Below are 55,794 nucleotides of genomic sequence, written 5' to 3' on the forward strand. Positions count from 1 at the left end.
GGCGCCATCGCCCGCGCCGAGGAACTGGTGGCCAGCACGCCCGGCGCCTGGATGCCGCAGCAGTTCAACAACCCGGCCAACGTCGACGTGCATGTGCGCACCACCGCCGAGGAGATCGCGGCCGACTTTCCGGGCGGCCTCGACGCGATCATCACCGGCGTGGGCACCGGCGGCCACATCACTGGCTGCGCACAGGTGCTCAAGAAGAAGTGGCCGAAGCTCAAGGTCTTCGCCGTGGAGCCGGTGGCCTCGCCCGTGCTGTCCGGCGGCAGCCCGGCGCCGCACCCGATCCAGGGCATCGGCGCCGGCTTCGTGCCGCAGATCATGAGGACCGACCTGCTCGACGGCATCATCCAGGTCGACGCCGAGCCGGCCCGCGAGATGGCCCGCCGCTGCGCCCGCGAGGAAGGCATGCTGGTCGGCATCTCCTCCGGCGCCACCCTGGCCGCCATCGCGCAGAAGCTGCCCGAGCTGCCGGCCGATGCGGTGGTGCTGGGCTTCAACTACGACACCGGCGAGCGCTACCTGTCGGTGGAGGGCTTCCTGCCGGCCTGAGTGGCCGCACCCCGCGCCTTCGCCTACCAGCGTTTTTCGGCGAAGGCGCCCAGCACCTCGGTGCAGTGGGCGACGGCCTTGCTCCGCGCCTCGCGCAACGGCTGCCAGTTCTGGGAGCGCCAGGCGGCCCAGCTCAGCGGCTCCGACTCGTAGGCGCACAGCATCGGCGGCCGCATGAAGCCGGCCCGCCCCATCTCCGCGGAAAAGCGCAGCCGGTACAGCCCGTCGTCTGTGGACAGGTTCTCGTACACCAGTTGCCAGGCGCGGGGATGCAGCGGCGTGTCCAGGGTATCGGGCACTTCGCCTGCAGCCTTGATCTCCTCCGGCGTCGAACCATCCGTGCGGGCGTCGGCCTGCGCCTTGGCCGCGCGTTCGGCGTAGACCCGGGTCGCGATCACGCTCAGTGCATCTCGCAGGTCGTCCAGACCGGGGTTCACCGCGACCGGGTCGTTGGCCAGTTCCGGAATGTCGTCGCCCAGCAGGTCGGTCTTGGAAAAGCCGGCGCCTGCGGCGCCCACGCCCAGCGCGAGCAGCGCCACGTTCAGGGCTACCTGGCCAGCCACGTTGTTCATGGTGTTCTGGCGGCGGACCACATGCAGGCGCTCGATACCCTGCTTCTGGCCGTCGCGGGCGAAGACGACGCGCGTGACGATCCGCGGCGCGTCAGCGCTCGGGGCCGGCACTGGCGCAGCGGCAGCGGCCACATCCGGCTGTGCGACGGCTGCGCCGGCTTCAGCCGGCGCCTCTGGCGCGCGGTCGGCAACGGCCTCGGTAGGCACCGCGGCGTTGGTGGTGTCTGCGGGCGGCGCGAGCTGGGCATGGCCGGGCATGGCGCCCGACGACAGCGCCACGGCCACGGCGCAAGCCAGGGCGCGGCATCGCCCGGTCGGGCGGATGGATGAGTGCGGCATCTTCTTGTGTGTCCTCCCCGCGGTGCGGGCGGCGAGATTGTGTGCACCGCCACTCCACCTCCCGGGCGAGCGCCGCGCATTGCGTCACGCAAACGCCGGAAGAATCACCACGGCCCGATCGGCGACAATCGCGCCCTTTCTCTACGCCCTGCCCGATCACCACGGGCCCGCGCCGATGATCCGCCTTTCCGAACTCAAGCTTCCCCTCGATCCCGCGCCCGAAGCGCTGCCGGCCCTGATCGCCAGCACGCTGGGCGTCCAGCCCGCCGACATCGCGTCGCACACCGTGCACAAGCGCAGCTTCGATGCGCGCAAGGCCGAGCTGCTCACCGTCTACATCGTCGACGTGGCGCTGGCCGATCCAGCCGCCGAGGCCGCGCTGCTGCAGCGCCACGCCGAGAACCCCCACATCCAGCCCGCACCCGACATGCGCTACGTGGCGCCGGTGCGCGCGCCCGAGGGTGGGCTGCGGCCCGTCGTCGTGGGCTTCGGGCCCTGCGGCATCTTCGCGGCGCTGCTGCTGGCGCAGATGGGCTTCCGGCCCATCGTGCTGGAGCGCGGCAAGGCCGTGCGCGAGCGCACGCAGGACACCTGGGATCTGTGGCGGCGCAAGAACCTGCATCCGGAGTCGAACGTGCAGTTCGGCGAGGGCGGCGCCGGCACCTTCTCCGACGGCAAGCTCTACAGCCAGATCAAGGACCCGCGCCACCTGGGCCGCAAGGTGCTCAACGAGTTCGTCAAGGCCGGCGCGCCCGAGGACATCCTGTGGGAGGCGCATCCGCACATCGGCACCTTCCGGCTGGTGAAGATGGTCGAGACCATGCGCGCCGAGATCATCGCCCTGGGCGGCGAGATCCGCTTCCAGCACCGGGTGACCGACCTGCGGGTCGAGGATGGCCATGTGCGCGGCGTCACCGCTGTCGACCAGGCCAGCGGCCAGGCGCACGAGCTGCGCGCCGACCATGTGGTGATCGCCCTGGGCCACAGCGCGCGCGACACCTTCGGCATGCTGCACACCCGCGGCGCGCCGATCGAGGCCAAGCCCTTTTCCATCGGCTTTCGCGCCGAGCATCCGCAGAGCCTGATCGACCGCGCCCGATGGGGCCGCCATGCGGGCCATCCGGCGCTGGGCGCGGCCGAATACCGGCTGGTGCACCACGCCAACAACGGCCGCGCGGTCTACAGCTTCTGCATGTGCCCGGGCGGCACGGTGGTGGCCGCCACCAGCGAGCCCGGCCGCGTGGTGACCAACGGCATGAGCCAGTACTCGCGTGCCGAACGTAATGCCAACTCGGGCATCGTGGTGGGCATCGAGCCGCGCGACTACCCGACCGACTACCAGCACCTGCCCCTGTCGCCCGAGTTGCAGGAGGCCGCGCGCGGCAAGCCGCATCCGCTGGCCGGCATCGAGCTGCAGCGGCGGCTGGAGTCGCAGGCCTTCGTGCTCGGCGGCAGCGACTACTGTGCACCCGCCCAGTTGCTGGGCGACTTCGTGGCCGGCCGCCCCTCCACCGCGCTCGGCGAGGTGGTGCCCAGCTACAAGCCGGGCGTGCTGCCCGGCGACCTGCATGCCGCCCTGCCCGGCTATGCCATCGAGGCCATGCGCGAGGCCTTCCCGGCCTTCGCGCGCAAGCTGCCCGGCTACGACCTGCACGACGCGGTGCTGACCGGCGTGGAGACGCGCACCTCCTCGCCCATCCGCATCGCCCGCGACGGAGAGACGCTGCAATGCCCCGGCCTGGTCGGCCTGTACCCGGCCGGCGAAGGCGCGGGCTACGCGGGCGGCATCCTGTCGGCCGGCGTGGACGGCATCAAGGTGGCCGAGGCCGTGGCGCGCGCCATCGCAGCCGAGGCCGAAGCACAGCGGGTGCCGGCATGAACACGCGCACCGTCATCCCGCTGTGGCGCTCGCTCGCACCGGCCATCGCCGCCATGGCGGCGGTGGTACTCGCCTCGAACGTGCTGGTGCAGTTCCCAATCAACGACTGGCTGACCTGGGGCGCCTTCACCTACCCGGCCGCCTTCCTGGTGAGCGAGGTGGTCAACCGGCTGCACGGCCCCGCGCTGGCCCGGCGCGTGGCATGGTTCGGCTTCGCGGTGGCGGTGGCCATGTCGGCGCTGCTGGCGCCCGCGCGCATCGCTGCGGCCTCGGGGCTGGCCTTCATCGCCTCGCAGCTGCTGGACATCGGCGTCTTCCACCGTCTGCGGCAGGGGCGCTGGTGGCGCGCGCCGCTGGCCGCCACGCTGCTGGCCGCCGTGCTCGACACGGCCATCTTCTGGGGCGTGGCCTTCGCGGGCACGTCCGATCCGTGGCTCAGCTGGGCCGTCGGCGATCTGGCGGTCAAGCTGGCCGTCGGCGTCGGCATGCTGCTGCCCTTCCGGCTGCTGATCGCCCGCCAACTGGCGGGTGGCCTGCGTGCCTCCGCCTGAGTCTTTCCATCCCCTTTTTCACGCCTGCCCCGGCGCAGGCGCTTTGCGACCGATATGAGCGACCACAACGACACGCCGTTCCACGACACGCCCGCGCATGCCGCGCCTTCGAGCGCCGACGCCACGCCCACCGCCGCAGCGCCGGCCCCGGCAGCCGCTTCGAGCGCGCCCACGCCGGCCAGCGGCGCTGCATCGGCATCCGCCGGCAATGCCCCTGCCGGCAGCGCCGACGCCGCGCCGACCGCGGACGGCACAGCAGCTGCGGGGCCTGCCCCGACCCCGGAAGCGGGCCTCACGCGCGGTGAACGCAGCGAACGCGGCGAAGAACGCGGTGAACGTGGCCAACGGCGCCGCCGAGGCGGCCGTGGCCAGGGCAACGGTGGTGCGGGCCGGCCCGCCGCCGACGGCGCCCAGCCCGAGCGCCAGCCGCAGGCCCAGCGCCAGAACCCGGCCAAGGGCCAGAACGTGGCCCAGCGCAACGCCGGCCGCAAGGTGCATCCGCTGCTGGAGACGCTGGCCGGCCTGTATCCCCACCTGTTCGGCGCGCGCTTCCTGCCGCTCAAGCGCGGCATCTACGAGGACCTGCTGGCCCGCCATGCCGAGGTGCTGCCGGGCGACGAGCTGAAGGTGGCGCTGGGCCAGCATGCGCGCTCCACCCGCTACCTGGACGCCATCGCCAACCGCGTCCCGCGCCACGACCTGGACGGCCATCCGGTGGAAGAGCTGGCGCCCGACCACGTGCACCATGCCATCGTCGAACTCTTCAAGCGCCGGCAGGGCCGCACGCAGGAGGACCTGCGTCCGCAACTCGTGGCCCGCCTGGCCGACGCCATCGGCGCCAGCGGCCTGGAACGCATGGACTATGTGCAGCAGGTGCGCGTGGCGCAGCCGGATGCCCTGGCCCTGATCGACGAAGCCTTCACCGAGCACGGCCGCCGACTGGCCCGGCGCGAGGCGCTGCAGCGCGCCTTCGAGGCCAGCGGCCAGCCCACGGTCGAGGCCTTCGCCGCCATGTACGGCATGGACCTGGGCGAAGCGCGGCGGGTGCTGGGCAAGCAGGCCAGCAAGACGGCGGCCGCTGCTGATCCCGCGGTGAGCGAAACGCCGAGCGAGGCCTGACCAAGTGCGAACAGCCGGGCGCCACGCGGCGCCTGGCTCGAGCAGTGCACCGCCGGACCGGCGCGCGCGGAACGCAAGAGGCCCGGAATGCGTCTGACGCCGAGCCATAAAAAAGGCGCCCCCAACGGAGGCGCCTTTCCTTTGGTCGGAGGCCCAGGGCGCGCGCCCCGGCCTCTCGCGCATCAGCCCTGCTGCGCAGCCTGCAGCGCCGCGATGCGCTCTTCGATGGGCGGGTGCGTGGCGAACAGCTTGCCGATGCTGCCGGTGATGCCCATGGCCTCGACCGCTTTGGGCAGTTCGCCGGCGGGAAGGCCGCCCAGGCGGGCCAGGGCGTTGATCATGGGCTGCTTGCGGCCCATCAGCTTGGCGGCGCCAGCGTCGGCGCGGAACTCGCGCTGGCGCGAGAACCAGGCCACCACCATGGCGGCGGCAAAGCCCAGCACGATGTCCAGCACGATGGTCGTGACCATGTAGCCGATGCCGGGGCCGCTGTTCTCGCGGTCGTCGCCGCGGCGCAGGAAGCTGTCGACGAAGTAGCCGATCACGCGCGACAGGAACACGACGAAGGTGTTCATCACGCCCTGGATCAGCGTCATCGTCACCATGTCGCCGTTGGCCACGTGCGCCACCTCGTGGCCAATGACGGCCTCGACTTCGTCGCGCGTCATGTTCTGCAGCAGGCCGGTGGAGACGGCCACCAGCGACGAGTTCTTGAAGGCACCCGTGGCGAAGGCATTGGGCTCGCCCTCGAAGATGCCGACCTCCGGCATGCCGATGCCGGCCTGGTCGGCGAACTTGCGCACGGTGGCGACGATCCAGGCCTCGTCGGGCGACTGCGGCTCGTTGATGATGCGCACGCCGGCGCTCATCTTGGCCATGGGCTTGGAGATCAGCAGCGAGATGATCGCGCCGCCGAAGCCCATGATGAGCGCGAAGCCGAGCAGCGCGCCGAGGTTGAGGCCATTGGACGTCAGGTAGCGGTTGACGCCCAGCAGGCTGGCGACGACGCCGAGCACGGCGACCACCAGGACGTTCGTGAGCACGAACAGGAAGATGCGTTTCAAGTCGGTTTCTCCGTGGGAGGAAGGGACGCCGTGAAGATGGGGGCCCCCCGGCCCGCTTCAAGCATCACGGCATGCCGCACCGTTGTAAGTTGTTCTGGGTCTGCAGCGCGGCGAGGTCGGAAGACCTCCGAGTCATCATAAAAGCAAAAGTTCGCGTTCCCCGGGTGCCAGCCGGGGACGCCGGCCACGGGCAGCGGGGTGAAGGGCTTGCGCACGAGCCAGTCAGCGGTCAGCGCGTCGACCAGACGCCCGTCGTCGGCCGTCAGCGAGGGATCGTGCGGGTCTGGGCCGAGCAGCAGATGCGCCGTGGCCGACTTCTGGCCGGCCACCAGCTTCTCCATCAGCGCATGGCCGAAGACCGTGAGGCGCGCTTCAGCCCACAGCGGCCGCAGATCGACAAAGGCCCGGCGCCAGTCGCGCGCCTGCAGGGCGGCCCAGAGGACGGGCGGCGCCTGCAGCACCGCGCCGTGCTCGTCGAACAGCGTGATGGCATCGCGCAGCCGGCCGCGCACCGGGCCGATGCCGCGCGCCGCGATCTCTGCCGCCTGCAGGCGGTTGAGCTGGCGCTTGGCCGTTGGAAAGGCCAGCCAGACCAGGCCGTTGAAGAAGTCGTGCAGGTTGTCGCGCGTGGGCACGCGGCCGGTGCGGTCGATGAAGCATTCGTAAGGCTGGTCGGCAGGCAGCGCTTCCTGCGGGACGAAGCCGGGCTGCGGCGGCGCGGCCAGCGACTGCAGTGCCGCATGCAGGCGCAGGCTGGCGGCGGCACGCGCGACCGGCTCGCCCCAGCGCCGCCAGGGCGCCAGGCCGGGGTGCTCCCAGTCGACGGCCGGCAACGGGCTCAACGGCCGGCCGCGCCCTTCCAGCGGATACGGTCGGGCTGGTGCAGCACCTGGAAGTCCGCCGGCAGCTTGTCGAAGAGCTTGATCGAACTGGCGTTCTTGCCCAGCACCCGCGCAGCGCGCAGCGCCTGGGCCACGTCGTTGAGGGCCACTTCGGCGCCCCCGCGCAGGGCGGGCACGGCGCCGAGGATGGTGTCGGCATCGACCAAGGCGTCCTGGCGGCCCGAAGCCGTCTTGCGTGCGACGGCCGGCGCCTCGGCTGGTGGCGCCGCTTCGACCACGCGCTCGCCGCGGGTGCCGGCGCTGCGCGTCTTCCTGGCGGCAGGGGACGCACTCGCCTTCTTCCTGGCGGGCGCCGCCGCTGGCGCGGGGGGCAGTGCCGGTGCGGGGGGCAGTGCCGGGGCCGGTGCGGGCGCCGACTCGGCAGCGGCGCGGCGCGACGTCTTCCTGGCCGCGGGCGCCTTCTTCGCCGCCACCTTGCGTGCGGCAGGCGGACGCGCCGACGTCGCCGCCGGGCCGGGTGCGGGCGCCGCGATCGCCTCGCCGCCCTTGTGGACCAGGTCGATGAAATGGTCGTAGGCCGCCCGCGTCTCATCGCCCGTCTTGCCCTGCTGGCCGATGCCGCACACGCGGCAGCCCTTCTCGCGCAGGCGCAGCACCAGCGGGGCGAAGTCGGAGTCGGAGGACACCAGGTACACCACCTGCGGCCGCTCGGCGATGGCAAGGTCCAGCGCATCCACCGCCAGCGCGATGTCGGTGCTGTTCTTGCCCGCCGCCAGGTTGACCAGCGGTCGCATGCCCAGGCGCTTGAACAGCCCCTGGTGGCGCAGTGCGACCTCGGGGGTGCAGTAGGCGCGGCGCACGTGCAGGTGGCCATGCTCGGCCAGCACGCGGCGCACGGCCTGTTCCATCACGTCGGCCGACACGTTGTCGGCGTCGACCAGCAGCATCACCTTGCCGCCGGACAGCGGCGCCGTCGTGCTCATGCCAGCCTCCAGCCGACCGTCTCGCCACCGCGCAGCGGCTTGAGGGTGGCCTCGCCGAAGGGCACCGTCTCGGGCAGCGTCCAGGCCTCGCGGCGCAGGGTGATGGTGCCGGTGTTGCGCGGCATGCCGTAGAAGTCGGGGCCGTGGAAGCTGGCGAAGCCTTCCAGCTTGTCCAGCGCGCCGGCGTTGTCGAAGGCCTCGGCATACAGCTCGATGGCCGACAGGGCCGTGTAGCAACCGGCGCAGCCGGTGGCGTGTTCCTTCAGGTGGGCCGGGTGCGGCGCGCTGTCGGTGCCCAGGAAGAAGCGCGGGCTGCCGCTGGTAGCGGCCTGCACCAGCGCCTGGCGGTGCTCCTCGCGCTTGAGCACCGGCAGGCAGTAGTAATGCGGCCGGATGCCGCCGGTGAAGATGGCGTTGCGGTTGTAGAGCAGGTGGTGCGCCGTGATGGTGGCGGCCGTGTGTTCGCCGCCTTCGTCGCGCACGTAGTGCGCGCCCTCGCGCGTGGTCAGGTGCTCGAAGACGATGCGCAGTTCCGGGAAGTCGGCGCGCAGCGGGCGCAGCACGCGGTCGATGAAGACGGCCTCGCGGTCGAACAGGTCGATGGCCGGATCGGTCACCTCGCCGTGCACCAGCAGCAGCAGGCCATGCTTCTGCATGGCGTCGAGCGTGGCGTAGGTCTTGCGGATGTCGGTGACGCCGGCATCGCTGTTGGTGGTGGCGCCGGCCGGGTAGAGCTTGAGGGCGCGCACGCCGGCGGCGGCGGCACGGGCGATTTCCTCGGGCGGCAGCCTGTCGGTGAGGTAGAGCGACATCACCGGCTCGAAGCGCTCGCCCTCGGGCACGGCAGCCAGGATGCGGTCGCGGTAGGCCAGGGCCTGCTCGGCGGTGGTCACCGGCGGACGCAGGTTGGGCATGATCAGCGCGCGGCCCATCTGGCGCGCGGTGTGCGGCACCACGTCGCGCAGGGCGGCGCCGTCGCGCACGTGCAGGTGCCAGTCATCGGGTCGGGTGATCGTGAGGGTGTCGGTCATGGCGCGGGATTGTCCCATCGGCCCCGGCATGGGCCTTGCCTCGCGCAGAATCGATGGTCTCTTCCCGCCCAACTCCGATGGCCCCGCCCGCCCGACGCCCACGCATCCCCACCGCTGCCGCACCGGCCGCCGATGCGGCCGACCCGCTCTACAACCAGTCGCTGGAAAAGGGCCTGGCAGTGCTGCGCAGCTTCGACGCCGCGCACCGCACCATGACGCTGGCCGAGATCGCCGAGCGCACGGGCATGACCCGCGCCTCGGCGCAGCGCACGGTGCACACGCTGCAGGTATTGGGCTACGTGGGCAAGGACGGCCAGACGCGGCGCTTCCGCCTGCTGGCGCGCAGCATGGACATCGGCTTCAACTACGTGGCCAGCCATCCGCTGGTGCAGGCGGCCAACCCCTACTTGGCGCAGTTGGCCAGCGCGAGTGGCGAGACGGCCAGCCTCACCGAACCGCTGGACTTCGACATGCTCTATGTGGCGCAGCGCATGACCACGCAGTTCATCCCGGTGCTGACGCCGGTGGGCATGCGCATTCCCATGTACTGCACCAGCAGCGGCCGCGCCTGGATGAGCTGCCTGCCCGACGATCAGGTGCGCGCGCTGCTGCAGGGCTCCACGCGCGTGGCACGCACGCCCGCCACGCTGACCGGCATCGCCGCCATCCAGGCGCGCGTCGCGGCCTGCCGCAAGCTGGGCTACGCGACCAACGACGAGGAACTCTTCCTCGGCGACATGGGCATCGCCGCGCCCATCGTGGACCGGCGCGGCCGGCCGCATGGGGCGGTGCATGTGTCGCCGCCCACCAGCCGCTGGACGCTGGAGGCGGCGCAGAAGAAGCTGGCGCCGATGGTGATCGAGTGCGCGCGCGCCATCGCGAGCGCGCTGCCGCACTGACCCTCCCGCACCACGCCCGCCCACCACGCACCCGCCGAGGTGCGGCCATGCACCGCAACGACGAAACGTATCGACTATCGATACAAAAATAGCTATTACCGATTCACGCAGGCAGGCACGCGCTTTGCAATGCAGAGGCATCTCTCAACCTTCGAGGCCGCTCCATGCCCTGCCCCGCCCGTCCGTCCTTCCGTGTCTCCGCACTGCGCGCCAGCGCGCTGGCCGCCACCCTTGCCCTGAGTCTGGGCACCGCACACGCGCAGGAGAAGGTGCTGCGCATCGCCATGACCGCCGCCGACATCCCGCGCACCTCGGGCCAGCCCGATCAGGGCTACGAAGGCAACCGCTTCACCGGCATCCCGATGTACGACAGCCTCACGCAGTGGGACCTGAGCTCGGCCACCAAGCCCAGCGTGGTGATCCCCGACCTGGCGGTGTCGTGGGCGGTCGACGCCAAGGACAAGACCAAGTGGCTCTTCAAGCTGCGCCCCGGCGTCAAGTTCCATGACGGCACGCCCTTCAACGCCGACGCCGTGGTGTGGAACGTGGGCAAGGTGCTCGACAAGGCCGCACCGCAGTACGACCCGGCCCAGATCGGCGTGACGGCCTCGCGCATGCCCACGCTGCGCACCGCCCGCAAGGTCGACGACCTGACGGTGGAGCTGACCACCAGCGAGCCCGACTCTTTCCTGCCGATCAACCTCACCAACCTGTTCATGGCCTCGCCGGCCCACTGGCAGAAGAAGTTCGACGCCGTGCCGGCCAGCGTGACCGACAAGGCCGAGCGCGCCAAGCAGGCCTGGACCGCCTTCGCCGCCGACCCCTCGGGCACCGGCCCCTTCAAGGCCTCGAAGTTCGTGCCGCGCGAGCGTCTGGAGATGGTGAAGAACCCCGAGTACTGGGACGCCGCCCGCCGCCCGCAGATCGACCGCGTGGTGCTGCTGCCGCTGCCCGAGGCCAACTCGCGCACCGCCGCCCTGCTGTCGGGCCAAGTGGACTGGATCGAGGCGCCCGCGCCCGATGCGCTGGCCACCATCAAGCAGCGCGGCTTCAAGGTGTATTCCAACCTGCAGCCGCACCTGTGGCCCTGGCAGTTCTCGCTGCTGCCCGATTCGCCCTTCAAGGACCTGAAGGTGCGCCAGGCCGCCAACCTGTGCCTCAACCGCGCCGCGCTCAAGGAGCTGCTGGGCGGCATGATGGTCGAAGCCACCGGCATCGCAGAGCCGGGCGATCCGTGGCGTGGCCACCCCACCTTCCAGATCAAGTACGACGTGGCCGCCGGCCAGAAGCTGATGCAGCAGGCCGGCTACTCGGCCGCCAAGCCGGCCAAGGTCAAGGTGCAGACCTCGGCCTCGGGCTCGGGCCAGATGCAGCCGCTGCCCATGAACGAGTTCATCCAGCAGAGCCTGAAGGACTGCTGGTTCGACGTCGACTTCGACGTGGTGGAGTGGAACACCCTGTTCTCCGGCTGGCGCCTGGGCGCCAAGGACCCCGGCGCGCATGGCGCCCATGCCACCAACGTGAGCGCCGCCACCATGGACCCCTTCTTCGCCATGGTGCGCTTCGTCAGCACCAAGGCCCAGCCGCCGGTCGCGCAGAACTGGGGCTACTACAGCGACCCCAAGACCGACGCCCTGGTCGAGAAGGCCCGCACCAGCTTCGCCGACAAGTCGCGCGACGCCGCCCTGGCCGAGCTGCATGCCCGCGTGGTGGACGAGGCGCCCTTCCTCTTCGTCGCGCACGACGTGGGCCCGCGTGCCATTTCGCCCAAGGTGCAGAACGTCGTGCAGCCCAAGAGCTGGTTCATCGACATCGCGACCATGAAGATGCAGTGACGGCCCGCAGCCGCTTCACCGAGACGGCCTGAACGACCCCGCCATGCTCGCCTACCTGCTCCGACGCATCCTCTACACCGTGCCCATCATGCTGGGCGTGACGCTGGTGTGCTTTGCCCTGGTGCACATCGCACCGGGCGATCCGCTGGTGTCGGTGCTGCCGGCCGATGCCTCGGCCGAACTGCAGACCCAACTGCGCTCGGTCTATGGCTTCGACCGGCCGCTGCCGGAGCAGTTCGTGCGCTGGGTATGGCGGGCGCTGCACGGCGACCTGGGGCTGTCCATCGGCACCAGCCGGCCGGTGGCAGGCGAGGTGATGCGCGCTGTCGTCAACACACTGCGGCTGGCAGTGCTGGCCACGGCCATCGGCTTCGTGCTTGGGTCGCTGTTCGGCTTCGTGGCGGGTTACTTCCGCAACTCCGTCATCGACCGTCTGGCCTCGCTGCTCTCGGTGCTGGGCGTGAGCACGCCGCACTACTGGCTGGGCATGGTGATGGTGATCGTGTTCTCGTCGCAGCTGATGTGGCTGCCCGCGACCGGTGCCGGCCCGGGCGGCTCCGGCGAGTGGGCCTGGGACTGGGCCCATGTGCAGTTCATGCTGCTGCCGGCGCTGACCATGTCGGTCATTCCCATGGGCATCATCGCCCGCACGGTGCGGGCGCTGGTGGCCGAGCTGCTGGCGCAGGAATTCATCGTCGGCCTCAAGGCCAAGGGGCTCACACAGTTCGGCGTCTTTCGCCACGTGGTCAAGAACGCGGCGCCCACCGCCCTGGCGGTGATGGGCCTCCAACTGGGCTACCTACTCGGCGGCTCGATCCTGATCGAGACGGTGTTCTCCTGGCCCGGCACGGGCTTCCTGCTCAACACCGCCATCTTCCAGCGCGACCTGCCGCTGCTGCAGGGCACGATCCTGGTGCTGGCGCTGTTCTTCGTGCTGCTCAACCTGGCGGTGGACGTGCTGCAGACGCTGCTCGACCCGCGCATCGCCCGGAGCTGATCGATGTCCGCCGTTCTTTCATCTCCCGCCGACGTTCAGCCGCTGCCGGCGCAGCGCACGCGCGGCTACTGGGCCTCGGTGGGCGCGCGCTTCGTGCGCGACCCCGTGGCCATGGTCGCCGCCGTGGTGGTGCTGCTGCTGGTGCTGATGGCCATCTTCGGTACCTGGCTGGCGCCGGCCGATCCCTACCAGTCCTCGATGTTCAAGCGCCTCAAGCCGGTGGGCACGCCCGGCCTGCCGCTGGGCAGCGACGAACTGGGCCGCGACCTGCTGTCGCGCCTGGTCGTGGGCGCGCGGCTGTCGCTGTTCATGGGCATCGCGCCGGTGCTGTGCGCCTTCGTGGTCGGCTCGGGCATCGGCATCCTCGCCGGCTATGCGGGCGGTCTGGTCAACACGGCCATCATGCGCACCATCGACGTCTTCTATGCCTTTCCGTCGGTGCTGCTGGCCATCGCGCTGTCGGGCACGCTGGGCGCAGGCATCACCAACTCGCTGATCTCGCTGACCATCGTGTTCATCCCGCAGATCGCGCGGGTGGCGGAGTCGGTGACCACGCAGGTGCGCGGGCGCGACTACGTGGAGGCGGCGCGCGCCTCGGGCGCCAGCGGCTTCACCATCGTGCGGGTGCATGTGCTGGGCAATGTGCTCGGGCCCATCTTCGTGTACGCCACGAGCCTGGTGGCGGTGTCGATGATCCTGGCCTCGGGCCTGTCCTTCCTGGGCCTGGGCGTGAAGCCGCCGGAGCCCGAATGGGGCCTGATGCTCAACACGCTGCGCACCGCCATCTACACGCAGCCGCTGGTGGCGGCGTTGCCGGGCGTGATGATCTTCATCACCTCCATCGCCTTCAACCTCCTTTCCGACGGGCTGCGCTCCGCCATGGACAACAAGGCATGACGATGCACGACGACGACGTCGGCGGCCCGGCGCAGCCGCTGCTCACCATCCGCGGGCTGCAGAAGCACTTCCCGCTCAAGAAGGACCTGCTGGGCCGCGCGGGTGGCGTGGTGCGCGCGGTGGACGGCGTGGACTTCGAGGTGCTCAAGGGCGAGACGCTTGGCGTGGTGGGCGAATCCGGCTGCGGCAAGAGCACCACGGCCCGGCTGCTGATGCACCTGATCGCGCCGACGGCCGGCGAGGTGGTGTTCGACGGCCGCGTGGTCGGCTCGCGCGACCTGCCGCTCAAGGACTTCCGGCGCCAGGTGCAGATGGTGTTCCAGGACAGCTATGCCTCGCTCAACCCGCGGCTGACCATCGAGGACTCGATCGCCTTCGGCCCGCAGGTGCACGGCGTGCGCCGGCGCGAGGCGGTGGAGCGCGCCCGCGACCTGCTGGCGCGCGTGGGCCTGGAGCCCTCGCGCTTTGCCGAGCGCTGGCCGCACGAGCTCTCGGGCGGGCAGCGCCAGCGGGTCAACATCGCCCGCGCCCTGGCGCTCCAGCCGCGGCTGGTGATCCTGGACGAGGCCGTCTCGGCGCTGGACAAGTCGGTGGAGGCGCAGGTCATCAACCTGCTGCAGCAGCTCAAGGCCGAGTTCGGCCTGACCTATGTCTTCATCAGCCACGACCTGCATGTGGTGCGCTACATGAGCGACCGGGTGATGGTGATGTACCTGGGACAGGTGGCGGAGGTCGGTCCGGCCGATGCGCTCTACGACGAGCCGGCGCACCCGTACACGCAGGCGCTGCTGTCCTCCATGCCCTCTATGGACCCGGACCGCCGCACCGAAGAGGCGCCACTGGCCGGCGACCCGCCCAATCCCATCGACCCACCCTCGGGCTGCCGCTTCCATCCGCGCTGCGCCCATGCCGCGCCCGTGTGCAGCCAGCGTGCGCCGGTACTGCTGCCGGTCGCGCCGCTGCGCGTGGCGCGCTGCCTGGTGCACGAGGCCGGCAGCGGCCATCCGCAGGCGCCCGCTGTGGCCGCATGACCCCATGACCTCCATGAACGACTTGCCCGATGCCCAGGCGCCGCTCGTGCGCGTGCACGACCTGACCGTCACCTTCACTGGCGGCCGCAAGCCGGTGCAGGCCGTCAGCGGCGTGAGCCTGGAGGTGCGCCGCGGCGAGGTGGTGGCGCTGATCGGCGAATCGGGCTCGGGCAAGAGCGTCACGCTGCGCACGCTGCTGCGCCTGCATCCCGAGCGGCGCACCCACATCGGCGGCCAGGTGCAGGTGGCGGGGCGCGACGTGCTGGCCATGTCGGGCCGCGAACTGTCGGCCTACCGCGGCAAGGTGGCGTCGATGATCTTCCAGGAGCCGCTGCTGGCGCTGGACCCGGTCTACCCCGTCGGCGCCCAGATCGTCGAATCGCTGCGCCGGCACGAGGGCCTGGACAAGGCCGCCGCCCATGCGCGTGCGCTGGCCCTGTTCGAGCGCGTGCGCATTCCCAGCCCGGAGCGCCGTCTCGCGGCCTATCCGCACGAGATGTCCGGCGGCATGCGCCAGCGCGCCATGATCGCGCTGGCCCTGGCCTGCAACCCGCAACTGCTGCTGGCCGACGAGCCCACCACCGCGCTCGACGCCACGGTGCAGATCCAGATCCTGCTGCTGCTGCGCGAGCTGCAGCGCGACCTGGGGCTGGCAACGATCTTCGTCACGCACGACATCGGCGCCGCCGTCGAGGTGGCCGACCGCATCGCCGTGATGTATGCCGGCCGCATCGTGGAGGAAGGCACGGCGCGCGAGCTGATCCACCGGCCGCGCCACCCCTACACCATCGCCCTGCTGCGCAGCCGGGCCCATGGCGCCATGGACCGCGGCACGCCGCTGGGCACCATCGCCGGCGCACCGCCAGACCTGGCCGCATTGCCGCCGGGCTGCGCCTTCGCGCCCCGCTGCACGCTGGCCACCGAGGCCTGCCTGGACGGCCAGCCGCGCGTCGTCCAGTTCGACCCGGGCCACCGCGCCCGCTGCAACCGCACCGACGAGACCGCCGGCCTGGCCCCCGCGCTCGCCTGACCGCTTCAGGAAACCCATGCCTCTGCACGACCCCGTCCACGCTTTCGTCCCCTATCCCGACACGCCGGTGCCGCATGCCGCCACCGGGCCGCTGGCGGGCCTGACCTTCGGGGTGAAGGACCTGTTCGACGTCGCGGGCTACCCCACCGGCGGCGGCAGCCCCATCGTGCTGGCGATGTCGGGCATCAAGACCCGCACCGCATCCACGGTGCAGAAGCTGCTCGATGCCGGCGCGGCCTTGGCCGGCAAGACGGTGACCGACGAACTCGCCTTCTCGATGAACGGTGACAACGCGCACTTCGGCGCGCCCATCAACGGTGCCGTGCCGGGGCGCATCAGCGGCGGCTCGTCATCGGGCTCGGCCTCGGCGGTGTCCAACAGCCTGTGCGACTTCGCGCTGGGCACCGACACCGGCGGCTCGGTGCGCGCCCCGGCCAACCACTGCGGCCTGGTCGGCCTTCGCCCCACCCACGGCCGGGTCAGCCTGGAAGGCGCGCTGGACCTCGCCCCCAGCCTGGACACCTGTGGCTGGTTCGCGCGCGACATCGGCACCTTTGCCCGCGTGGCCGACGTGCTGCTGGCCGCCGACCCGGCGCCCCCGCCCACACGGCCGCGCCTGCTGCGCCCCACCGACGTCTGGGCGCTGGCCACGCCCGAGGCCGCCGAAGCGCTGCAGCCCGCACTGGCGCAGGTGGAGGCCGCCTTGGGCACGGCCACTCCCGTCGAAGCCGCGCTGGAGAGCTTCGACGCCATGTACTGGCACTTCCGCCACATCCAGGGCCGCGAGGCCTGGATGACCGACGGCCCGCTGATCGAGCGCTTCGCGCCGCCGCTGGGGCCGGGCGTGAAGGAGCGCTTCGCCTTCTCGCGCGGCGTGACCGATGCGCAGGTGGCCGAGGCGCAGGCCTTTCGCACCCGCTTCCGTGCCCACCTGGCCGCGCTGCTGGGCCACGACGGCGTGCTGGTGATGCCCACCATGCCCGACATCGCGCCGCTGCGCAGCGACCCCGAATCGGCGCTGGAGGACTACCGCAACCGGTCCATCCGCCTGCTGTGCCTGGCAGGACTCGCGGGCTTTCCGCAGCTGTCGCTGCCGCTCGCGCGCCGCGACGATGCGCCGCTGGGCCTGTCGCTGCTGGGCCCTGCCGGCAGCGACCGCAGCCTCATCGCGCTGGCCGAACGGCTGGTGGCCCACTGAACCGATACCCCGCACGACCATGACCACCGCCACCCCCAACCGCCCGCTCGCCATCGACGGCGAGCGCCTCTGGCAATCGCTGATGACGCTGGCGCGCATCGGCGCCACCGACAAGGGCGGCGTCTGCCGCCTGGCCCTGACTGACCTGGACCGCCAGGGCCGCCAGCTCTTCCTGCGCTGGGCGCAGGAGCTGGGCTGCAGCGTGCGCGTCGATGCCATCGGCAACCTCTTCGTGCGCCGCGAGGGCAGCGATCCCACGCGCCCCGCCGTCGCCACCGGCAGCCACATCGACACCCAGCCCACGGGCGGCAAGTTCGACGGCAACTACGGCGTGCTGGCGGGCCTGGAGGTGCTGCGCACGCTCGATGACGCGGGCATCCGCACCGTCGCGCCGCTGGAGGTCTGCGTGTGGACCAACGAGGAAGGCTCGCGCTTCGTGCCGGTGATGATGGGCTCGGGCGTGTACGCCGATGCCTTCACGCTCGACCATGCGCTGGCCGCGCGGGACCGCGAGGGCATCTCGGTGGCAGAAGCCCTGGCGGCCTCGGGTTTCGCCGGCAGCGAGCCCGCCGCCGTGAGCGCAGGCGCGCCGCGCTTCGGCGCCTACTTCGAGGCCCACATCGAGCAGGGCCCGGTGCTCGAAGACGCCGCCGTGCCGCTCGGTGTGGTCACCGGCGCCCTGGGCCAACGCTGGTACGACGTGATCGTGACCGGCCAGGAGGCGCATGCCGGTCCCACGCCCATGCGCCTGCGCCGCGACGCGCTGCAGGCCGCCACCGGCCTGATGCAGGAGGTGGTCGCCATCGCCATGGACGAGCAGCCGCACGGCCGCGGCACTGTCGGCTATGTGCAGGTGCATCCCAACTCGCGCAACGTCATCCCGGGCCGCGTGACCTTCACCGTGGACCTGCGCCATGGCGACGACGAGGGCCTCGCCCGCATGGACGCGCGCCTGCGCGCCGCCTGCGCCGCGCTGCAGGCCGAAGGCCGCGTGAGCGTGTCGGTGGAGCAGACGGTGTACTTCCCGCCCGTGCAGTTCACGCCCCAACTGGTGGCCGCCGTGCGCGAGGGCGCCGAACGCGCCGGCCTGCCGCACCAGGACATCGTCAGCGGCGCCGGGCACGACGCGGTCTACGTCGCGCGGGTCGCGCCGGCCGCGATGATCTTCGTGCCCTGCAAGGACGGCATCTCGCACAACGAGATCGAGGATGCAAACCCCGAGCACCTGGCCGCCGGCTGCAACGTGCTGCTGCATGCCATGCTGGCCCAGGCGGGTGTCGCCACAGGGTGAAGCCGCTTTCGCCCTCGGCCTCGTCTGCGCAGGGCGCCCCCCTGCGGCCACGGCCGCTCAGCGCCGAGGACTTCGCGCCCTATGGCACGGTGATCGAAGCGCCAGCGCAGGGCCACGGCCGTCTCATCAACAACGGGACCACCGAGCGCTTCGACGTGGTGGACGATCTGCAACTGGGCGCCGCCGGCGGACGCGCGACGCTGGCGCTCTTCCGGGCCCAGGCCCGGGGCTTTCCGCACAGCGTGACCGAGATGGAGCGCCACGGCCTCGGCAGCCAGACCTTCATCCCCCTGGGCGTGCTGCGCTTCATCGTGGTGGTGGCGCGTGCAGGCGACGCACCGGGGCCCGCCGACCTCGCCGCATTCCTCACCGATGGGCGCCAGGGCGTGACGCTGGCGCCGGGCACCTGGCACCACGCCCTGCTGGCCGTGGATGCCGGCGACTTCGCCGTCATCGAGCGCGCCGCGGCGCAGGTGGATTGCGAGGTGCATATGCTGGCCACCCCCGCGCTGCTGCATCAGCAGCCCGCCTGAGCCACGACCCCAGACCGGGTGCCAGAGCCCCTCTCCCGCAGGGGGAGAGGGAGCACAAGACCGTCACACCTCCAACAGCATCTTCACCCGCGCCTGCACCCGGCCCTCGCGCACCTGCAGTTCGGCCGCCGACACCGGCAGCTTGAAGCGCCGCGGCCCGGCGCTGCCCGGGTTCACGTAGAGCACTGCTCCCCGCATTTCCACGTGCGGTCGGTGCGAATGGCCGGTGACCACCACCTGCGTGCCGAGGGCCGGCGGCTCGGCCACCAGGTCGGCGATGTCGTGCACCACGCACAGCCGCACGCCGTGCAGCTCGCAGTCCAGCCGCTTGGGGAGCGCCTCGGCCCAGGGGCCGATGTCGTTGTTGCCGCGCACGGCCAGCGTGGGCGCGATGGCGTCCAGCGTCTGCAGCACCTCGGCGCCGCAGATGTCGCCGGCATGCACGATGGCGTCGCTGCCATGCAGCCATTCGAGCGTCTCGGGACGCAGCAGGTTGTGGGTGTCGGAGATGAGGGCGATGCGGGGCATGGCCCGACTGTCGCCAATGTGCGTGTCGCCCGTGCCGTTCATGGAAAGCCCCCATGCGCTCAAGGGACGTCGCCCCCTACGATCCGACGTCGTTTTCCTCCCCGGTGCGGCGCGCGCAAGGCCCGGCCGCCCCCGCCTCCCATGTCCTCCGCCCCCGAGCCCGGCGCCCAGCTGGACGCTGCCAGCCCCCTCCCCCCCGACATCGCCGCCGCCGACGAGCCCGTGAAGGTGCCGCTGGCCATCGAGGACTGGGCCACCGTCGTCATCATGGGCCTCTTGGCCTGCATCACCTTCGCCAACGTGCTGGTGCGTTATTTCACCGACACCTCCTTCGCCTGGACGGAGGAGTTCTCGGTCTTCCTGATGATCCTGCTGGCCATGGTGGGCGGCTGCGCCGCCGTGGCGCGCGACCGGCACATCCGCATCGAATACTTCAGCGAGGCCGGCTCCCTGAACCGCCGTCGGCGCCTCGCGCAGTTCGGCGCGGCCATGGTGGCACTGCTGTTCTTCCTGATCGCGGCGCTGTCGGTGCGCGTGGTGTGGGACGACTGGCGCTTCGAGGAGACCTCGCCCGGCATCGGCGTGCCGCAGTGGTGGTACTCGATCTGGCTGCCCATCGTGTGCACCGGCATCGGCCTGCGTGCCGTGGGCCTGTTCATCCGCCGCGGCCGGCGCCCCGCCGATGGCGGTGAAGGGAGCGACGCATGATCGCCACCCTGCTCTTCGTCGGCTTCGTGGCCATGATGCTGATCGGCGTGCCGATCGGCGCGGCGCTGGGCCTGGCCGGCGCGGCCTGCATCGCGCTGGCCAATGCCGATGCGCAGTGGTTCGGCCTGCTGGCCGTGCCGCAGAACTTCTATGCGGGCCTGGGCAAGTACCCGCTGCTGGCCATTCCGATGTTCGTGCTGGTGGGCTCCATCTTCGACCGCTCGGGCGTCGCACTGCGGCTGGTGAACTTCGCCATCGCCATCGTGGGCCGCGGGCCCGGCATGCTGCCGCTGGTGGCCATCGTGGTGGCCATGTTCCTGGGCGGCATCTCGGGCTCGGGCCCGGCCAATGCCGCCGCCGTGGGCGCGGTGATGATCGCGGCCATGTCGCGCGCCGGCTACCCGGCGGCCTACTCGGCCAGCGTGGTCGGCGCGGCGGCCGCCACCGACATCCTGATCCCACCCTCGGTGGCTTTCATCGTGTATTCGGTGCTGGTGCCGGGCGCCTCGGTGCCGGCGCTGTTCGCGGCCGGCATGGTGCCGGGCATCCTCGCCGGGCTGGCGCTGATCGTGCCGGCGGTGTGGATGGCCCGCCGCCACAAGATGGGTGCGCTGGAGGCCACGCTGCCCCGCCCGCCCTTCTGGCAGAGCCTGCGCGAGGCGGTGTGGGGCCTGGCGGCGCCGGTGCTGATCCTGGGCGGCATGCGCGCCGGCTGGTTCACGCCCACCGAGGCGGCGGTGGTGGCCGTGTTCTACGGCCTCTTCGTGGGCATGGCGATCCATCGCACCATCAAGGTCCGCGACCTGTTCCCGATCCTGCGCGAATCGGGCGAGCTGTCGGCGGTGATCCTGATCGTGGTGTCGCTGGCGGGCATCTTTGCCTATTCGCTTTCCACGCTGGGTGTGATCGACCCGGTGGCCAAGGCCATCGTCAATTCGGGCCTGGGCGAATACGGCGTGCTGTCGCTGGTCATCCTCATGCTGATCACGGTGGGCATGTTCCTGGACGGCGTGTCGATCTTCCTGATCTTCGTTCCGCTGCTGTGGCCCATCGTGCAGCACTACAACTGGGACCCGGTGTGGTTCGGCGTGCTGCTCACGCTCAAGGTGGCGCTGGGCCAGTTCACGCCGCCGCTGGCGGTGAACCTGATGGTGTCCTGCCGCATCGCCGGCGTGCGCATGGAGTCCACCGTGCGCTGGGTGGGCTGGATGCTGTTCGCCATGTTCCTGGTGATGGTGGCCGTGATCATCTGGCCGCAGCTGGCGCTGTGGCTGCCGCGCTACCTGGGCTACTGACGACGCCGGAGCCCCCGACAAGACAACCCAAAGGAGACGAAGCATGACCCCATCCACCTTCCGCCGCAGCCTCATCGGCCTGGCCGCCGCCGCCGTGGCCCTCGCCACCTTCTCGACCGGCGCCGCCGCGCAGTCGGCCTACAAGGCCGAATACAAGATGTCCCTGGTGCTGGGCCCGCCCACGCCCTGGGGCATGGCCGGCAAGCTCTGGGCCGACATGGTCAAGGAGCGCACGCAGGGCCGCATCAACATCAAGCTCTATCCCGGCGTCTCGCTGATCCAGGGCGACCAGACGCGCGAATTCAGCGCGCTGCGCCAGGGCGTGATCGACATGGCGGTGGGCTCGACCATCAACTGGTCGCCGCAGGTGAAGGAGCTCAACCTCTTCTCCATGCCCTTCCTGATGCCCGACTACGCCGCCATCGACGCGCTGACGCAGGGCGAGGTGGGCAAGGACATCTTCGCGCGCCTGGACAAGGCAGGCGTCGTGCCGCTGGCCTGGGGCGAGAACGGCTTCCGCGAGGTGACCAATTCCAAGCGCCCCATCAAGACGCCCGAAGACCTCAAGGGCATGAAGCTGCGCGTGGTGGGCTCGCCCATCTATTCCGACACCTTCAGCGCCCTGGGTGCCAACCCCACGCAGATGAGCTGGGCCGATGCACAGCCGGCGCTGGCCAGCGGCGCGGTGGACGGGCAGGAGAACCCGCTGTTCCTGTTCACCGTGCTGAAGATGCACACCGTGGGCCAGAAGTACGTGACCACCTGGGGCTACGTGGCCGACCCGCTGATCTTCGTGGTCAACAAGGAGATCTGGGCCAGCTGGACGCCCGCCGACCAGGCCATCGTGCGTCAGGCCGCCATCGATGCGGGCAAGCAGGAAATCGCCCTGGCCCGCAAGGGCCTGACCGAAGCCGACAAGCCGCTGCTCAAGGAGATCGCCGGCATGGGCGTGACGGTGACCCAGCTCACGCCGGCCGAGCGGGACGCCTTCGTGAAGGCCACGCGGCCGGTCTACGCCAAGTGGAAGGGCACCATCGGCGCCGGCCTGGTCGACAAGGCCGAGAAGGCCATCGCGGCGCGGCAGAAGTAAGGCGGCTTACTTGGCCTTTTGCATCCCGGCCCCATGCACGGGGTCGGAGGCCATGCTGCTGGCCATCACCTGCCTATAGGCCGACTTGGTGAGGTTGATCTTGCAGAACTCGTCGAGCTGCGGCTTGATCTTCTCGACCGCCACCTCGTCGAACACCGCGTCCTTCTTGCCGTGCGTGCCGTGGCCCACGGCGTAGTAGATGAACTTGGGCTTCACGGTCTCGTCGAGCGCCACGTAGTCGGAGCAGCGCATCTTGACGATGGGCTTGGCGGTGGCCGTGGCTTGCACCGGAGCGGGAGCAGCCGGGGCAGGCGGCGGCGTCTGTGCCATCGCGGCCGAGGCGGCCAGGGTCGACAAGGTCAGGACGGAGAGGGCTGCGAGAACTTTCATGGGGACACTCCTGGGGCAAGAACATGGGTGAGGGCATGGCCGGTCACCACGGACCGGCCACGTCCACGGCCTATCGCCCGGACACCGCAGGTGTCGGAGGGCGATGGGTTCATCCTAGGAATGGGCGCTTAGAAGGTTCTTAAACAGGCACAGGCCCGGTCAGCGCAGCAACTCGCCGCTGGCCTCGGGCTGAAAGGTGATGGCCTCCACCTGCAGCACGGCCGCGCGCCCGTCGGGAGCACGCCAGCGTGCCTCCTGACCCGCCCGCAGGCCCAGCAAGGCGATGCCCACGGGCGACAGCACGGAGATGCGGCCCTGGCCCGCATCGGCCTCGTCAGGATAGACCAGCGCGATCTCGCGGGCGGTGGACGCGCCGGCCTCGGCCACACGCAGGCGCGAGCGCATCGTCACCACGTCGGGCGCCACCTGTGCGGAAGGCACCAGCTCGGCGCTGTCGAGCACATCCTGCAGCGCATCGGCCGCCGCGGACGGGGCCTGCAGCCATTTGCCGAGACGCACATGGTCCAGCTCGGTCAGCACACGCACCGGCGCGGCCGTGGCGGACGAGGACGTGGTCGGGGAAGAAGAGGAAGAAGAAAAAGACATCGCACGACTCCTGAAAAACAATCGCCGGGTGCAAGCCCGGCGATGCGATTGGCGAGGAGGATGGATGCGTGCTCGCCGGGCTCAGGAGGGTGCGGCCAGGCACTGGCCGCGCAGGCGCCGCTGGACGCCCACGCGCGTGCACGCCCGCAAGACGGGGCGGTGCGCAGCGAAGGGGCAGAAGCGGAACATGCGTGGCCGGTCGGTGCGATCGCAGACGGGACTCAGTGCTGCAGGATCTTGTTGAGGAAGTCCTTGGTGCGCGGCTGGCGGTTCTCCGGATGGCCGAAGAACTCTTCCTTGGAGCAGTCTTCCAGGATGCGGCCGCCCACGTCGATGAAGATCACGCGGCTGGCCACCTTGCGCGCGAAGCCCATCTCATGGGTCACGCACATCATGGTCATGCCTTCCTTGGCCAGGCTCACCATCACGTCCAGCACCTCGCCGACCATCTCGGGGTCCAGCGCCGAGGTGGGCTCGTCGAAGAGCATGACGATGGGGTCCATCGACAGGGCGCGGGCGATGGCCACGCGCTGCTGCTGACCACCGGAGAGCTGGCCGGGGAACTTGTCCTTGTGCGCCATCAGGCCCACGCGGTCGAGCATCTTGAGGCCGCGGGTCTTGGCCTCGTCCGCACTGCGGCCCAGCACCTTCATCTGCGCGATGGTGAGGTTCTCGGTCACCGACAGGTGCGGGAACAGCTCGAAGTGCTGGAACACCATGCCCACCTTGGAGCGCAGCTTGGGCAGGTTGGTCTTGGGGTCGTTGACCTTGATGCCGTTGACGACGATCTCGCCCTTCTGGATCGGCTCCAGCGCGTTCACCGTCTTGATCAGCGTGGACTTGCCCGAGCCCGACGGGCCGCACACCACCACCACATCGCCCTTGTCGATGCTCACCGAGCAGTCGTGCAGCACCTGGACGGGGCCGTACCACTTCGAGACGTTCTTGATTTCGATCATTTTTTCAGCCATGGCTTGAACCCTTCATCGGATGATGGCGATTTTCTTGTGCAGTCGCTTGACCATGTAGGACAGCGAATAGCAGAGGACGAAATAGACGACGGCGGCCAGCAGGTAGGCCTCCTCGGGACGGCCGAAGTTCTTGCCTGCCGTCTCGAAGCCCTTGAGCAGGTCGTAGGCGCCGATGGCATAGACCAGCGAGGTGTCCTGGAACAGGATGATGGTCTGCGTCAACAGCACCGGCAGCATGTTGCGGAAGGCCTGCGGCAGGATCACCAGTGTCATGTTCTGCTTGTAGGTCATGCCCACCGCCATGCCCGCGAACACCTGGCCGCGCGGGATCGACTGGATGCCGGCGCGCATGATCTCCGAGAAGTAGGCGGCCTCGAAGCAGATGAAGGTGACGATGGCCGAGGTCTCGGCACCGATGGGCCGGCCGATGACGAAAGGCACCAGCAGGAAGAAGCCCAGGATCACCATCACCAGCGGCACCGAACGCATGCCGTTGACGTACACCGCCGCCGGGAAGTCCAGCCACTTCTTGCCCGACAGCCGCATGAGCGCCAGCAGCGTGCCGAAGAAGATGCCGCCCAGCGTGGCGACCACGGTGAGCATCACGCTGAAGTACAGGCCCTTCAGCACATAGGTGCTGATGAGGTTCCAGCTGTAGAAGGAAAAGTCGAGGCCCAACATGTCAGTGGCCTCCCGTCCCGCCCGCGGCCACGAAGCCCGGCACGCGGATCCTGCGCTCGATGAAGGTCATGATGCGGTTGATCAGCATGGCGCTGATGACATAGAGGATGACGACCCCGACGTAGATCGGGATCTGGGCCGAGGTTTCCTCGCCGGCCTGCAGGTAGAACTGCGTGAGCTCGGGGATCGACACCGCGAAGGCGACGGAGGAGTTCTTGAAGATGTTCATCGACTCGCTGGTCAGCGGCGGCATGATGATCCGGTAGGCCATCGGCAGCAGCACGAAGCGGTAGTACTGGAAGGTGGTGAAGCCCACCGCCATGCCCGCGTAGCGCTGACCGCGCGGCAGCGCCTGGATGCCCGAGCGCAATTGCTCGGCGATCCGCGCCGAGGTGAAGAAACCGAGGGCGCACACCACCAGCACCAGCGGCGGCAGGTCACGCATCGCCGGAATCATCTTGGGCAGCACGAAGTACCAGATGAACACCTGCACCAGCAGCGGGATGTTGCGGAACAGCTCCACCCACGCATTGCCGAAGCGCACCAGCCAGGGACTGTCCGGCAGGGTACGCAAGGTGCCGATGATCGAGCCGACCACCAGCGCCAGCAGCAGGGCCGCGAGCGCGACGCTCACGGTCCAGCCCCAGGCATTGAGCATCCACTGCAGATAGGTCTGGTCGCGCCCGTGTGCAAAACAGCTGGCGACCGCCTCATTGGTGAGCGTGTCCTGGCAGAAAACCGACATATCCAGGCTCAGCATCCATCCTCCTCCGCGGGTCAGGCCCCGCGCTCATTCCATCGAAAAGCCCGCGTCGGCAGGCGTGCCGCGCGGGCTTGGCTATTGAGGTCGACAGAGACCTTACTTGTTGGCGTAGGCTTCCATCGGCTTGTCGTTCGGGTTGGCCCAGGCGTCCTTGGTGCTCTGCGACGCGGGCATGTTCAGGTTGACGTTGTTCGGCGGGATCGGCTGCATGAACCACTTGTCGTACAGCTTGGCCAGCGAGCCATCCTTGATCTGGCGGACGATGCTGTCGTCGACAGCCTTCTTCAGCTTGGCATCGCCCTTGGGCAGCATGCAGGCGATCGGCTCGACCGACAGCACTTCGCCGACGAGCTTGAAGTCCTTCGGGTTCTTCGACTTGGCGGCGTTGGCGGCCAGGATGGAGCCGTCCATCACGAAGGCGTCGGCGCGGCCCGACTCGAGCAGCAGGAAGCTGTCGGCGTGGTCCTTGCCCATGACTTCCTTGAAGTCGATGCCTTCGGCGCGCTTGTTCTTGCGCAGCGTCTGGACCGAGGTCGTGCCCGTGGTGGTGGCGACGGTCTTGCCCTTCAGGTCGGCGATGCCGTTGATGCCGGAGTCGGCCTTGGTCAGGATGCGGACTTCTTCCACGTAGGTCGTGTAGGCGAAGTCGACGTCCTTCTGACGCGCGGTGTTGTTGGTGGTGGAGCCGCACTCGAAGTCGATGGTGCCGTTCTGCACCAGCGGCACGCGGTTCTGCGAGGTGATGACCTGGTAGTTGATGGTCAGGGGCTTGCCCAGGTCCTTGCCGATGTCCTTGATGATGTTCTCGGCCATTTCGGTGTGGAAGCCGACGTACTTGCCGCCGCCCAGCGTGAAGGCCAGGCCGGACGAATCGCGCACGCCGAGGTTGACCGCGCCGCGCTCCTTGATCTTGGCCAGGGTGTCGGTGGCCTGCGCGAACGCTGCGCTGGTGGCGAGCGCCGCGATGGCGATGAGCGTGAGTTGCTTCTTCATGAATGTTCCTTGGGAGGGGTCGGGGACGGGCGAAATTCTAGACACACACCTTTTTCGGGATAACCCGAACCAAGAGGGTGCAGAACCCACCAACATTGGGCATTAAAACAGCGCGCTGCGCACCACAAAGTGAGGCGTGCGCCCTCTGTGTCAGGGCTTTGCAAGGGTTAGCAGTCTCCATGCCCAAGCTGTGGCAGGCCCATGTGCATCAGGGATGGAGGCATGCATACACGGCATCGCAAATGCATGGCTCGCAGCGACCCCCGCGCTGAAGGCGGGGACAGATGCGCTGCGCAGCGCGCGGGAAGGCGCCGGACCGGTCAATCGGCGGCCGGTTGCGCGTTGGTCAGGTAGGCCCAGAGCAGATCGGCCGCGCGCTTGGGCGTGGAGCCGCCGTCGCCGCCGCGGGCCGGGGCCGCCGGGCGCTCGCGGTAGGCACGGATCTCCATCGTGGCCTCCAGCGGCGCCATGTCCGGTCCGTTGGCGCTGACCAGCTTGCGCGAGCGCACCTCGTTGCGCACGGCGCTCTGCGGCAGGAAGGCGATGCCATGGCCTTCGAGGGCCATGACCTTCAGGCCCTCGGCCATGTCGGTCTCGTAGACGCGGTCCAGGTGGATGGGCACGGAGGACGACTTGAGCAGTTGGTCGACCACGCCGCCCAGGTAGGCGCCCGGTGCATAGCCCAGGTAGGGCAGCGGCCAGCCGGGCTGCCCCGGCAGGCGGTGGCGCGGCTGGCCTTCCGCGTCGGGCCTCACCCACGGTGCGACCACCTCTTCGCCGAGGTGGACCATTTCGTAGCGGTGGGTGTCCAGCTGCAGCGGCTGGGAGGGATGCTGATAGGCGATCAGCAGGTCGCAGTTGCCTTCCACCAGCCGCATCATGGCGTCGTGCACGTTCAGGGCGATCAGCCGGCTCTTGAGCGGACCGAACTCCTGCCGCAGCCGCGTGACCCAGCTCGGGAAGAAGGTGAAGGCCAGCGTGTGCGGCACGGCGAACTCGATCACGTCCTGCGCCACGGCCGAATGGCCGCGCAGCATGGCCCGGGTGCTCTGCAGCGACTGCAGGATCTCCAGCGCCTGGGTGTAGAGGGTCTGGCCGGCGGCCGTGAGCCGCGTGGGATAGCTGCTGCGGTCCACCAGGTCAGTGCCGGCCCAGCTCTCGAGGGCCTGGATGCGGCGCGAGAAGGCCGGCTGGGTCACGTGCCGCAACTGGGCCGAGCGGCTGAAGCTGCGGGTCTCGGCGAGGCTCACGAAGTCCTCGAGCCATTTGGTTTCCATGGCGCGCGATTATGGTCCTGGGTACGCTCCAGGCCCGGCCTGCCTGTCCCGCATTTCCTGTCCACCTGCCCATGACCGCCTCCGACCTCCTCGACCTCGATGCCACCACCCTGTCGCGCCGCATCGCCGACCGCAGCCTCTCGTGCCGCGAGTTGATGCAGGCCACGCTGGCGCGCATCGACGCGCTCAACGCGCGCTTCAACGCCCTGGTCTCGCTGCGCGATGCCGACGCCGTGCTGGCCGAGGCCGATGCCCGCGATGCCCAGCTCGCGCGCGGCGAGCGCCTGGGCTGGATGCACGGCTTTCCACTGGCCGTGAAGGACCTGAGCCACGCCGCGGGCCTGCCCACCTCCATGGGCTCGCCGCTGGCACCGAAGAGCCCGGCGAGGCAGGACAGCCTGCACGTGGCCCGTGCCCGGGCCGCAGGCGCCATCGTCATCGGCAAGAGCAACACGCCCGAGTTCGGCCTGGGCTCGCACACCTACAACACCGTCTTCGGCACCACCCGCAATGCCTGGGACGACGGCAAGTCCGCCGGTGGCAGCAGCGGCGGTGCGGCGGTGGCGCTGGCACTGGGCATGCTGCCGGTGGCCGACGGCAGCGACATGATGGGCTCGCTGCGCAACCCCGCGGCCTTCAACAACGTCATCGGCTTCCGGCCGTCGCGCGGACGCGTGCCGGGCTCGCCGGACGAGGACCTGTTCTTCCAGCAGCTGGGCACCGAAGGCCCCATGGCGCGAACGGTGGAGGATGCCGCCCGCCTGCTGTGCGTGCAGGCGGGCGTCGATGCGCGCGTGCCGCTCTCGCTGCCGCAGGCGCTGCCGGATGCCGATGCGCTCGACCTGCGCACCGAGGTGAAGGGCCGGCGCATCGGCTGGCTGGGCAGCCTCTGGCCCGAGCTGCCGGTGGACCCGGCCGTGATGGCCACCTGCGAGCAGGCGCTGCCCGTGTTCCGCACGCTGGGCTGCGAGGTCGAGGCCTGCCAGCTCGATGTGCCCCGCGAGCAGAACTGGCAGGCCTGGTTGCGCCTGCGCCAGCTGCTGGTGGGCGGCAAGCTGGGCGCGCTGGCGGCCGACCCGCGCAACCATGCGCGCATCAAGCCGGAGGCGCTGTGGGAGATCGAACAGGCCCGCCACCTCGACGCCGCCTCGCTCTACCAGGCCTCGATCTGGCGCTCGAATGTCTACCGCGCCTTCGTGCGGCTCTTCGAGCGCTTCGATGCCGTGGTGGCGCCGACGGCGCAGGTCTTTCCCTTCGATGCCGACCTGCACTGGCCGGGCGAAGTGGCCGGCGTGAAGAGCCAGACCTACCACCACTGGATGGAGATCGTCACGCCCTTCACGCTGGCCGGGCTGCCCACGCTCAATGTGCGCGCGGGCTTCGGGCCGCAAGGCCTGCCGATGGGACTGCAGCTGGCCGGGCCGGTCAACGCCGACCTCGCAGTCCTGCAGCTGGGCCATGCCTACGACCAGGCCTGCCCGTGGTCGGCGCTGCGGCCGCCTGTGCTGACGCCGCGCGAATCGCGCTGAGGCGCCTGCAACGCCCGGGGACCGTGCGATGAAGCGGCGGCGTCAGGGCCGCGGCGACATGCCTGCCGGCAGCTTCGTCCACGGCAGGTCGGCCGGGTCGGCAGCCATGGGGCCCGGCGCCTTGGCCACCAGGATGTGGCTGGCGATGGGCGCGAAGTCGGCGCGGAAGTGCACCGAGCTCTTGTTGACCAGCAGCTTCATGGCCTCGGGCGCGATGCCGAGGAAGCGGTAGAGCTCGCGGTCCAGCATCTGCGTCTTGAGCGTGCAGACACCGACCAGCACGCCGTCCACCTCCAGGCAGGCGCTGGGGCCGAGGCGGACCTCACCGCCCATGCCCATCGGCCCCTTGAGCACCACATGGCCATCCCGCAGCGCACGCACCGTGGCCCGCGCGCGCACCGGCTCATCGCTGAACTGGCCGCCCCAGGTGGGCACGCGCCGGCCGAGCTGCACCTCGATCTGCGCGCCCTCCCCCGCCGCATGGGCCGCAGCGGCCGCCTCCGGGTCGGCCAGCAGGCCCAGCGCCACCTGCCCCGGAAAGCGCCGGCCTGCGCCCGCGGCCAGCAGCGCATGGAGCATGCCGGTGGTGTTGCTGTCGCCCCCGGCGCCAGGGTTGTCCTGCGTATCGGCGATGACCACCGGTTCCGAGACGTCCGCGGCCAGCGCCAGTGCCTCGGTCACCGCGGCTTCGGGCGTCTTCAGGTCCAGCCGCCATTGGCTGCGCGGCTGGTCCACGCGCGCGAAGAGCGCGTCGACGGCCACCTGGGCCTGCTCGCCATGGGCCCAGATCACCGGGCCGCATTCGGCGATGTCCGCCGCCGGAAAGCCCATGGCGAAGCTGAGGACCGTGCCCTGTGTGGCATCCAGGCGCAGCAGTTCGTCGTAGACGGCGTCGGCCGGGGCGGTCATGGTGCTCTGCGCATTGAGCGGCAGCAGGAAGTCGAGCCGGCGCACGGCCAGCGGCTCGCGGCTGCCGCGGGCCAGGCGACGTGCCAGCAGCATGGCCGCCAGCGCGCCGGTGTCCTTCATGTCCACATGCGGATAGGTGCGGTAGGCCACCAGCGCATCGGCCACCGTGAGCATGGCCTGGGTCACGTTGGCATGCAGATCCAGGCTGGCGACGATGGGCACCTGCGGGCCCACCACGGCACGGATACGCGCCAGCAATTCGCCCTCGGGGTCGTCCAGATGCTGGGTGACGGCGGCGCCGTGCAGGTCGAGGTAGACCGCATCGACGCCCGGACCGGCCAGCGCGGCGCGCAGGTCGGCATCGATGTCGCCGGCGATGCGCTCGAAGGCCTCGCGCGTGACATGGGCCGAGGGATTGGCGCCGGCCCAGCCCGAGGCGGTGAGCGTCCAGCCCTGGGCTTCGGCCGCCTCGATGAAGCCGCCGATGGGAATGGCCTTGCCGCGATAGGCCTCGATGACCACCGGCCCCCGCCGGTAGGCCGGAAAGCCCGAGCCCGCCTCGAAGGCGGCCCAGTCGGCCAGGGTGGGCGCGAAGGTGTTGGTCTCGTGCTGGAAGCCGGCGATGAAGACGTTCATGGGACAGTGCGGCGAGGGAATCGGGTGCGGGGTGCGGTGCTCGGCGATGCAGGCACTCAGATCGGCGACACCACGCCACGGCCGGCGAAATGGCCTTCAGCATTGGCCATGAAGCGGTCCACGCTGCATTGCACGGCCTCGGGCGACCAGCCGGCCATATGGGGCGAGAGCACGATGTTGGCGAGGCCGATGAGCGGCTCCGGCCGCCTGGGCTCGCTCTCGTACACGTCGAGCGCGGCACCGGCGATGGTCTCGCTGCGCAAGGCTTCGGCCAGCGCCTCGGTATCGACCAGGCTGCCGCGGCCCACGTTGACCAGGTAGCCCTGCGGGCCCAGCGCCTGCAGCACCTGCGCATTCACCTTGTGCCGTGTGGCCGCGCCGCCCGGCGCCGCGCACACCAGCACGTCGCACCAGCGTGCGAGCTCGGCCAGATCGTCGAAGTAGCGGTGCGGCGAGCCTTCGACCGGCTTGCGGTTGTGGTAGCCCACCGGCATGTCGAAGCCGGCGGCGCGGCGCGCCAGCTTGGCACCGATGGCGCCCATGCCGAAGATGCCCAGGCGCCGGCCTTCGAGCTGCGGCGGCATGGTGAGCACGTCGCGCCACACGCCCTCGCGGCACAGCCGGTCGCGCTCGGGAATGCGGCGCACGATGGCCAGGATCAGGCCGAAGGCATGGTCGGCCACCGTGCTGTCGTTGGTGCCGGCGCCGTTGGCCGTGACGATGCCGCGCGCCCGCAGCGCATCCATCGGCAGGCCCTCATAGCCCACGCCCATGCAGCACACCAGCTCCAGCGCCGGCATGGCCGCGATCTCTTCGGGCGTCAGGCCCACGGTGCCGATGGTGAGCACGGCGCGGAAGTCGCGGCCCCGGCTGGCGATGGCGGCGGCACGCTCTGCCGGCGTCGGTGCGTAGACGAGGTCGTAGACGGCGCCGATCTGCTGCACATGCGCGGGCGTCTGCTGGTTGAGGACGAGAAGAGGGATCTTGGCGGACATGGAAGCGAAGGGAAGCAAGAAACGGGTCAGGCGGGCTGCGCGGCGCCGTCGGGCGAGGCGATCAACGGAACAGGCGAGGCCTCGGCCGGGCGCTCGTTCTGCTGCAGCGACCACATGCGCGCGTACACGCCGCCGCGCGCCAGCAGCTCGGCATGGGTGCCGCGCTCGACCACGTGGCCGGCGTCGAGCACCAGGATCTCGTGCGCGTCGACCACCGTCGACAGGCGGTGCGCGATCACCAGCGTGGTCTTGCCGCGCGCAGCGCTGGCCAGCTCGGCCTGGATGGCGCGCTCGTTGGCGGAGTCGAGCGCCGACGTGGCCTCGTCGAAGATCAGGATGGGCGGGTTCTTGAGCAGTGTGCGGGCGATGGCCACGCGCTGCTTCTCGCCGCCGGAGAGCTTGAGGCCGCGCTCGCCCACCGTGGTGTCGTAGCCCTTGGGCGTGGCGGCGATGAAGGCGTGGATGCGGGCCGCGCGCGCCGCCGCCTCCACCTCGGCCTGGCTGGCGTCGGGCCGGCCGTAGGCGATGTTGTAGCCGATGGTGTCGTTGAAGAGCACCGTGTCCTGCGGCACGATGCCGATGGCCGCGCGCAGGCTGTGCTGGGTCACTTCGCGGATGTCCTGCCCGCCGATGCGGATGGCGCCGCCGCCAGTGCCGGCCGAGGCCGGATCGACATCGTAGAAGCGGTACAGCAGCCGCGCCAGCGTGGACTTGCCCGCACCCGAAGGGCCGACCACCGCGACCGTCTTGCCGGCCGGGATGGTGAAGCTCAGGCCGCGCAGGATGGGTCGCGCCGGCTCATAGGCGAAGTGCACGTCGTCGAACTGCACGTCGCCCTCCGGATGGCGCAGCGGCCGGGCGCCGGGTGCGTCGGCCACCTCGCGCTCGCGCTCCAGCAGGGCGAACATCTTCTCCAGGTCCACCAGGCTCTGCTTGATCTCGCGGTAGAGCACGCCCAGGAAGTTGAGCGGGATGTACAGCTGGATCATGAAGGCATTGACCATGACCAGATCGCCCAGCGTCATGCGCCCGTCCACCACGCCCTGCGTGGCACGCCACAGCATGGCCACCAGGCTGAGCGCGATCAGCATCTGCTGGCCGGTGTTGAGCAGCGACAGCGTGGTCTGGCTGCGCACGGCGGCGCGGCGGTAGCGCTCCAACTGCTCGTCGTAGCGGCGGGCCTCGAAACCCTCGTTGTTGAAGTACTTGACCGTCTCGTAGTTCAGCAGCGAATCCACGGCTCGGCTCTGCGCCTTGGCGCCCAGCTCGTTCATGCTGCGCCGGAACTGCGTGCGCCATTCGGTCACCCACACGGTGAAGCCGATGTACACCACCAGCGCGGAGCCCGTGATGGCGACGAACCACCAGTCGAAGCGCACGCCCAGGATGCCGAGCACCAGCACCAGCTCGATCAGCGTGGGCACGATGCTGTAGAGCGAATAGGAGATGAGCGAATGCACCGCCTGGCTGCCGCGCTCGATGTCGCGCGTCATGCCGCCCGTCTGCCGCTCCAGATGGAAGCGCAGCGACAGCCCGTGCAGGTGCCGGAACACCTCCAGCGAGATGCGCCGCGCCGCACCCTCGGTGGCGCGGGCGAAGACCAGCTCGCGCAGCTCGGTGAAGAGCGAGGTGGAAAAGCGCAGCAGCCCGTAGCCCACCAGCAGCGCAGCCGGCACCACCAGCAGCGCGCGCGGGTCGCCGGGCTGCAGCGTCATCGCATCGACGAGGTGCTTGAGCAGCACCGGCACGCTCACGTTGGCCAGCTTGGCGCCCACCATGAACAGCAGGGCCGCCAGCACCCGCCACTTGTAGGCCCACAGGTAGGGGAACAGGCGCCGCAGCGTGGCGGCATCGCTGCGCGCGGGCGCGAGCGCGCCGGGCTCGGCAGCGGGCGGCAAAGGGTGGGCAGGTCTCATGGGGGTTTGTGTCGCGACGGGCCGAGGGGCGAGTCGCATGCGGGACAATCCGCGGCGTTGTTTTCCCGGATTGTCCAATGACCGCCCCGACCGCCGCCCCCGCCGTCCTCAAAAGCCTGCCCGCCGATATGGAGCTGGTGCTCAAGGTGATCCCGATGCCGGCCGACACCAACGGCAACGGCGACATCTTCGGCGGCTGGGTCATGGCCCAGGTCGACCTGGCCGGCTCGGTGATCCCGGCCCGCTATGCGCAGGGTCGCATGGCCACCGTGGCGGTCAACGAATTCATCTTCAAGCAGCCCGTGCGCGTGGGCGACCTGCTGTCCTTCTATGCCGCCGTCACGCGCGTGGGCCGCACCTCGGTCACGGTGAAAGTCGAGGTCTTCGCCGAGCGCATCCGCCAGCAGGGCGAGTACGTCAAGGTGACCGAGGCGTCCCTCACCTACGTGGCCATCGACGAGAACGGCCGGCCGCGCCCGGTCGTGACGCCCAAGGGCTGAGGGCCGTCGATCCCGGCCCGCTTGCCAGATGGCGCGCGGGCTCCGGGCACGCTGCGCCGCCGGCCGGGCCCTGCGGCCTCAGACCTTGCTGAAGTCCGGCCGACGCTTTTCCATGAAGGCCGTGAAGGCCTCGCGGGCCGCGGGTTCGCGCAGCATGCGGCCGAAGCTCGCGCCCTCCTCGTCCATGCGCTCGACCACGGCGGCGGACTGCGTCTTCTTGAGCAGGCGCTTGGTCTCGATCAGCGCCGACAACGGCTTGGCCGCCAGCTTGCGGGCCTGCTGCTGCGCATAGGCATTGCACTCGGTGGGCGGCAGCACGCGGTTGACCAGGCCCACTTCGAGCGCGGCCTCGGCCATGAAGGGCTCACCCAGCAGCAGCGCCTCGGCCGCGCGGTGGTAGCCGAACATCTGGGGCACCAGCAGGCTGGACGCCGCCTCGGGGCACAGGCCGAGGTTGACGAAGGGCATCGAGAACGCCGCGTTGTCGCCGGCATAGACGAGGTCGCAGTGGAAGAGCAGCGTGGTGCCGATGCCCACCGCCGGGCCGCACACGGCCGCGACCACCGGCTTGGTAAAGGCCGCGATGCCGCGCAGGAAGCGGAACACCGGCGAGTCCTGGCCCGACGGCGGCTTGTTCAGGAAGTCGCCGATGTCGTTGCCGGCCGAGAAGATGGTGGCGTCGCCCTGGATCAGCACGCAGCGCACGGCCGCGTCGTCGCGCGCGGCATCGAACGCATCGGCCAGTTCGGCGTACATGCTGCTGGTGATGGAGTTCTTCTTGTCGACGCGGTTGAAGGTCAGGGTGGTCACACCCGCTTCGGTGTGGACGAGGATGTCGCTCATGGTGTTGGTGAGGTGAAGAGAAAAATCAACGGGGCACGAGGGCGTCGCGCACGAAGTCCAGCCGGTCCTGGCCCCAGAACATCTGGTCGCCGACGAACATCGTCGGCGCGCCGAACACGCCGCGCTCCACAGCCTCCTGCGTGGTGGCCTTGAGCTGGTCCTTGACGTCCTGCTGGCCGGCCAGCGCCAGGCATTCAGCGGCATTGAAGCCGGCGGCCGTGAGCACGGCGGCCAGCTCGCCCGTATCGCCCAGGTTGCGCGGCTGCGCCCACATGGCGTCGAACACGGCCTGCGCGTAGCCCTGGAAGCGTTCGGGCCGATGCAGCTGCATCGCCATGGCGCCGCGCATCAGCGTCAGCGTGTTGATGGGGAAGTGCGGATTGTGCTCAAAGGGCACGCCGGCGCGGCGAGCGAAACGCTGCAGGTCATCACGCATGTAGCGGCCCTTGGCCTCGACCTCGGCCGGCGAGCGGTTGCCCGTGGCCTGGAAGACGCCGCCCAGCAGCATGGGTCGCCACACCAGCTCGGCGCCGGTGTCGGCACACACATGGGGCAGCTGCATCCAGGCCAGGTAGGCGGCGGGGCTGCCGAAGTCGAAGAAGCATTCGACGCGGGCGGGAGCGGTCATGGGGTGTCTCCTGTATTTGTCGTAGGGGTGCCGCAATGATGCCGGGCGGGCCCGCCTGACGCACAGGCCGTGCTCAGAAATTCTCGATCCACGGCCGCAGGTCCAGCTCGTGGGTCCAGGCGTCGCGCGGCTGGCGGTGCAGCATGACGTAGGCCTGGGCGATGTGATCGGGGTTCAGGATGCCGTCCTCCGCCTTGCGCGCATAGCGTTCGGGAAAGTTGCTGCGGATGAATTCGGTGTCGATGGCGCCATCGATGATGGTGTGGGCCACATGGACGCCCTGCGGCCCCAGCTCGCGCGCCATGCTCTGCGCCAGCGCACGCAATGCCATCTTGGCGCCCGAGAAGGCGGCGAAGTTGGCGCCGCCGCGCAGCGAGGCCGTGGCCCCGGTGAACAGGATGGTGCCGCGCTGGCCGCCCGCCGGCAGCGGCCGGGCCACCATGCGCTTGGCGACCTCGCGGGCATTGAGGAAGCCCGAGAAGCAGGCCATCTCCCAGACCTTGAAGTACTTGCGCGCCGTCTCGGTGAGGATGCTCTCGGGCACGTTCGCGCCGATGTTGAACACCATCACCTCGATGGGCCCGATGGTCGATTCGATCTGCTCGACCAGCGCGACGACCTCCTCCTCCTTGCGGGCATCGCTGCCGAAGGCATGGGCCGAGCCGCCGTCGGCCTGGATCTGCGCCACAAGCGGTGCCAGCTTGTCGGCGCTGCGGCGGGTGACGCATGCGGCATAGCCTTCGCGCGCGAAGGCGCGGGCGATGGCGCCGCCGGTGGCGTCACCGGCGCCGACGATCAGGGCTGCGGGCTGGGGCATGGTGGCTCCTGGCGATGAAAAGGAACGCGCGGGCTCGGAACGACACGCGTCATTCCTTGAAGTAGACGATCTGGTGGCTGGTGGCCAGCAGCAGCCCGGCCTCGCTCCACAGCTGCGCCGTCTGGTCGAAGAAGCCGTTGCGGAACTGCTGGCCGGTCGCGCGACCCAGCAGGAAGCCTTCGCCCACGGCCGCCAGCTCGGCCGCGCTGGTGTGGAAGTAGGTGGTGATGGACACGGTTCCCGCCGGCACCGGCCGGGCGCGACGGAGCCACACGCGCGGGTAGAAGACATCGCTCATCGCCGCCAGCGCCGGGAAGTCCAGCGTGCGCGGCTGGGCGTCGCGCACCCAGATCAGCGTTTCGCTGTGGTCGCCGGCATCGTTCCACTCGCGCGGAATGCCGCCGCTGATGGGCCGCATGTCGTACTGGCCGACCCAGGCCACGCCCTTGGGGCCGGTGCCCATGCCGGCGACCTGGGCAGGCTCGGGTACCTGCGGCATGGCGACGTCGGTGGTGCCCCAGGTCTGCCGACGTGCTGCGGTGACGACGGTGGCCGTGGTGTTGAGCTGGGGCTTGCCGTCGTCGTCCGCCTGGCTGAGCGTGAGCGTCCAGTGCTGCGTGGAGCGGTTGGTGCGCACCGGCAGCGCCTGCACCTGCAGCGGACCTTCGGTCACGGCTGCTGCGTAGTTGACGGTGAGGGCGATGGGCTCGCCGAGCCGCTCCGGATGCTGCATCACGGCCTGCAGCAGCAATGCCGCGGTCGTGCCGCCGAAGGGCCCTACCATGTTCCAGTAGTCGGGGCTCGTAGCCCCGGTGAAGAGCCCGGACTGGATGTCGCTGTGCGACAGCGCGAGGGCACGATCGAGCGGGTGGTCGTTCATGGCGGCAGTGTGCATAAAGCGACTGGGCGCGCGAGTCGTGTACGGGACGCGCTGGCCTCCGTAGGAACCCGCAACCCGGGGCGGCCGGCCTGGGCGCCGGCCGACCAGGGTGCCGACTCAGACGCGCTCGAAGATGCCCGCGGCGCCCTGCCCCATGCCCACGCACATGGTCACCATGCCGTACTTGAGCTGCTTGCGGCGCAGCGCATGCACGACGGTGGCCGCGCGGATGGCGCCCGTGGCGCCCAGCGGGTGGCCCAGGGCGATGGCACCGCCCATCGGGTTGACCTTGGCGACGTCCAGGCCCAGCGTGTTGATCACGGCGAGCGACTGGGCCGCGAAGGCCTCGTTCAGCTCGATCCAGTCGATGTCGTCCTGCTTCAGGCCCGCATAGCGCAGCGCGGCCGGGATGGCCTCGATGGGGCCGATGCCCATGATGGCCGGCGGCACGCCCTTGCTGGCGAAGCTGACGAAGCGCGCCAGCGGCTGCAGGTCGTACTTCTGGCAGGCGGCCTCGCTGGCCAGGATCAGCGCGCCGGCACCATCCGAGGTCTGCGAGCTGTTGCCGGCCGTGACCGAGCCCCGGGCCGCGAACACGGTGCGCAGCTTGGCCAGGCCTTCGAGGCTGGTGTCCGGGCGCGGGCCCTCGTCCAGGCTGACGGTGCGCGTTTTCGCGGTGGTCTCGCCGCTGGCGGCGTCGAAGCCGCGGTCGGTCACCTCGATGGGGGTGATCTCGTCGGCGAACTCGCCGGCCTGCTGCGCGGCGACGGCGCGTCGGTGCGATTCGAGCGCGAAGGCGTCCTGCGCCTCGCGACTCACCTTCCACTGCTGCGCCACCTTCTCGGCCGTCAGACCCATGCCGTAGGCGATGCCCACGTCGCCGTCGCGCTCGAAGATCGAGGGCGACAGCGAGGGCGCGTTGCCCATCATCGGCACCATGCTCATGCTTTCGACGCCGGCGGCGATCATGACTTCGGCCTCGCCCACGCGGATCCGGTCGGCCGCCATCTGCACGGCCGACAGGCCGGAAGCGCAGAAGCGGTTGACGGTGATGCCGCCCACGCTGGTGGGCAGGCCCGCGAGCACGGCGCCGATGCGCGCCACGTTCAGGCCCTGCTGGGCCTCGGGAATGGCGCAGCCGCAGACGATGTCCTCGATGGTCTGCGGATCGAGGCGCGGCACCTGCGCCAGCGCCGCCTTCAGCGTGGTGGCCAGCAGGTCGTCGGGCCGGGTGTTGCGGAAGAAGCCGCGATGCGACTTGCCGATGGGGGTGCGCGTGGCGGCGACGATGTAGGCGTCTTGAACTTGCTTGCTGCTCATGCCGGGGCTCCTGGGTATTGGGCTCCTTCCCCCGCTGGGGGAAGGCTGGGATGGGGGCTCGCCTGCGCCGCCAACGATGCCAGTCGATGGGCAATGGCGTGCAGAACACCCTCTGGATTGATGAAGGGTTCGTTGGATGCGAAGCGCAAGACGGCGAATCCTTGCGCCTCGAAGAAAGCTTCGCGCGCCGCGTCGTAGGCGCGCCGCTGCGCATGCTGCGAACCGTCGAGTTCCACGATCAGCTTCGGCGCCAGGCAGGCGAAGTCCGCGATGTACGGACCCAGCGGATGCTGCCGCCGGAACTTCACACCCAGCTGCTCGCCGCGCAGACACGACCCCAGGCGACGCTCGGAGTCGGTCATCGCGGTGCGGAGGGCGCGCGCGTGGGTGCGAGCTACGGAGGTGGATTGGTTCTGCATGAGCGGTGTTTTGGCACTGGCCCCCATCCCTGCCTTCCCCCAGAGGGGGAAGGAGCAAGGCGGGTCAGTTGCGGACCGGCTTGCCCGTCGAGAGCATCCCCATGATCCGTTCCTGTGTCTTCGGATGCTGCACCAGCGCGCAGAAGGCTTCGCGCTCCAGGCGCATCAGGTACTCCTCCGTCACCAGGGTGCCGGGGTCCACGTCGCCGCCGGTCACCACATGGGCGATCAGGCTGGCGATGTGGAAGTCGTGCTGGCTGATGAAGCCGCCGTCGCGCATGTTGACCAGCTGGCCCTTGATGGTGGCGGCGCCGCTGCGGCCGGCCACGCGGAAGGGCTTCTTCAGCGGCGGGCGCCAGCCGGCGTCGCTCATGGCCTTGACCTGGCCGATGGCCACGTGCAGCAGCTCGTCCTTGTGCGGGACGATCACGTCGCCCTCGACCAGGTAGCCCAGCTTCTTCGATTCCAGCGCGCTCGTGCCCACCTTGGCCATGGCCGCGGCGGTGAAGCCTTCGGTGAGGAAGGGCAGCAGGTCGGTGCCGGTGGAGGCGGCAGCGTTCTCGGCCGCGCGGCGGGCGATGTAGGTGAGGCCACCAGCGCCGGGCACCAGGCCCACGCCCACTTCGACCAGGCCGATGTAGCTTTCCATCGCGGCCACGCGGCGCGCACTGTGCACGGCCAGTTCGCAGCCGCCGCCCAGGGCCATGCCGCGCACGGCGGAGACCACGGGCACATTGGCATAGCGGATGCGCAGCATCACGTCCTGCAGCGCCTGCTCGGCGCCTTCGATGGCGCCCACGCCGGCCACCACGAAGGCGGGCAGCATGGCCTGCAGGTCGGCGCCGACGGAGAACTTGTCGGACGGCGACCAGATCACCAGGCCCTGGTACTCGCGCTCCGCCAGCGCCACGGCCTCGGCCAGCGCCTCGGCCACGTCGGGGCTGATGGCATTCATCTTGGAATGGATGCTGGCGATCAGCACGCCCTCATAGCCCGCGCGGTCCAGCGTCCAGACGCGCACGTCGCCCTCGTCGCTGATCGTGGTGCCGGACTCTTCCGCGGCCTTGGCACCGCTGCCCAGCACACTTTCGGGGAAGAGCTGACGCGCATGCACCGGCATGCGGCGCTCAGGCACGAAGCGCTGCTCGGCGGCGCTCCAGGAGCCTTCGGGCGTGTGCACGCCGCCGGCCTCGGCCACCGGACCTTCAAAGACCCACTTGGGCAGCGGCGCCTTGGCCAGCGCCTTGCCGGCGTCGATGTCCTCCTGGATCCACTGCGCGACCTGCGACCAGCCGGCCTCCTGCCACAGCTCGAAGGGGCCCTGCTTCATGCCGAAGCCCCAGCGCATGGCCAGGTCCACGTCGCGGGCGCTCTCGGCGATCTCGCCCAGGTGCAGCGCCGCGTAGTGGAAGCCGTCGCGCAGGATGGCCCACAGGAACTGGCCCTGCGGTCCTTCGCTCTCGCGCAGCAGCTTGAGCCGCTGGCCGGCCGGTTTCTTGAGCATGCGGCCGTAGACCTCGTCGGCCTTCTGGCCGGCGGGCACGTAGTCGCCCGATTCGAGGTCGAAGCGCAGGATGTCGCGGCCCGCCTTCTTGTAGAAGCCGCCCTTGGTCTTCTGGCCCAGGCGGCCCAGCTCGATCAGCTTGGCCAGCACCGGCGGCGTGGCGAAGTTGGGGTAGAACGGATCGGTGGCCTCGCTCAGGTTGTCCTGCAGCGTCTTGACGACGTGGGCCATGGTGTCCAGGCCCACCACGTCGGCGGTGCGGAAGGTGCCCGAGCTGGCACGGCCCAGGCGCTTGCCCGTGAGGTCATCGACCACGTCGAAGGAGAGGCCGAATTTTTCCACCTCCTTCATCGTCGCCAGCATGCCGGCGATGCCGATGCGGTTGGCGATGAAGTTGGGCGTGTCCTTGGCGCGCACCACGCCCTTGCCCAGCGCGGTGACGGCGAAGGCTTCCAGGTCGTCCAGCACCTGTGCGTTGGTGGTGGGCGTCGGGATCAGCTCCACCAGCGTCATGTATCGCGGCGGATTGAAGAAGTGGATGCCGCAGAAGCGCGGACGGATGCTCTCCGGCACCGCCTCGGCCAGTTTGGTGATCGACAGGCCTGACGTGTTGGAGGCCAAGATGGCATGCGGTGCAACGTGGGGCGCGATCTTCCTGTAGAGATCGAGCTTCCAGTCCATGCGCTCGGCGATGGCCTCGATCACGAGATCGCATTCGCCCAGCAGGCCCAGGTGCTCCTCGTAGTTGGCGGCCTGGATCAGCGCCGCGTCCTCGGGCACGCCCAGGGGCGCGGGCTTGAGCTTCTTGAGGTTGTCGATGGCCTTGAGCACGATGCCGCTCTTGGGCCCCTCTTTGGCGGGCAGGTCGAACAGGATGACCGGCACGCGCACGTTAACGAGATGGGCCGCGATCTGCGCGCCCATCACGCCTGCGCCGAGAACGGCGACTTTCTTGACTTGGAATCTGGACATGGTGTTGGGTGTCTTGGACCGTTGGGTGTCTTGGCCAGGCGTTGAAACGGCTTGCGGCTTCACTGCGCCCGCTGCCAGGTCTGCGTCCGCCAGAACGGCCCCAGGTAGCCACGCACTTCAAGCTTCTTGCCGCCATCGACCGGCGTGTAGCTGGCGCGGTATTCCTTGCCGTTCTCGGGATCGAGGATCTTGCCGCCTTCCCACAGGTCCTTGCCGTCGGCCTTCCTGCCGCCGCGCACGATCTCCAGGCCCACGATGGGCTGGCCCTTGCGATCGTCGGTGCACTGGTCGCAGGTGGAGGAGCCGTCTTTCTTCAGCACCTTCTCGATGCGGCCCGACAGCTGGCCGCCGCTGTCGGTGATGCGGATCTCGGCCTTGGTCTCGCCCGTCTTGTCGTCGACGTTGCGCCACAGGCCCACCGGGCTCATCTGCGCCAGCGCGGCCGACGAGGCCAGCACCAGGGACATGGCGATGGATGCACGAAGAAGCATGGAAGTCTCCGGTCGTGAAGGAAGGGAAGGCGGGCGGCGATCAGGCCAGCGCGGCGTCGGTGTCCATCAGCGCCTTGCTGCCCGAACGGGCGGTGCGCATCAGCGTCGCGGTCTCGGGGAAGAGCTTGGCGAAGTAGAAGCGCGCGGTCTGCAGCTTGGCGGTGTAGAAGGGGTCAGTGCTGCCCTCGGCGATCTTGCGCAGCGCCACCTGGGCCATGCGGGCGAACATGTAGGCAAACACCAGGTGGCCGGCCACACGCAGGTAATCGACCGCGGCGGCGCCGACCTCGTCGGGGTTCTGGAAGCCCTTGAAGCCGATCTCGGTGGTGAACTTGGTCATCTGGTCGCCCAGGTAGGCCAGCGGGTTGATGAACTCGGCCATCTTTTCGTTGACGCCCTCCTCTTCCACCAGCTGGCCGATCAGCTTGCCGAACTTCTTGAGCGTGGCGCCGTTGTTGCCCAGCACCTTGCGGCCCAGCAGGTCCAGCGACTGCACGGTGTTCGTGCCTTCGTAGATCATGTTGATGCGGTTGTCCCGCACGAACTGCTCCATGCCCCATTCCTTGATGAAGCCATGGCCGCCGAAGACCTGCATGCAGGCGTTGGTGCTGATGTGGCCGTTGTCGGTGATGAAGGCCTTGACGATGGGCGTGAGCAGCGCGACCAGCTCGTCGCTGTTCTTGCGCACCTTCTCGTCGGGATGGTGGTGGGCCTTGTCCAGCAGCAGCGTGCAGAAGATCTGCAGCGCACGGCCGCCTTCGGCATAGGCCTTGGCGGTGAGCAGCATCTTGCGCACGTCGGGGTGCACGATGATCGGGTCGGCGTCCTTGTCCTTGGCCTTCACGCCCGACAGCGAGCGCATCTGGATGCGGTCCTTGGCATAGGCCAGCGCATTCTGGAAGGCGACTTCGGTCAGGCCCAGCGACTGGTTGCCCACGCCCAGCCGGGCGGCGTTCATCATCACGAACATGGCGGCCAGGCCCTTGTTGGGTTCGCCGACCAGGCTGCCCACCGCACCGTCCAGCGCGATCTGCGCGGTGGCGTTGCCGTGGATGCCCATCTTGTGCTCGAGGCCCGTGCAGAAGATGGGGTTGCGCTCGCCCAGGCTGCCGTCGGCATTGACCTTGAACTTGGGCACCACGAACAGGCTGATGCCCTTGCTGCCCTTGGGCGCGTCCGGCAGGCGGGCCAGCACAAGGTGGACGATGTTCTCGGCCATGTCGTGCTCGCCGGCGGAGATGAAGATCTTGTTGCCGGTCAGCCGGTAGCTGCCGTCGGCCTGCGGTTCGGCCTTGGTGCGCAGCAGGCCCAGGTCGGTGCCGCAGTGCGGCTCGGTCAGGCACATGGTGCCGGTCCACTCGCCGCTCACCAGCTTGGGCAGATAGGTCTTCTTCTGCTCTTCGGTGCCGTGGGCCACCAGCGCCTCGTAGGCACCATGCGACAGGCCGGGATACATGGTCCAGGCCTGGTTGGCGCTGTTGAGCATCTCGTACACGCACTGGTTGACCGTGTGCGGCAGGCCCTGGCCGCCGAACTGCGGGTCGCACGACAGCGCCGGCCAGCCGCCCTCGACGTACTGCGCATAGGCCTCCTTGAAGCCCTTGGGCGTGGTCACCGCATGGGTCTTCACGTCCAGCATGCAGCCCTCGGTGTCGCCGCCGATGTTCAGCGGAAAGGCCACCTCGGCCGCGAACTTGCCCGCTTCTTCCAGCACGGCATTGATGGTGTCCGCGTCGGTCTCGACATGGGCCGGCATGGCCTTGAATTCGTCGGCGACATTGAACACTTCATGCAGCACGAATTGCATGTCGCGCAGCGGAGGGGTGTAGGTGGGCATGCGGGCGTCTCCTGCTCGGGAAGAAGGTTGAAGAGGAAGGAAGAAAGAGAAGAAAAAGGGTGCCGGTCAGCGCACGGTGCGCAGCTTGCGCGTCGGTGCGGGTGGCGCGGCCGGCGGCGCATCGGGCGTGGCGCTGCGCGCGAGGATGTTGTCGAAGCCGGTGTTGGCCCGGTCCACCGAACCGTCGACGCGCAGGAAGCGCGCCTCGTAGTGCAGTGCCAGGATCAGGCCGTGGATCTCGAAGGCGATCTGCCGGGCGTCTGCCTCGGTCTGCAGATGGCCCTCTTCCTGCGACTGGCGCACGGCGCGCAGCACGGCGGCCTGCCAGATGCTGACCGACTCGACCAGCGCATCACGCACCGGGCCCGGGCGGTCGTCGAATTCGGAAGCGCCGCTGATGTAGATGCAGCCCGAGTCGATCTCGGTCGTGGTGCGCTTCATCCAGTTGGCGAACATGGCCCGCAGCCGCGGCAGGCCGCGTGGCTGGGTGAGCGCCGGATAGAACACTTCCTGCTCGAAGCGGTGGTGGTATTCGCGGACCACCGAGATCTGCAGTTCCTCGCGCGAGCCGAAATGGGCGAACACGCCCGACTTGCTCATCTGGGTGAGCTCGGCCACCGCGCCGATCGACAGGCCCTCCAGCCCCACCTGGGCGGCCAGGTTCAGGGCGGCATCGACGATGGCGGCCTTGGTCTGCTGGCCTTTGGCGGCCTGGCGGGCAGGCTTGACGGCGCTGGAAGTGCTCATGGCTCGGGATGGACAGAATAAAACGAACGGTCGTTCATTTTTATTCTGTCGCCCGATGGCGTCAAGCCTGTGAAATTCCCGGCACCGCCGGGGGTCTTGCGGCGCCCCGTGGGCGGGTGCGCCGCATGCTTCAGCGCCTGAACGCGACGACCGGCTGCATCTGCTCGCCCAGGCCCTCGATGCCCAGCGTCATGGTGTCGCCGGCCCGCAGGAAGCGCGGCGGCTTCATGCCCATGCCGACGCCGGGCGGCGTGCCGGTGGCGATCACGTCGCCGGGCATCAGCGTCGTGAACTGGCTGACGTAGCTGATGATCTTGGCCACGCCGAAGACCATGGTGCGGGTGCTGCCGGTCTGCATGCGCTCGCCGTTCACGTCCAGCCACAGCGACAGGCGCTGCGGGTTGGGCACCTCGTCGCGCGTGACCAGCCAGGGACCGATGGGGCCGAAGGTGTCGCAGCCCTTGCCCTTGTCCCAGGTGCCGCCGCGCTCGGTCTGGTACTCGCGTTCGCTGACGTCATTGACCACGCAGTAGCCGGCCACATGGTCCAGCGCCTCCTTCTGCGAGACGTAGCGGGCCTGGCGGCCGATGACCACGCCCAGTTCCACCTCCCAGTCGGTCTTGACCGAGCCCTTGGGCAGCATCACCGGATCGTTGGGGCCCTGGATGCAGGTGGTGGCCTTGAGGAAGATGATCGGTTCCTTGGGCACCGGCATGCCGGCCTCGGCTGCATGGTCGGCATAGTTCAGGCCGATGGCGACCAGCTTGCCCACCTGGGCCACGGGGCAACCCAGACGCGGCTTGCCGCGCACCAGCGGCAGGGTGTCGGGCTTGAGGCGGCGCAGCTTGGCCAGGACCTTGTCATCGAGCTGGGCCGCTCCGAGGTCGGGAACGACGGCGCTCAGGTCGCGCAGACGGCCTTCCGCATCGATGAGTCCGGGCTTTTCCTTGCCGGGGTTGCCGTAGCGGACGAGCTTCATGGAGGATCCTTTTTCTGTGACGTGAACGAAAGCGCCCGCCCGGCCGTAGGGACGGCGGCGGGCGGGCGCATTCTTCCACGCCCTCCCCGGCGATGCCGGCGGGCGCAAGGGCGCAGACGCTCAGGCCACGAGGTCGAAGCGGTCCAGGTTCATCACCTTGGTCCAGGCCGCCACGAAGTCACGCACGAACTTCTGCTGGCCGTCGGCGCTGCCGTACACCTCGGCGATGGCACGCAGCTGGGCATGCGAGCCAAACACCAGGTCGGCGCGGGTGCCCGTCCAGCGCACGGCACCGGTCTTGCGGTCGCGGCCTTCGTACAGGTCCTTGGCGGGCGACGTGGCCTTCCATTCGGTGGCCATGTCCAGCAGGTTGACGAAGAAGTCGTTGCTGAGCGTGCCCACGCGGTCGGTGAAGACGCCGTGTTGGCTCCCACCAGTGTTGGCCCCCAGCATGCGCAGACCGCCCACCAGCGCCGTCATCTCGGGCGCGGTCAGCGTCAGCAGTTGGGCCTTGTCGACCAGCAGCGCTTCGGCCGGCACGGCCGAGGCCGTCTTGACGTAGTTGCGGAAGCCATCCGCGAAGGGCTCCATCACGGCGAAGCCTTCGACGTCGGTCTGTTCCTGGCTGGCATCGGTGCGGCCCGGGGTGAAGGGCACGGTCACGCCCTGGCCCGCCGCCTTCTCGATGGCCGCACCGCCGGCCAGCACGATCAGGTCGGCCAGCGAGACCTTCTTGCCGTCCTTCTGCGCGCCGTTGAACTCGGCCTGGATGCTTTCCAGCGTCTTGAGCACCTGGGCCAGTTGCTCGGGCTGGTTGACGGCCCAGTCCTTCTGCGGCGCGAGGCGGATACGCGCGCCGTTGGCACCGCCGCGCTTGTCGCCGCCGCGGAAGGTGGAGGCCGAGGCCCAGGCCGTGGCCACCAGCTGCGGCACCGTCAGGCCCGAAGCCAGCACCTTGGCCTTGAGCGCGTCGACGTCCTGCTCGCCGATGACCGGGTGGTCCGCGACGGGCAGCGGGTCCTGCCAGACGAATTCCTCGGCCGGCACGTCCTTGCCCAGGTAGCGTGCACGCGGGCCCATGTCGCGGTGGGTCAGCTTGAACCAGGCGCGGGCGAAGGCGTCGGCGAACTGGTCGGGGTTGGCCAGGAAGCGGCGCGAGATCGCCTCGTAGGCCGGATCGAAGCGCAGCGCCAGGTCGGACGTGAGCATCGTCGGCAGCAGTTTCTTGCTGGCGTCGAAGGCATGCGGAATGCTCGGCTCGGCGTTCTTGGCGACCCACTGGTGCGCGCCGGCCGGGCTCTTGGTCAGCTCCCACTCGTGGCCGAACAGGAACTCGAAGTAGTCGTTGCTCCACTGGGTGGGCGTGCGCGTCCAGGTGACTTCGAGTCCACTGGTGATGGCGTCGGCACCCTTGCCGGAGCCGTGCTTGTTGTGCCAGCCGAAGCCTTGCGATGCCAGGTCTTCCGCCTCGGGCTCGGCGCCCACGTTGTCGGCCGGGGCTGCGCCGTGGGTCTTGCCGAAGGTGTGGCCGCCAGCGATCAGGGCCACGGTCTCTTCGTCGTCCATGCCCATGCGGCCGAAGGTGTCGCGGATATCGCGGGCCGAGGCCACGGGGTCGGGCTTGCCGTCCGGCCCTTCGGGGTTCACGTAGATCAGGCCCATCTGCACGGCAGCGAGCGGGTTCTCCAGGTCGCGGCTCTCGGGCGCCTTGCTGTCGTCGTCCTTAACGAGCACGCCGCGGCCTTCGACGCCCGGCGAGCCCTGCGAATAGCGGACGTCGCCGCCCAGCCACTTGGTTTCGCGGCCCCAGTACACGTCCTGGTCGGGCTCCCAGGTGTCGGCCCGGCCGCCGCCGAAGCCCAGGGTCTTGAAGCCCATGGATTCGAGCGCGACGTTGCCCGTGAGGATCATCAGGTCGGCCCAGGAGATCTTGTTGCCGTACTTCTGCTTGATGGGCCACAGCAGGCGGCGGGCCTTGTCGAGGCTGACGTTGTCGGGCCAGCTGTTGAGCGGCGCGAAGCGCTGCTGCCCGCGGCCGCCGCCCCCACGGCCATCGGCGGTGCGGTAGGTGCCGGCGCTGTGCCAGGCCATGCGCACGAACAGGCCGCCGTAGTGGCCGAAGTCGGCCGGCCACCAGTCCTGCGAATCGGTCATGAGCGCGGTGAGGTCGCGCTTGACCGCATCGAGGTCCAGGCTCTTGAAGGCCTGGGCGTAATCGAAGTCCTCGCCCATCGGGTTCGACTTGGCCGAATGCTGGTGCAGCATGTCCAGCCGCAGCTGCTGGGGCCACCAGTCACGGTTGGTGGTGCCGCTGCTGGCGGCCTGGTGGAAGGGGCATTTGCTCTGCGAGCTCTCGTTGGCCATGGGCGCTCCTTGTGCGTTGTGGGGACTTGGGGTGGGGGAAACGGTGCCGTGGATTCTCTGCAGAAGGCCCACGCGGAGCGAGCCAACAACGCCTATCCCGGCCATAGGCGACGGAAGTCAAGCGGCGGTCATGAGCCCACTACGGACAGCGCTCGCGACCGGATTAGCCCCCAGGCACAGCGGGGGCTTGCGCAGCGCGGGACGCTGCCGACTCAGTGGCCGATGGAAGCCGGCAGTCCCGACAGCAGCAGCGCGATGCAACCGTCGAGCTGCTCCGACGGCGGGCGCCGGAAGCCCGAGCGGCTGTAGCGCTGAAGCCGGCCCATCGCGAAGGCCGCCAGGGCGGCGGCGCGCACCTGGGCATCGACAGTGGGCGTGGCCGAGCCGCCGGCCAGGGCATCCTCGCGCAGCAGTTGCCGCCACTGCGCTTCGAGCTTGTCGAAGAAGAGGTTCATGCGCTGCTGCAGCCGCTCGTGTTCGAAGACGAGGGCATCGCCCGTCATCACCCGCGCCATGCCCGGGTTCTTCTCGGCGAATTGCACCAGCATGTGCATGAGCTGCGCGGCCTGCTCGGCCGGCGGGCGATCGCGCTCGGCGATCTGCTGCACGAGGGAGAAGACGCTCTGCTCGATGAAGTCGATCAGCCCCTCGAACATCTGCGCCTTGCTGGCGAAGTGCCGGTACAGGGCCGCCTCGCTCACCGACAGCCGTGCGGCCAGCGCCGCCGTGGTGATGCGCTCGGCCCCGGGCTGCTCCAGCATGGCCGCCAGCGCCTGCAGGATCTGCACGCGGCGCTCGCCCGGCCGCGGCCGCTTGCGCGCCGGTGGGGCGGCCGGGCTGGCGGCCGGCTCCGACATGGTTTCCGAACCCAGCGGCTCCTCGTTCTCCATCGCTGCGCTGCCCCAGTTCTTGTAAAGCGCCGACTCTGCCGTCGGCGGTATGGGCCCGGCGCCAGGCCGGCCCCGGTGCCTCAGCGGGCGCGGATCATCGTGCCGAAGGCCTGCTCGGTCAGGATCTCCAGCAGCATGGCGTGCGGCACGCGTCCATCGATGATGTGCACCGCGTTGACGCCGCTCTTGGCGGCATCGAGCGCACCCTCGATCTTGGGCAGCATGCCGCCCGAGATGGTGCCGTCGGCAAAGAGATCGTCGATCTCGCGGGCGCTCAGGTCGGTGAGCAGCTTGCCGGTCTTGTCGAGCACGCCGGGCGTGTTGGTCAGCAGCACGAGCTTCTCGGCCTTGAGCACCGTGGCCAGCTTGCCGGCCACCACGTCGGCGTTGATGTTGTAGCTTTCGTTGTCCTCGCCGAAGCCGATGGGGCTGATGACGGGGATGAAGGCGTCGTCCTGAAGCGCCTGCACGACGCCCGGATCGATGGAGACGATGTCGCCCACCTGGCCCACGTCGTGGAAGAGGCTGGGGTCGTGGCGGTCGGCCATCTTGAGCTTCTGCGCGCGGATGAGCCCGCCATCGCGGCCCGTCAGGCCCACGGCCTTGCCGCCGGCCTGGTTGATCAGGCCCACGATGTCCTGCTGCACCTCGCCGGCCAGCACCCATTCGACGACTTCCATGGTCTCGGCGTCGGTCACGCGCATGCCCTGGATGAACTGGCCCGTCTTGCCCAGTCGCTTGAGGGCGGCCTCGATCTGCGGACCACCGCCGTGCACCACCACCGGGTTGATGCCCACCAGCTTGAGCAGCACCACGTCCTCGGCGAAGTCGGCCTGCAGGGCCGGATCGGTCATGGCATTGCCGCCGTACTTGATGACCATGGTCTTGCCATGGAACTTGCGGATGTAGGGCAGCGCCTGGGCCAGGATCTCGGCCTTGTCGCGCGGAGGGATGTTCAGGACGGGGTCGGTCATGGCTGGCCTCGTGACATGAAGAGGAAAAGGGAAATGGCGGGGGTGCTGACTACGGCCGTAGCCAGCGCGGCACCTTGAAGCGCACGATCATCAGGTAGGCCGCCACGTAGGTGACGGCGAACAGCAGGCAGAAGAAGGCCAGCATCAGCGTGTTGTTCCAGAACAGCACGGCCGGCACCACCGACATGGCGGCGAACATCCACAGATAAGGCGAGGTGCGGTTGTTGCGGGCGAGCAGCTGGCGGGCCTCGTTGTCCTCGAAGGCCACACGTACGATGCGGCGGAAGATGAGCTGGTGGAAATGCAGCGCGTCCGCCGTGCCCGGCGACTGGCCGCGGGCGGCCTTGCGGTAGATGGAGAACAGCGTCTCCCACACCGGGTAGATCAGCAGCAGCACCGGGAACCAGGGCGAGACCGCCGAGTGGCGCTGCACCAGCAGCACGCATGACAGCCCCAGCACCATGCCCCAGACATAGGCCCCGCCGTCGCCGGCGAAGATCTTGCCGCGCGGGTAGTTCCACAGCAGGAAGCCCATGGTCGCGCCCACCAGGCAGACCACCATGCCGGCCAGTTGCCGATCGCCCAGCTGCAGCGCCACGTGGGTGATGGCCAGGCCGACCAGCACCGCCACCGTGCCCGCCAGGCCGTTGTAGCCGTCGATGATGTTGAAGGCATGCGGCAGGCCGGCCAGGCCCAGCACGGCGATGAGCGCCCCCACCCATGGCGTGGCCTGCAGCCAGCCATCGAGGCCGGGAATGCCCAGCCGGTGCACGCCGATGCCCAGCAGCCCGCACAGCAGCACGCCCGACACCGTCGTCAGCGCCAGCCGGATGCGCACCGGCACGCGCTGGGTCACGTCCTCGGTGATGCCGCCCAGCACCGCCGGCAGGATGCAGGCGAAGGTGAGCAGCGCCGTTCCAAAGGGCCAGTTGAGATTGAACGGGTCGTTGCCCGTGATGCCCGAGGCGACCCAGGCCACGCCGGTGCCCACCAGGATGCCGGCGCCCCCCAGGCGCGGAATGTGGCCCTTGTGGAAGCGTTGCGGCATGTCGGCGGCATAGCGCCGCGCATGGCGCCGCGCCCGGCGCATGAGCACGAGCACGGTGAAGGCGGAAACAAGGAAGCTGATGACGATCAGGGCAATCATGGCGGGGGAGCGGGACGCGCCAGGCGCGAGGCCACGGGGCAGCCTCCTAGAATCCCGTGCGAAATTAGACCATGCCTGAGCTGACAGACCGCCCGCCGCTGACCATCTCCATCGTGAGCCACGGACAGCAGGCGCTGATCCTGCCGCTGCTGCATCAGCTCGCCCGCTTCTGCGGCCCGCTGATCGATCGCGTGGTGCTCACGGTCAACATTCCCGAGCCCGATCTCCTGGGCGACGCGCCGCCCGGCCTGCCGCTACTGCGGCTGGACAACCCGGCCCCGATGGGCTTCGGCGCCAACAACAACCAGGCATTCGGGCACTGCCAGACCCCGTGGTTCCTGGTGCTGAACCCGGACATCCGGCTGGACCATGACGTGCTCTCGCCGCTGCTGGCCCAGGCCGCGGCCGGCGCCGGCCTGCTGGCACCGCGCATCCTGGAGCCTGGCAAGGCGGCGCCGGAGCAGCACCGCGCGCTGCTCACGCCGACCGAGATCCTCCAGCGCCGCAAGCCCGGCTACGGCATCCCGGCCGTGCCCGACTGGATCCCGGGCCTGTTCATGCTCTTTCGCAGCGAGGCTTACCGCCGGATCGGCGGCTTCGACGAGCGCTTCTTCATGTACGGCGAGGACTTCGACATCTGTGCGCGCCTGCGCCTGGCCGGCTGGCGCATCCAGATCGCCGAGGACCAGCGGGCGCGGCACGAGGCCCAGCGTGCCAGCCGCACGCGCCTGCGGCACCTGTGGTGGCACGTGAGCAGCCTGCTGAAGGTGTGGGGCTCGGCCGCCTTCTGGCGCTACCGGGGGCTGCTGGCCCGCGAAGCTGCGCAGGCTTCGCCGCCCGGGTGATGGGGCGGCGCGCCGGCGCGGATCGCGCGGCGCAGGCCCTGTCGCGAGACGAGCGGAATCAGCCGCGCTCCAACAGATCCTGGAGGATGGCCGGCAGGCCGCGGTCGAAGCGGGCGTAACGGCCTCGTGCCGCCTGCAGGCCCACGGGCAGCACACGGGCGGGACGCCAGCGCGGCAGTCCCGCCCGAAAGCGGAAATGGTCCAGCTTGCCCTGTGCCAGCGCCAGCGTCTCTCCGGCCACCCGCGGGCCGAGCCCCTGCAGGAAGGCCAGCAAGGCCTCGGACCGCCGCACGCGATGGACGTACTTGTCGCCCCGCTCGCCGAGCGCCTTGTCGATCTTCTGCCGCAGCGTCATGCGCTGGGCGCCGATCTGGTTGTTGCCGTGCTGGCGATAGTCCATCAACGGTTCGGCCAGCAGGTCGATGCGGCCGATGGCGGCGCCCACGGTGGCCAGCCATTCGTCGTGCACCCACAGCGGCGAGATGGGCAAGGCGGTGTCGAGCAAGGTCCGGCGCAGCATGGTGGTGGCGCCGGTCACCAGGTTGCGGTGCATCAGGGCCGCGAAGGCCCGGCCGGCCGCGATGTCGGCCAGTTCGCCCGGGCGGGTCTCCAGCGCCTGCAGCAGGGTCTGGCCCAGGGGCTTGAGCTCGCCATCCACCAGCCGCGCGTCGGAATGCAGCAGCAGCAGCTCGGGCCGGCGCTCGAACTCGGCCACCATGCGTCGCAGCCGCCCTGCGTGCCACACGTCGTCCTGGTCGCACAGGGCGATCAGCTCGCCGCGGCATGCCCGGATGGCCTGCTCGAAATTGCGGGTGACGCCCAGCGGCGGGCGGTTGCGCATGACGGTGAGCGGGATGCGCGTGGCAAGTCCATGTTCGGCCAAGGTGCGCTCGACCACGGCGACGCTGTCGTCGGACGAGTCGTCGTCGGAGAGCACGATCTCGCGCGGCAGCAGGTCCTGCGTGCAGATGCTGGCCACCTGCGCGGGCAGGTAGCGCGCGCCATTGCGGGTGCACAGGGCCACGGAGACATCGGCCTGCGCGACAGATGCCGCGGGCCACGCCGGAGCGGCGGTTGACGGAATCGGCACGGCCTCGGTCATGCGTCCGTGCGGCGCGGCGGCCACGCGAGGCTGAAGTCCTCGAGCAGCAGCGTGAGGTTCGGGCTGTAGGCCGGGTCATGGTCGATCAGCGCACCCCAGCGCTGCTGCATGAAGGCCAACTCGCGCTCGAAGCGCTCGCGCTTCTCCGGCGCCACGTCTTCGCCCCGGGTGGCCGATTCGTGGTGCAGCAGCTCGGCATAGGGCGTCCACACATTGCGGTAGCCCGCCTCGCGCAGCCGCAGGCAGAAGTCCACGTCGTTGAAGGCCACGGTGAGGTTCACCTCGTCCAGCCCCCCCACCTGCTCGTACAGCGACTTGCGCACCACCAGGCAGGCCGCCGTCACGGCGCTGAAGGACTGGATCAGCGCGGCCCGCCCCGCATAGCCGTTCAGGCCGCGCGGCAGGGCCTTGTGCGCATGCACGGCGCAGCCCCCCGGCCCCAGGATCACGCCGCCATGCTGCAGCGTCATGTCGGGGTACCACAGCCGCGCGCCCACGGCGCCAACGTCCGGCTGCACGGCCAGGCCCACCATCTCCGACAGCCAGTCGGGCGACATCACCTCGATGTCGTTGTTGACCAGCGCCACCAGCTCGCCGCGCGCCAGCGCCACCGCCTGGTTGTTCAGCGCCGAGTAGTTGAAGGGCCGGTCGTCGCGCAGCACGCGGAGGTGGGGCTGCTGCGCCAGCCGCTCGAAGTACGCCAGCGCGGCCGGATCGTCCGAGCCGTTGTCCACCAGGATGATTTCCCAGTTCGGGTAGTCGGTGCGCTTCTGGATCGACTCGATGCACTGGCGCACCAGCGCGAGCGCATTGCGCGTCGGGATGATCAGCGACACCAGCGGCGGCGGGCTGGGCAGCGCATAGCGCACGCGGTAGCCATAGCCGAGGTACTCGGCCTTGGCCTGGATGCCCAGGCGCGCAAAGTGCTCGTCCAGCGCCCGCTCGCCGGCCACGGCCGCATAGGGCTTGGCGTCCATGGACTTGGCCGTGCTCTGCACATGGATGCGCCAGTGGTAGAGCACCCGCGGGATGTGCACGATCTGCGAGGGCGCGATGCGCTCGACGCAGCGCAGCACCAGGTCCCAGTCCTGCGAGCCTTCCAGGCCCTGGCGGAAGCCGCCGACCTCGCGCACCAGTGCCGTGCGCAGCACGCCCAGGTGGCTGAACATGTTGTGCGAGCGGAAGAGATCCAGGTTCCAGTCGGGCTTGAAGTACGGGTCCGAGCGCTGGCCCGCATCGTCGACCTTGTCCTCGTCGGAGTAGACGAGCTGCGCATCGGGATGGTCGCGCACGCATTCGGCCACGCGCAGCAGGGCGTCCTCGGGCAGCAGGTCGTCGTGGTCCATCAGGGCGATCCACTCGCCCTGCACCAGTTCCAGCGCGCTGTTGGAGGCGGCGGAGATGTGGCCGTTCTTCGGGCGGAAGACGACCTGGATGCGTGGGTCGCTGGCCTGGCAGGCTTCGAGCACCTGCCGCACCTCGGGCGCGGGCGAGGCATCGTCGGCGATGCACAGCTGCCAGCGGCCGTAGAGCTGGGCCTGCACCGAGGCGATAGCTGCGCGCAGGAACTGCGGGTCGGGGTTGTAGCAGGGCATCAACACCGAGATCAGCGGGCCGTCGATCAGCGCGGCCGCGCGTGCGCGCAGGGCCTCGCGTTGCTCGGGCGTGATCGTGTCGTGCTCGCGCACCCAGCGGCCATAATCGTTGCCGGGCCGCAGCTTGCGGCGGAACTCCCAGTCCACCCCCCGCCAGCCGGCCTTGCGCCAGACACGCCAGGCCTGCGGCAGCCGGGTGGCGAGCCGGGGCCCCTGCGTCACGGCCATGCGGGCGAGCCGCCACCATCGATTCGTCAATTCAGGCTCCTGAAGGCGTCATGCCAGGGGTTCACCGGCTGGCCGGCGCCAGCAGCGCCGTGTCGAGGAAGGTCGCCGCTTCGCGCACATAGGCGGCGCGCAGGTGCGTCGCGTCCTTGTAGACCGGATCGCCCTGCCCGTCCGCGCGCACGCATTGGCCGTCCGGACGGCACAGGCCGGCCATCGGATCCAGCGGGATCGCGCCGTTGGCCAGTGCCAGCTGCCGCAGCCGCTCGTGCAGCGCGGCCTGCGAGGGCGGCAAGGGCGCCATCGGCGTGACGGGCGCGGCGGTCATCCGCTCCAGGCGGTTGCCGGTGAGGCGGCTGCGCGGCTCGAAGTCGGCGCCCACGGGGATGTTGAGCAGCAGGTAGGGCGTCTTGCCCATCGCCCGGATCTCGGCCAGCAGGCGGCCGAGCGCGGCGATGGACTGGTCCACGCCATCGCCGCCTCGCAGCAGGTGGCGATGGCCCTGGGCGTCGCGGTAGTAGTAATGGTCGGGCGGCGGCGGGGCGCTGGCGGTCGGCGGGGCCTGGTCCACGTCGAAATAGCAGCCCCAGCAGCCGCCGATTACCACGGCCTTGACGGCGGGCGTGCGGGCCAGGTCGAGCGCGGCGGACAGCCGCTCCCCGCAGATCGGGTCGCGGTCCTCGATGAGGTTGGGAATCGGCGGGCAGGCGCCGCGCGTCGCGAAGAGCAGGGTCGACACCTCGTCGGGCTTGCGCTCGGCCAGCGCCAGGGCACGGGCACGG

53 protein-coding genes (2 of these 53 only partly in view) are annotated in these 55,794 nt (G+C 69.8%); 19 read left to right on the forward strand and 34 right to left on the reverse strand.

From position 1 onward, the window contains the following. Nucleotides 1-555 carry the 3' portion of a cysteine synthase A gene (gene cysK, locus KBC94_RS19015; RefSeq protein WP_294373512.1) on the forward strand. It extends 366 nt beyond the left edge of the window, so only the last 555 of its 921 coding nucleotides appear in the window; the start codon falls outside the window, past its left edge; it ends in the stop codon at nt 553-555. Between the two features lie 23 nt (nt 556-578). Here the strand turns inward: cysK and KBC94_RS19020 are convergent, their stop codons facing one another. Continuing rightward, a complete protein-coding gene (locus KBC94_RS19020) occupies nt 579-1,466 on the reverse strand; it encodes a hypothetical protein (protein ID WP_294373539.1) in 888 nt (295 codons plus the stop codon). 175 nt (nt 1,467-1,641) lie between these two features. Between KBC94_RS19020 and KBC94_RS19025 the strand changes: the two genes are divergently transcribed. The 3 genes from KBC94_RS19025 to KBC94_RS19035 are packed head-to-tail and all read left to right on the forward strand — an operon-like array spanning nt 1,642 to nt 5,015. Continuing rightward, on the forward strand, nt 1,642-3,345 hold the full coding sequence (locus tag KBC94_RS19025) for an FAD-dependent oxidoreductase (RefSeq protein ID WP_294373542.1): 1,704 nt from the start codon (nt 1,642-1,644) through the stop codon (nt 3,343-3,345). Between the two features lie 53 nt (nt 3,346-3,398). Next, on the forward strand, nt 3,399-3,896 hold the full coding sequence (locus KBC94_RS19030; RefSeq protein WP_294373712.1) for a VUT family protein: 498 nt from the start codon (nt 3,399-3,401) through the stop codon (nt 3,894-3,896). 54 nt (nt 3,897-3,950) lie between these two features. Next, complete coding sequence (locus KBC94_RS19035) at nt 3,951-5,015, forward strand: ProQ/FINO family protein (protein WP_294373546.1); 1,065 nt, start codon at nt 3,951-3,953, stop codon at nt 5,013-5,015. A 182-nt stretch (nt 5,016-5,197) separates the two neighbouring features. On the opposite strand, the gene htpX is transcribed toward KBC94_RS19035, so the two are convergent. The 4 genes from htpX to pyrC are packed head-to-tail and all read right to left on the reverse strand — an operon-like array spanning nt 5,198 to nt 8,935. After that, a complete protein-coding gene (gene htpX / locus KBC94_RS19040; protein WP_017761873.1) occupies nt 5,198-6,079 on the reverse strand; it encodes a protease HtpX in 882 nt (293 codons plus the stop codon). Then, nucleotides 6,076-6,912: a DUF3025 domain-containing protein gene (locus tag KBC94_RS19045; RefSeq protein WP_294373716.1), complete on the reverse strand. Its 837-nt coding sequence runs from the start codon at nt 6,910-6,912 to the stop codon at nt 6,076-6,078. Before KBC94_RS19045 ends, htpX begins: the two co-directional genes overlap by 4 nt. 5 nt (nt 6,913-6,917) lie before the next feature. Next, nucleotides 6,918-7,904, reverse strand: a complete 987-nt coding sequence (locus tag KBC94_RS19050) for an NYN domain-containing protein (protein WP_294373550.1) — start codon at nt 7,902-7,904, stop codon at nt 6,918-6,920. Then, nucleotides 7,901-8,935: a dihydroorotase gene (gene pyrC, locus KBC94_RS19055; RefSeq protein ID WP_294373553.1), complete on the reverse strand. Its 1,035-nt coding sequence runs from the start codon at nt 8,933-8,935 to the stop codon at nt 7,901-7,903. Before pyrC ends, KBC94_RS19050 begins: the two co-directional genes overlap by 4 nt. Nucleotides 8,936-9,012: 77 nt before the next feature. Between pyrC and KBC94_RS19060 the strand changes: the two genes are divergently transcribed. The 9 genes from KBC94_RS19060 (at nt 9,013) to KBC94_RS19100 (ending at nt 18,646) form a co-directional block, all read left to right on the forward strand. Beyond that, nucleotides 9,013-9,834, forward strand: a complete 822-nt coding sequence (locus tag KBC94_RS19060) for an IclR family transcriptional regulator (protein ID WP_294373556.1) — start codon at nt 9,013-9,015, stop codon at nt 9,832-9,834. A 164-nt stretch (nt 9,835-9,998) separates the two neighbouring features. Then, the gene (locus KBC94_RS19065; RefSeq protein WP_294373558.1) at nt 9,999-11,669 is read left to right on the forward strand and encodes an ABC transporter substrate-binding protein; all 1,671 of its coding nucleotides are present in this window, start codon (nt 9,999-10,001) and stop codon (nt 11,667-11,669) included. Between the two features lie 43 nt (nt 11,670-11,712). Continuing rightward, nucleotides 11,713-12,666, forward strand: coding sequence for an ABC transporter permease (locus KBC94_RS19070; RefSeq protein ID WP_294373563.1), 954 nt, complete (start codon nt 11,713-11,715; stop codon nt 12,664-12,666). 3 nt (nt 12,667-12,669) lie between these two features. Further along, nucleotides 12,670-13,563 carry an ABC transporter permease gene (locus KBC94_RS19075; RefSeq protein ID WP_294373565.1) on the forward strand — a complete coding sequence of 298 codons (894 nt, stop codon included), beginning with the start codon at nt 12,670-12,672 and terminating at the stop codon, nt 13,561-13,563. Next, a complete protein-coding gene (locus tag KBC94_RS19080) occupies nt 13,560-14,594 on the forward strand; it encodes an ABC transporter ATP-binding protein (RefSeq protein ID WP_294373567.1) in 1,035 nt (344 codons plus the stop codon). Before KBC94_RS19075 ends, KBC94_RS19080 begins: the two co-directional genes overlap by 4 nt. A 13-nt stretch (nt 14,595-14,607) precedes the next feature. Beyond that, nucleotides 14,608-15,624, forward strand: a complete 1,017-nt coding sequence (locus KBC94_RS19085) for an ABC transporter ATP-binding protein (protein WP_294373568.1) — start codon at nt 14,608-14,610, stop codon at nt 15,622-15,624. A 16-nt stretch (nt 15,625-15,640) separates the two neighbouring features. Beyond that, nucleotides 15,641-16,822, forward strand: coding sequence for an amidase (locus tag KBC94_RS19090; RefSeq protein ID WP_294373570.1), 1,182 nt, complete (start codon nt 15,641-15,643; stop codon nt 16,820-16,822). Between the two features lie 19 nt (nt 16,823-16,841). After that, complete coding sequence (locus tag KBC94_RS19095) at nt 16,842-18,113, forward strand: Zn-dependent hydrolase (protein ID WP_294373573.1); 1,272 nt, start codon at nt 16,842-16,844, stop codon at nt 18,111-18,113. After that, nucleotides 18,110-18,646, forward strand: a complete 537-nt coding sequence (locus tag KBC94_RS19100) for an ureidoglycolate lyase (protein ID WP_294373576.1) — start codon at nt 18,110-18,112, stop codon at nt 18,644-18,646. Before KBC94_RS19095 ends, KBC94_RS19100 begins: the two co-directional genes overlap by 4 nt. Nucleotides 18,647-18,709: 63 nt before the next feature. On the opposite strand, the gene KBC94_RS19105 is transcribed toward KBC94_RS19100, so the two are convergent. Next, nucleotides 18,710-19,174, reverse strand: a complete 465-nt coding sequence (locus KBC94_RS19105) for a metallophosphoesterase family protein (RefSeq protein WP_294373579.1) — start codon at nt 19,172-19,174, stop codon at nt 18,710-18,712. Between the two features lie 141 nt (nt 19,175-19,315). Here KBC94_RS19105 and KBC94_RS19110 point away from each other — a divergent pair, with 141 nt between their 5' ends. Genes KBC94_RS19110 through KBC94_RS19120 form a run of 3 tightly spaced genes read left to right on the forward strand, consistent with a single transcriptional unit; the run spans nt 19,316 to nt 22,267 of the window. After that, nucleotides 19,316-19,882, forward strand: a complete 567-nt coding sequence (locus KBC94_RS19110) for a TRAP transporter small permease (protein ID WP_294373582.1) — start codon at nt 19,316-19,318, stop codon at nt 19,880-19,882. Then, a complete protein-coding gene (locus KBC94_RS19115; protein ID WP_294373584.1) occupies nt 19,879-21,177 on the forward strand; it encodes a TRAP transporter large permease in 1,299 nt (432 codons plus the stop codon). Before KBC94_RS19110 ends, KBC94_RS19115 begins: the two co-directional genes overlap by 4 nt. A 43-nt stretch (nt 21,178-21,220) precedes the next feature. Further along, complete coding sequence (locus KBC94_RS19120) at nt 21,221-22,267, forward strand: DctP family TRAP transporter solute-binding subunit (protein ID WP_294373587.1); 1,047 nt, start codon at nt 21,221-21,223, stop codon at nt 22,265-22,267. Nucleotides 22,268-22,273: 6 nt separating this feature from the next. Here the strand turns inward: KBC94_RS19120 and KBC94_RS19125 are convergent, their stop codons facing one another. The 7 genes from KBC94_RS19125 to KBC94_RS19155 form a co-directional block, all read right to left on the reverse strand. After that, entirely contained in the window at nt 22,274-22,657 is a 384-nt protein-coding gene (locus KBC94_RS19125) for an HdeA/HdeB family chaperone (protein ID WP_294373589.1), read from the reverse strand. 159 nt (nt 22,658-22,816) lie between these two features. Further along, nucleotides 22,817-23,263 carry a nucleoside diphosphate kinase regulator gene (gene rnk, locus KBC94_RS19130; RefSeq protein ID WP_294373591.1) on the reverse strand — a complete coding sequence of 149 codons (447 nt, stop codon included), beginning with the start codon at nt 23,261-23,263 and terminating at the stop codon, nt 22,817-22,819. A gap of 221 nt (nt 23,264-23,484) precedes the next feature. Continuing rightward, nucleotides 23,485-24,222 carry an amino acid ABC transporter ATP-binding protein gene (locus tag KBC94_RS19135; RefSeq protein WP_017758520.1) on the reverse strand — a complete coding sequence of 246 codons (738 nt, stop codon included), beginning with the start codon at nt 24,220-24,222 and terminating at the stop codon, nt 23,485-23,487. A 24-nt stretch (nt 24,223-24,246) separates the two neighbouring features. After that, entirely contained in the window at nt 24,247-24,915 is a 669-nt protein-coding gene (locus tag KBC94_RS19140; RefSeq protein ID WP_017758519.1) for an amino acid ABC transporter permease, read from the reverse strand. A gap of 1 nt (nt 24,916) precedes the next feature. Then, a complete protein-coding gene (locus KBC94_RS19145; protein ID WP_234193711.1) occupies nt 24,917-25,672 on the reverse strand; it encodes an amino acid ABC transporter permease in 756 nt (251 codons plus the stop codon). A 102-nt stretch (nt 25,673-25,774) separates the two neighbouring features. Further along, nucleotides 25,775-26,671, reverse strand: coding sequence for an amino acid ABC transporter substrate-binding protein (locus KBC94_RS19150; RefSeq protein WP_294373594.1), 897 nt, complete (start codon nt 26,669-26,671; stop codon nt 25,775-25,777). Nucleotides 26,672-26,991: 320 nt separating this feature from the next. Further along, a complete protein-coding gene (locus KBC94_RS19155; RefSeq protein ID WP_294373597.1) occupies nt 26,992-27,948 on the reverse strand; it encodes a LysR substrate-binding domain-containing protein in 957 nt (318 codons plus the stop codon). 71 nt (nt 27,949-28,019) lie between these two features. Between KBC94_RS19155 and KBC94_RS19160 the strand changes: the two genes are divergently transcribed. Beyond that, nucleotides 28,020-29,477 (forward strand): amidase, encoded by a 1,458-nt coding sequence (locus tag KBC94_RS19160; RefSeq protein ID WP_294373599.1) that lies wholly within the window; start codon nt 28,020-28,022, stop codon nt 29,475-29,477. Nucleotides 29,478-29,519: 42 nt separating this feature from the next. Here KBC94_RS19160 and KBC94_RS19165 read toward each other — a convergent pair whose 3' ends face one another. The 3 genes from KBC94_RS19165 to KBC94_RS19175 are packed head-to-tail and all read right to left on the reverse strand — an operon-like array spanning nt 29,520 to nt 33,933. Then, nucleotides 29,520-31,022, reverse strand: a complete 1,503-nt coding sequence (locus KBC94_RS19165; protein WP_294373601.1) for a M81 family metallopeptidase — start codon at nt 31,020-31,022, stop codon at nt 29,520-29,522. 56 nt (nt 31,023-31,078) lie between these two features. Next, a complete protein-coding gene (locus KBC94_RS19170) occupies nt 31,079-32,017 on the reverse strand; it encodes a 2-hydroxyacid dehydrogenase (RefSeq protein WP_294373603.1) in 939 nt (312 codons plus the stop codon). A gap of 26 nt (nt 32,018-32,043) precedes the next feature. Then, entirely contained in the window at nt 32,044-33,933 is a 1,890-nt protein-coding gene (locus KBC94_RS19175) for an ABC transporter ATP-binding protein/permease (protein WP_294373607.1), read from the reverse strand. A 77-nt stretch (nt 33,934-34,010) separates the two neighbouring features. On the opposite strand from KBC94_RS19175, the gene KBC94_RS19180 reads away from it, so the two are divergent. Further along, nucleotides 34,011-34,433, forward strand: coding sequence for an acyl-CoA thioesterase (locus KBC94_RS19180; RefSeq protein ID WP_234193044.1), 423 nt, complete (start codon nt 34,011-34,013; stop codon nt 34,431-34,433). Nucleotides 34,434-34,511: 78 nt separating this feature from the next. Here KBC94_RS19180 and KBC94_RS19185 read toward each other — a convergent pair whose 3' ends face one another. The 15 genes from KBC94_RS19185 to KBC94_RS19255 all read right to left on the reverse strand — a co-directional run bounded on the left by KBC94_RS19185 (nt 34,512) and on the right by KBC94_RS19255 (nt 51,245). Continuing rightward, nucleotides 34,512-35,276, reverse strand: a complete 765-nt coding sequence (locus tag KBC94_RS19185; protein WP_294373615.1) for an enoyl-CoA hydratase — start codon at nt 35,274-35,276, stop codon at nt 34,512-34,514. A gap of 25 nt (nt 35,277-35,301) precedes the next feature. After that, entirely contained in the window at nt 35,302-35,904 is a 603-nt protein-coding gene (locus KBC94_RS19190; RefSeq protein WP_294373617.1) for a 2-hydroxychromene-2-carboxylate isomerase, read from the reverse strand. Between the two features lie 73 nt (nt 35,905-35,977). Then, a complete protein-coding gene (locus KBC94_RS19195) occupies nt 35,978-36,721 on the reverse strand; it encodes an SDR family oxidoreductase (RefSeq protein WP_294373619.1) in 744 nt (247 codons plus the stop codon). A 49-nt stretch (nt 36,722-36,770) separates the two neighbouring features. Then, complete coding sequence (locus KBC94_RS19200; protein WP_294373621.1) at nt 36,771-37,601, reverse strand: thioesterase family protein; 831 nt, start codon at nt 37,599-37,601, stop codon at nt 36,771-36,773. Nucleotides 37,602-37,718: 117 nt separating this feature from the next. After that, complete coding sequence (locus KBC94_RS19205) at nt 37,719-38,921, reverse strand: acetyl-CoA C-acyltransferase (RefSeq protein ID WP_294373623.1); 1,203 nt, start codon at nt 38,919-38,921, stop codon at nt 37,719-37,721. Next, nucleotides 38,918-39,367 carry a DUF559 domain-containing protein gene (locus KBC94_RS19210; protein WP_294373625.1) on the reverse strand — a complete coding sequence of 150 codons (450 nt, stop codon included), beginning with the start codon at nt 39,365-39,367 and terminating at the stop codon, nt 38,918-38,920. The genes KBC94_RS19205 and KBC94_RS19210 overlap by 4 nt, the downstream gene beginning before the upstream one ends. Nucleotides 39,368-39,404: 37 nt before the next feature. Continuing rightward, entirely contained in the window at nt 39,405-41,816 is a 2,412-nt protein-coding gene (locus KBC94_RS19215) for a 3-hydroxyacyl-CoA dehydrogenase/enoyl-CoA hydratase family protein (protein ID WP_294373626.1), read from the reverse strand. A 59-nt stretch (nt 41,817-41,875) separates the two neighbouring features. Then, a complete protein-coding gene (locus tag KBC94_RS19220) occupies nt 41,876-42,307 on the reverse strand; it encodes a DUF2147 domain-containing protein (RefSeq protein ID WP_294373628.1) in 432 nt (143 codons plus the stop codon). Nucleotides 42,308-42,347: 40 nt separating this feature from the next. Further along, complete coding sequence (locus KBC94_RS19225) at nt 42,348-44,144, reverse strand: acyl-CoA dehydrogenase C-terminal domain-containing protein (RefSeq protein ID WP_294373633.1); 1,797 nt, start codon at nt 44,142-44,144, stop codon at nt 42,348-42,350. 66 nt (nt 44,145-44,210) lie between these two features. Beyond that, entirely contained in the window at nt 44,211-44,891 is a 681-nt protein-coding gene (locus KBC94_RS19230; RefSeq protein WP_294373636.1) for a TetR/AcrR family transcriptional regulator, read from the reverse strand. Nucleotides 44,892-45,021: 130 nt separating this feature from the next. Beyond that, nucleotides 45,022-45,870: a fumarylacetoacetate hydrolase family protein gene (locus KBC94_RS19235; protein ID WP_294373639.1), complete on the reverse strand. Its 849-nt coding sequence runs from the start codon at nt 45,868-45,870 to the stop codon at nt 45,022-45,024. 120 nt (nt 45,871-45,990) lie between these two features. Further along, the gene (katG, locus tag KBC94_RS19240) at nt 45,991-48,234 is read right to left on the reverse strand and encodes a catalase/peroxidase HPI (protein WP_294373642.1); all 2,244 of its coding nucleotides are present in this window, start codon (nt 48,232-48,234) and stop codon (nt 45,991-45,993) included. A 212-nt stretch (nt 48,235-48,446) separates the two neighbouring features. Beyond that, the gene (gene slmA, locus KBC94_RS19245; protein ID WP_294373645.1) at nt 48,447-49,124 is read right to left on the reverse strand and encodes a nucleoid occlusion factor SlmA; all 678 of its coding nucleotides are present in this window, start codon (nt 49,122-49,124) and stop codon (nt 48,447-48,449) included. Between the two features lie 80 nt (nt 49,125-49,204). Continuing rightward, complete coding sequence (gene argB, locus KBC94_RS19250; protein ID WP_234193059.1) at nt 49,205-50,098, reverse strand: acetylglutamate kinase; 894 nt, start codon at nt 50,096-50,098, stop codon at nt 49,205-49,207. A gap of 49 nt (nt 50,099-50,147) precedes the next feature. Continuing rightward, the gene (locus tag KBC94_RS19255; protein WP_294373650.1) at nt 50,148-51,245 is read right to left on the reverse strand and encodes a glycosyltransferase family 4 protein; all 1,098 of its coding nucleotides are present in this window, start codon (nt 51,243-51,245) and stop codon (nt 50,148-50,150) included. Nucleotides 51,246-51,316: 71 nt separating this feature from the next. Between KBC94_RS19255 and KBC94_RS19260 the strand changes: the two genes are divergently transcribed. Then, entirely contained in the window at nt 51,317-52,090 is a 774-nt protein-coding gene (locus KBC94_RS19260) for a glycosyltransferase (RefSeq protein ID WP_294373652.1), read from the forward strand. Nucleotides 52,091-52,148: 58 nt separating this feature from the next. On the opposite strand, the gene KBC94_RS19265 is transcribed toward KBC94_RS19260, so the two are convergent. The 3 genes from KBC94_RS19265 to KBC94_RS19275 form a co-directional block, all read right to left on the reverse strand. Further along, nucleotides 52,149-53,114: a glycosyltransferase gene (locus tag KBC94_RS19265; RefSeq protein WP_294373655.1), complete on the reverse strand. Its 966-nt coding sequence runs from the start codon at nt 53,112-53,114 to the stop codon at nt 52,149-52,151. Nucleotides 53,115-53,188: 74 nt separating this feature from the next. Continuing rightward, the gene (locus KBC94_RS19270) at nt 53,189-55,015 is read right to left on the reverse strand and encodes a glycosyltransferase family 2 protein (protein WP_294373725.1); all 1,827 of its coding nucleotides are present in this window, start codon (nt 55,013-55,015) and stop codon (nt 53,189-53,191) included. 61 nt (nt 55,016-55,076) lie between these two features. After that, a protein-coding gene (locus tag KBC94_RS19275; protein WP_294373658.1) for an acyltransferase family protein crosses the window boundary here: on the reverse strand, nt 55,077-55,794 show its end. Its footprint extends 1,304 nt past the window's final position; 718 of the gene's 2,022 nt are visible here — the last part of the coding sequence; its start codon lies off the right edge, out of view; its stop codon occupies nt 55,077-55,079.

Source organism: Pseudacidovorax sp. (assembly GCF_017991995.1).
GTDB lineage: Bacteria > Pseudomonadota > Gammaproteobacteria > Burkholderiales > Burkholderiaceae_C > Xenophilus.

Bases quoted from the DNA above. Each gene is read 5' to 3' on its own strand.
- KBC94_RS19020 (WP_294373539.1), bottom strand. From the start codon at position 1,466: ATGCCGCACTCATCCATCCGCCCGACCGGGCGATGCCGCGCCCTGGCT.
- KBC94_RS19025 (WP_294373542.1), top strand. From the start codon at position 1,642: ATGATCCGCCTTTCCGAACTCAAGCTTCCCCTCGATCCCGCGCCCGAA.
- KBC94_RS19030 (WP_294373712.1), top strand. From the start codon at position 3,399: ATGGCGGCGGTGGTACTCGCCTCGAACGTGCTGGTGCAGTTCCCAATC.
- KBC94_RS19035 (WP_294373546.1), top strand. From the start codon at position 3,951: ATGAGCGACCACAACGACACGCCGTTCCACGACACGCCCGCGCATGCC.
- KBC94_RS19050 (WP_294373550.1), bottom strand. From the start codon at position 7,904: ATGAGCACGACGGCGCCGCTGTCCGGCGGCAAGGTGATGCTGCTGGTC.
- pyrC (WP_294373553.1), bottom strand. From the start codon at position 8,935: ATGACCGACACCCTCACGATCACCCGACCCGATGACTGGCACCTGCAC.
- KBC94_RS19060 (WP_294373556.1), top strand. From the start codon at position 9,013: ATGGCCCCGCCCGCCCGACGCCCACGCATCCCCACCGCTGCCGCACCG.
- KBC94_RS19065 (WP_294373558.1), top strand. From the start codon at position 9,999: ATGCCCTGCCCCGCCCGTCCGTCCTTCCGTGTCTCCGCACTGCGCGCC.
- KBC94_RS19070 (WP_294373563.1), top strand. From the start codon at position 11,713: ATGCTCGCCTACCTGCTCCGACGCATCCTCTACACCGTGCCCATCATG.
- KBC94_RS19075 (WP_294373565.1), top strand. From the start codon at position 12,670: ATGTCCGCCGTTCTTTCATCTCCCGCCGACGTTCAGCCGCTGCCGGCG.
- KBC94_RS19080 (WP_294373567.1), top strand. From the start codon at position 13,560: ATGACGATGCACGACGACGACGTCGGCGGCCCGGCGCAGCCGCTGCTC.
- KBC94_RS19085 (WP_294373568.1), top strand. From the start codon at position 14,608: ATGAACGACTTGCCCGATGCCCAGGCGCCGCTCGTGCGCGTGCACGAC.
- KBC94_RS19090 (WP_294373570.1), top strand. From the start codon at position 15,641: ATGCCTCTGCACGACCCCGTCCACGCTTTCGTCCCCTATCCCGACACG.
- KBC94_RS19095 (WP_294373573.1), top strand. From the start codon at position 16,842: ATGACCACCGCCACCCCCAACCGCCCGCTCGCCATCGACGGCGAGCGC.
- KBC94_RS19105 (WP_294373579.1), bottom strand. From the start codon at position 19,174: ATGCCCCGCATCGCCCTCATCTCCGACACCCACAACCTGCTGCGTCCC.
- KBC94_RS19110 (WP_294373582.1), top strand. From the start codon at position 19,316: ATGTCCTCCGCCCCCGAGCCCGGCGCCCAGCTGGACGCTGCCAGCCCC.
- KBC94_RS19115 (WP_294373584.1), top strand. From the start codon at position 19,879: ATGATCGCCACCCTGCTCTTCGTCGGCTTCGTGGCCATGATGCTGATC.
- KBC94_RS19120 (WP_294373587.1), top strand. From the start codon at position 21,221: ATGACCCCATCCACCTTCCGCCGCAGCCTCATCGGCCTGGCCGCCGCC.
- KBC94_RS19125 (WP_294373589.1), bottom strand. From the start codon at position 22,657: ATGAAAGTTCTCGCAGCCCTCTCCGTCCTGACCTTGTCGACCCTGGCC.
- rnk (WP_294373591.1), bottom strand. From the start codon at position 23,263: ATGTCTTTTTCTTCTTCCTCTTCTTCCCCGACCACGTCCTCGTCCGCC.
- KBC94_RS19135 (WP_017758520.1), bottom strand. From the start codon at position 24,222: ATGATCGAAATCAAGAACGTCTCGAAGTGGTACGGCCCCGTCCAGGTG.
- KBC94_RS19140 (WP_017758519.1), bottom strand. From the start codon at position 24,915: ATGTTGGGCCTCGACTTTTCCTTCTACAGCTGGAACCTCATCAGCACC.
- KBC94_RS19150 (WP_294373594.1), bottom strand. From the start codon at position 26,671: ATGAAGAAGCAACTCACGCTCATCGCCATCGCGGCGCTCGCCACCAGC.
- KBC94_RS19155 (WP_294373597.1), bottom strand. From the start codon at position 27,948: ATGGAAACCAAATGGCTCGAGGACTTCGTGAGCCTCGCCGAGACCCGC.
- KBC94_RS19160 (WP_294373599.1), top strand. From the start codon at position 28,020: ATGACCGCCTCCGACCTCCTCGACCTCGATGCCACCACCCTGTCGCGC.
- KBC94_RS19165 (WP_294373601.1), bottom strand. From the start codon at position 31,022: ATGAACGTCTTCATCGCCGGCTTCCAGCACGAGACCAACACCTTCGCG.
- KBC94_RS19170 (WP_294373603.1), bottom strand. From the start codon at position 32,017: ATGTCCGCCAAGATCCCTCTTCTCGTCCTCAACCAGCAGACGCCCGCG.
- KBC94_RS19175 (WP_294373607.1), bottom strand. From the start codon at position 33,933: ATGAGACCTGCCCACCCTTTGCCGCCCGCTGCCGAGCCCGGCGCGCTC.
- KBC94_RS19180 (WP_234193044.1), top strand. From the start codon at position 34,011: ATGACCGCCCCGACCGCCGCCCCCGCCGTCCTCAAAAGCCTGCCCGCC.
- KBC94_RS19185 (WP_294373615.1), bottom strand. From the start codon at position 35,276: ATGAGCGACATCCTCGTCCACACCGAAGCGGGTGTGACCACCCTGACC.
- KBC94_RS19190 (WP_294373617.1), bottom strand. From the start codon at position 35,904: ATGACCGCTCCCGCCCGCGTCGAATGCTTCTTCGACTTCGGCAGCCCC.
- KBC94_RS19195 (WP_294373619.1), bottom strand. From the start codon at position 36,721: ATGCCCCAGCCCGCAGCCCTGATCGTCGGCGCCGGTGACGCCACCGGC.
- KBC94_RS19200 (WP_294373621.1), bottom strand. From the start codon at position 37,601: ATGAACGACCACCCGCTCGATCGTGCCCTCGCGCTGTCGCACAGCGAC.
- KBC94_RS19205 (WP_294373623.1), bottom strand. From the start codon at position 38,921: ATGAGCAGCAAGCAAGTTCAAGACGCCTACATCGTCGCCGCCACGCGC.
- KBC94_RS19210 (WP_294373625.1), bottom strand. From the start codon at position 39,367: ATGGGGGCCAGTGCCAAAACACCGCTCATGCAGAACCAATCCACCTCC.
- KBC94_RS19215 (WP_294373626.1), bottom strand. From the start codon at position 41,816: ATGTCCAGATTCCAAGTCAAGAAAGTCGCCGTTCTCGGCGCAGGCGTG.
- KBC94_RS19220 (WP_294373628.1), bottom strand. From the start codon at position 42,307: ATGCTTCTTCGTGCATCCATCGCCATGTCCCTGGTGCTGGCCTCGTCG.
- KBC94_RS19225 (WP_294373633.1), bottom strand. From the start codon at position 44,144: ATGCCCACCTACACCCCTCCGCTGCGCGACATGCAATTCGTGCTGCAT.
- KBC94_RS19230 (WP_294373636.1), bottom strand. From the start codon at position 44,891: ATGAGCACTTCCAGCGCCGTCAAGCCTGCCCGCCAGGCCGCCAAAGGC.
- KBC94_RS19235 (WP_294373639.1), bottom strand. From the start codon at position 45,870: ATGAAGCTCGTCCGCTACGGCAACCCCGGCAAGGAAAAGCCCGGACTC.
- katG (WP_294373642.1), bottom strand. From the start codon at position 48,234: ATGGCCAACGAGAGCTCGCAGAGCAAATGCCCCTTCCACCAGGCCGCC.
- slmA (WP_294373645.1), bottom strand. From the start codon at position 49,124: ATGGAGAACGAGGAGCCGCTGGGTTCGGAAACCATGTCGGAGCCGGCC.
- argB (WP_234193059.1), bottom strand. From the start codon at position 50,098: ATGACCGACCCCGTCCTGAACATCCCTCCGCGCGACAAGGCCGAGATC.
- KBC94_RS19255 (WP_294373650.1), bottom strand. From the start codon at position 51,245: ATGATTGCCCTGATCGTCATCAGCTTCCTTGTTTCCGCCTTCACCGTG.
- KBC94_RS19260 (WP_294373652.1), top strand. From the start codon at position 51,317: ATGCCTGAGCTGACAGACCGCCCGCCGCTGACCATCTCCATCGTGAGC.
- KBC94_RS19270 (WP_294373725.1), bottom strand. From the start codon at position 55,015: ATGGCCGTGACGCAGGGGCCCCGGCTCGCCACCCGGCTGCCGCAGGCC.